Origin of the sequence: Bradyrhizobium sp. Tv2a-2, assembly GCF_000472425.1 — a bacterium.
Taxonomy (GTDB): domain Bacteria; phylum Pseudomonadota; class Alphaproteobacteria; order Rhizobiales; family Xanthobacteraceae; genus Bradyrhizobium.
In genome coordinates, this window is sequence record NZ_AXAI01000031.1 from 1 (window position 1) to 54819 (window position 54819).

59 protein-coding genes, 1 other RNA gene and 4 pseudogenes (1 of these 64 only partly in view) are annotated in these 54819 nt (G+C 63.0%); 21 read left to right on the top strand and 43 right to left on the bottom strand.

The features are described from left to right. A pseudogene (locus tag A3AI_RS49610) lies at window positions 1-173 on the bottom strand (IS110 family transposase); the annotation flags it as partial. Window positions 174-357: 184 nt separating this feature from the next. Here A3AI_RS49610 and A3AI_RS0136770 point away from each other — a divergent pair. Next, window positions 358-738 (top strand): cupin domain-containing protein, encoded by a 381-nt coding sequence (locus tag A3AI_RS0136770; RefSeq protein WP_024520301.1) that lies wholly within the window; start codon window positions 358-360, stop codon window positions 736-738. Window positions 739-946: 208 nt separating this feature from the next. On the opposite strand, the gene A3AI_RS0136775 is transcribed toward A3AI_RS0136770, so the two are convergent. After that, window positions 947-1525 carry a cysteine dioxygenase family protein gene (locus A3AI_RS0136775; protein ID WP_024520302.1) on the bottom strand — a complete coding sequence of 193 codons (579 nt, stop codon included), beginning with the start codon at window positions 1523-1525 and terminating at the stop codon, window positions 947-949. Window positions 1526-1600: 75 nt separating this feature from the next. After that, complete coding sequence (locus A3AI_RS46755; protein ID WP_024520303.1) at window positions 1601-1846, bottom strand: hypothetical protein; 246 nt, start codon at window positions 1844-1846, stop codon at window positions 1601-1603. Between the two features lie 235 nt (window positions 1847-2081). On the opposite strand from A3AI_RS46755, the pseudogene A3AI_RS44240 reads away from it, so the two are divergent. Then, window positions 2082-2442 (top strand): annotated as a pseudogene (locus A3AI_RS44240) (transposase); the annotation flags it as partial. Window positions 2443-2894: 452 nt separating this feature from the next. On the opposite strand, the gene A3AI_RS0136790 reads toward A3AI_RS44240, so the two are convergent. Then, window positions 2895-3125 (bottom strand): LapA family protein, encoded by a 231-nt coding sequence (locus A3AI_RS0136790; RefSeq protein WP_024520304.1) that lies wholly within the window; start codon window positions 3123-3125, stop codon window positions 2895-2897. A 36-nt stretch (window positions 3126-3161) separates the two neighbouring features. Beyond that, window positions 3162-3740, bottom strand: a complete 579-nt coding sequence (locus A3AI_RS0136795; RefSeq protein ID WP_024520305.1) for an HdeD family acid-resistance protein — start codon at window positions 3738-3740, stop codon at window positions 3162-3164. A gap of 158 nt (window positions 3741-3898) precedes the next feature. On the opposite strand from A3AI_RS0136795, the gene A3AI_RS0136800 reads away from it, so the two are divergent. Continuing rightward, window positions 3899-4765 (top strand): GNAT family N-acetyltransferase, encoded by an 867-nt coding sequence (locus tag A3AI_RS0136800; protein WP_024520306.1) that lies wholly within the window; start codon window positions 3899-3901, stop codon window positions 4763-4765. A gap of 96 nt (window positions 4766-4861) precedes the next feature. On the opposite strand, the gene A3AI_RS0136805 is transcribed toward A3AI_RS0136800, so the two are convergent. Both A3AI_RS0136805 and A3AI_RS50055 read right to left on the bottom strand, forming a co-directional pair. Then, on the bottom strand, window positions 4862-5449 hold the full coding sequence (locus A3AI_RS0136805; protein WP_156928117.1) for a CAP domain-containing protein: 588 nt from the start codon (window positions 5447-5449) through the stop codon (window positions 4862-4864). A 71-nt stretch (window positions 5450-5520) separates the two neighbouring features. Then, window positions 5521-5646 carry a hypothetical protein gene (locus tag A3AI_RS50055; protein ID WP_283807312.1) on the bottom strand — a complete coding sequence of 42 codons (126 nt, stop codon included), beginning with the start codon at window positions 5644-5646 and terminating at the stop codon, window positions 5521-5523. A gap of 160 nt (window positions 5647-5806) precedes the next feature. Here A3AI_RS50055 and A3AI_RS0136815 point away from each other — a divergent pair, with 160 nt between their 5' ends. Continuing rightward, a complete protein-coding gene (locus tag A3AI_RS0136815; protein WP_024520308.1) occupies window positions 5807-7090 on the top strand; it encodes a multidrug effflux MFS transporter in 1284 nt (427 codons plus the stop codon). 10 nt (window positions 7091-7100) lie between these two features. Here the strand turns inward: A3AI_RS0136815 and A3AI_RS0136820 are convergent, their stop codons facing one another. From A3AI_RS0136820 to A3AI_RS0136840, 5 genes are all read right to left on the bottom strand, one after another. Further along, window positions 7101-8051, bottom strand: coding sequence for a polyphosphate kinase 2 family protein (locus A3AI_RS0136820; protein ID WP_024520309.1), 951 nt, complete (start codon window positions 8049-8051; stop codon window positions 7101-7103). A gap of 38 nt (window positions 8052-8089) precedes the next feature. Then, window positions 8090-8788 carry a hypothetical protein gene (locus A3AI_RS0136825; protein ID WP_024520310.1) on the bottom strand — a complete coding sequence of 233 codons (699 nt, stop codon included), beginning with the start codon at window positions 8786-8788 and terminating at the stop codon, window positions 8090-8092. A 4-nt stretch (window positions 8789-8792) separates the two neighbouring features. Continuing rightward, window positions 8793-9821 (bottom strand): ABC transporter substrate-binding protein, encoded by a 1029-nt coding sequence (locus A3AI_RS0136830; protein WP_024520311.1) that lies wholly within the window; start codon window positions 9819-9821, stop codon window positions 8793-8795. Between the two features lie 188 nt (window positions 9822-10009). Further along, a complete protein-coding gene (locus A3AI_RS0136835) occupies window positions 10010-10798 on the bottom strand; it encodes an ABC transporter permease (RefSeq protein WP_024520312.1) in 789 nt (262 codons plus the stop codon). Next, a complete protein-coding gene (locus A3AI_RS0136840) occupies window positions 10798-11622 on the bottom strand; it encodes an ABC transporter ATP-binding protein (protein WP_024520313.1) in 825 nt (274 codons plus the stop codon). The genes A3AI_RS0136835 and A3AI_RS0136840 overlap by 1 nt, the downstream gene beginning before the upstream one ends. A gap of 132 nt (window positions 11623-11754) precedes the next feature. Between A3AI_RS0136840 and A3AI_RS0136845 the strand changes: the two genes are divergently transcribed. Then, complete coding sequence (locus A3AI_RS0136845; RefSeq protein ID WP_024520314.1) at window positions 11755-12546, top strand: ATP-binding cassette domain-containing protein; 792 nt, start codon at window positions 11755-11757, stop codon at window positions 12544-12546. Beyond that, on the top strand, window positions 12543-14102 hold the full coding sequence (locus A3AI_RS0136850) for an ABC transporter permease/substrate-binding protein (RefSeq protein ID WP_024520315.1): 1560 nt from the start codon (window positions 12543-12545) through the stop codon (window positions 14100-14102). The genes A3AI_RS0136845 and A3AI_RS0136850 overlap by 4 nt, the downstream gene beginning before the upstream one ends. Before the next feature lie 26 nt (window positions 14103-14128). Here A3AI_RS0136850 and A3AI_RS0136855 read toward each other — a convergent pair whose 3' ends face one another. From A3AI_RS0136855 to A3AI_RS0136870, 4 genes are all read right to left on the bottom strand, one after another. Beyond that, a complete protein-coding gene (locus tag A3AI_RS0136855) occupies window positions 14129-15091 on the bottom strand; it encodes an ABC transporter permease (RefSeq protein ID WP_024520316.1) in 963 nt (320 codons plus the stop codon). Next, a complete protein-coding gene (locus A3AI_RS0136860; protein WP_024520317.1) occupies window positions 15081-16067 on the bottom strand; it encodes an ABC transporter ATP-binding protein in 987 nt (328 codons plus the stop codon). Before A3AI_RS0136860 ends, A3AI_RS0136855 begins: the two co-directional genes overlap by 11 nt. Further along, a complete protein-coding gene (locus tag A3AI_RS0136865; protein WP_024520318.1) occupies window positions 16064-17239 on the bottom strand; it encodes a COG1470 family protein in 1176 nt (391 codons plus the stop codon). Before A3AI_RS0136865 ends, A3AI_RS0136860 begins: the two co-directional genes overlap by 4 nt. 378 nt (window positions 17240-17617) lie before the next feature. After that, on the bottom strand, window positions 17618-18028 hold the full coding sequence (locus A3AI_RS0136870; protein ID WP_024520319.1) for a flagellar basal body rod protein FlgC: 411 nt from the start codon (window positions 18026-18028) through the stop codon (window positions 17618-17620). Between the two features lie 264 nt (window positions 18029-18292). Here A3AI_RS0136870 and A3AI_RS45595 point away from each other — a divergent pair, with 264 nt between their 5' ends. Next, window positions 18293-19459, top strand: coding sequence for a caspase family protein (locus A3AI_RS45595; RefSeq protein ID WP_024520320.1), 1167 nt, complete (start codon window positions 18293-18295; stop codon window positions 19457-19459). Window positions 19460-19502: 43 nt separating this feature from the next. Here the strand turns inward: A3AI_RS45595 and A3AI_RS0136880 are convergent, their stop codons facing one another. Both A3AI_RS0136880 and A3AI_RS0136885 read right to left on the bottom strand, forming a co-directional pair. Beyond that, a complete protein-coding gene (locus A3AI_RS0136880) occupies window positions 19503-20684 on the bottom strand; it encodes a radical SAM protein (RefSeq protein ID WP_024520321.1) in 1182 nt (393 codons plus the stop codon). 134 nt (window positions 20685-20818) lie between these two features. After that, entirely contained in the window at window positions 20819-21148 is a 330-nt protein-coding gene (locus A3AI_RS0136885; RefSeq protein ID WP_024520322.1) for a hypothetical protein, read from the bottom strand. A 183-nt stretch (window positions 21149-21331) separates the two neighbouring features. On the opposite strand from A3AI_RS0136885, the gene A3AI_RS0136890 reads away from it, so the two are divergent. Both A3AI_RS0136890 and A3AI_RS0136895 read left to right on the top strand, forming a co-directional pair. Beyond that, the gene (locus tag A3AI_RS0136890; RefSeq protein WP_245287036.1) at window positions 21332-22045 is read left to right on the top strand and encodes an SDR family NAD(P)-dependent oxidoreductase; all 714 of its coding nucleotides are present in this window, start codon (window positions 21332-21334) and stop codon (window positions 22043-22045) included. 352 nt (window positions 22046-22397) lie between these two features. Beyond that, complete coding sequence (locus tag A3AI_RS0136895) at window positions 22398-23276, top strand: LuxR C-terminal-related transcriptional regulator (RefSeq protein WP_084801165.1); 879 nt, start codon at window positions 22398-22400, stop codon at window positions 23274-23276. 24 nt (window positions 23277-23300) lie between these two features. Here A3AI_RS0136895 and A3AI_RS0136900 read toward each other — a convergent pair whose 3' ends face one another. After that, entirely contained in the window at window positions 23301-23684 is a 384-nt protein-coding gene (locus A3AI_RS0136900; RefSeq protein ID WP_024520325.1) for a rhodanese-like domain-containing protein, read from the bottom strand. A gap of 306 nt (window positions 23685-23990) precedes the next feature. Further along, window positions 23991-24266: pseudogene (locus tag A3AI_RS49620) on the bottom strand (SDR family NAD(P)-dependent oxidoreductase); the annotation flags it as partial. A gap of 97 nt (window positions 24267-24363) precedes the next feature. Here A3AI_RS49620 and A3AI_RS46765 point away from each other — a divergent pair. Then, a complete protein-coding gene (locus A3AI_RS46765) occupies window positions 24364-25458 on the top strand; it encodes an adenylate/guanylate cyclase domain-containing protein (protein ID WP_024520326.1) in 1095 nt (364 codons plus the stop codon). A 421-nt stretch (window positions 25459-25879) separates the two neighbouring features. Here the strand turns inward: A3AI_RS46765 and ilvC are convergent, their stop codons facing one another. The 7 genes from ilvC to miaA form a co-directional block, all read right to left on the bottom strand. Next, on the bottom strand, window positions 25880-26899 hold the full coding sequence (gene ilvC, locus A3AI_RS0136910; RefSeq protein WP_024520327.1) for a ketol-acid reductoisomerase: 1020 nt from the start codon (window positions 26897-26899) through the stop codon (window positions 25880-25882). A gap of 242 nt (window positions 26900-27141) precedes the next feature. Further along, window positions 27142-28017, bottom strand: a complete 876-nt coding sequence (locus A3AI_RS0136915; protein ID WP_024520328.1) for an EamA family transporter — start codon at window positions 28015-28017, stop codon at window positions 27142-27144. A gap of 74 nt (window positions 28018-28091) precedes the next feature. Next, entirely contained in the window at window positions 28092-28787 is a 696-nt protein-coding gene (locus A3AI_RS0136920) for a class I SAM-dependent methyltransferase (RefSeq protein WP_024520329.1), read from the bottom strand. A 4-nt stretch (window positions 28788-28791) separates the two neighbouring features. After that, window positions 28792-29334: an acetolactate synthase small subunit gene (ilvN, locus tag A3AI_RS0136925; protein WP_024520330.1), complete on the bottom strand. Its 543-nt coding sequence runs from the start codon at window positions 29332-29334 to the stop codon at window positions 28792-28794. Window positions 29335-29356: 22 nt separating this feature from the next. Beyond that, window positions 29357-30343 (bottom strand): threonine dehydratase, encoded by a 987-nt coding sequence (locus A3AI_RS0136930; RefSeq protein ID WP_024520331.1) that lies wholly within the window; start codon window positions 30341-30343, stop codon window positions 29357-29359. A gap of 87 nt (window positions 30344-30430) precedes the next feature. After that, window positions 30431-32206, bottom strand: a complete 1776-nt coding sequence (locus tag A3AI_RS0136935; RefSeq protein WP_024520332.1) for an acetolactate synthase 3 large subunit — start codon at window positions 32204-32206, stop codon at window positions 30431-30433. 425 nt (window positions 32207-32631) lie between these two features. Then, complete coding sequence (gene miaA, locus A3AI_RS0136940; protein WP_024520333.1) at window positions 32632-33558, bottom strand: tRNA (adenosine(37)-N6)-dimethylallyltransferase MiaA; 927 nt, start codon at window positions 33556-33558, stop codon at window positions 32632-32634. A gap of 3 nt (window positions 33559-33561) precedes the next feature. Here miaA and serB point away from each other — a divergent pair, with 3 nt between their 5' ends. Further along, entirely contained in the window at window positions 33562-34464 is a 903-nt protein-coding gene (gene serB / locus A3AI_RS0136945) for a phosphoserine phosphatase SerB (RefSeq protein ID WP_024520334.1), read from the top strand. A gap of 231 nt (window positions 34465-34695) precedes the next feature. Continuing rightward, window positions 34696-34989 (top strand): hypothetical protein, encoded by a 294-nt coding sequence (locus A3AI_RS0136950; protein WP_024520335.1) that lies wholly within the window; start codon window positions 34696-34698, stop codon window positions 34987-34989. 235 nt (window positions 34990-35224) lie between these two features. Here the strand turns inward: A3AI_RS0136950 and A3AI_RS0136955 are convergent, their stop codons facing one another. The 11 genes from A3AI_RS0136955 to A3AI_RS0137005 all read right to left on the bottom strand — a co-directional run bounded on the left by A3AI_RS0136955 (window position 35225) and on the right by A3AI_RS0137005 (window position 44782). Continuing rightward, on the bottom strand, window positions 35225-36715 hold the full coding sequence (locus A3AI_RS0136955; protein ID WP_024520336.1) for a Do family serine endopeptidase: 1491 nt from the start codon (window positions 36713-36715) through the stop codon (window positions 35225-35227). Window positions 36716-36990: 275 nt separating this feature from the next. Continuing rightward, entirely contained in the window at window positions 36991-37197 is a 207-nt protein-coding gene (locus A3AI_RS0136960) for a DUF2065 domain-containing protein (protein WP_024520337.1), read from the bottom strand. A gap of 96 nt (window positions 37198-37293) precedes the next feature. Next, on the bottom strand, window positions 37294-38241 hold the full coding sequence (gene hflC / locus A3AI_RS0136965) for a protease modulator HflC (RefSeq protein WP_024520338.1): 948 nt from the start codon (window positions 38239-38241) through the stop codon (window positions 37294-37296). Continuing rightward, a complete protein-coding gene (hflK, locus tag A3AI_RS0136970) occupies window positions 38238-39392 on the bottom strand; it encodes an FtsH protease activity modulator HflK (RefSeq protein ID WP_024520339.1) in 1155 nt (384 codons plus the stop codon). The genes hflC and hflK overlap by 4 nt, the downstream gene beginning before the upstream one ends. A gap of 174 nt (window positions 39393-39566) precedes the next feature. Then, complete coding sequence (locus A3AI_RS0136975) at window positions 39567-40082, bottom strand: dihydrofolate reductase (protein WP_024520340.1); 516 nt, start codon at window positions 40080-40082, stop codon at window positions 39567-39569. A gap of 4 nt (window positions 40083-40086) precedes the next feature. Beyond that, the gene (locus tag A3AI_RS0136980; protein WP_024520341.1) at window positions 40087-40569 is read right to left on the bottom strand and encodes a GNAT family N-acetyltransferase; all 483 of its coding nucleotides are present in this window, start codon (window positions 40567-40569) and stop codon (window positions 40087-40089) included. Window positions 40570-40577: 8 nt separating this feature from the next. Then, a complete protein-coding gene (locus A3AI_RS0136985) occupies window positions 40578-41372 on the bottom strand; it encodes a thymidylate synthase (protein WP_024520342.1) in 795 nt (264 codons plus the stop codon). A 176-nt stretch (window positions 41373-41548) separates the two neighbouring features. Continuing rightward, entirely contained in the window at window positions 41549-43060 is a 1512-nt protein-coding gene (locus A3AI_RS0136990; RefSeq protein WP_024520343.1) for a tripartite tricarboxylate transporter permease, read from the bottom strand. Between the two features lie 7 nt (window positions 43061-43067). Continuing rightward, entirely contained in the window at window positions 43068-43568 is a 501-nt protein-coding gene (locus tag A3AI_RS0136995; RefSeq protein ID WP_024520344.1) for a tripartite tricarboxylate transporter TctB family protein, read from the bottom strand. Window positions 43569-43637: 69 nt separating this feature from the next. Further along, a complete protein-coding gene (locus A3AI_RS0137000; protein ID WP_024520345.1) occupies window positions 43638-44171 on the bottom strand; it encodes a chromate transporter in 534 nt (177 codons plus the stop codon). Then, the gene (locus tag A3AI_RS0137005; protein WP_024520346.1) at window positions 44168-44782 is read right to left on the bottom strand and encodes a chromate transporter; all 615 of its coding nucleotides are present in this window, start codon (window positions 44780-44782) and stop codon (window positions 44168-44170) included. The genes A3AI_RS0137000 and A3AI_RS0137005 overlap by 4 nt, the downstream gene beginning before the upstream one ends. A gap of 129 nt (window positions 44783-44911) precedes the next feature. Here A3AI_RS0137005 and ssrA point away from each other — a divergent pair. The 5 genes from ssrA (at window position 44912) to A3AI_RS0137025 (ending at window position 48271) form a co-directional block, all read left to right on the top strand. Continuing rightward, window positions 44912-45283, top strand: a transfer-messenger RNA (tmRNA) gene (gene ssrA, locus A3AI_RS45845). Window positions 45284-45453: 170 nt separating this feature from the next. After that, a complete protein-coding gene (locus A3AI_RS0137010; protein ID WP_024520347.1) occupies window positions 45454-45972 on the top strand; it encodes an SspB family protein in 519 nt (172 codons plus the stop codon). Between the two features lie 76 nt (window positions 45973-46048). Further along, window positions 46049-47473, top strand: a complete 1425-nt coding sequence (gene fumC / locus A3AI_RS0137015; RefSeq protein WP_024520348.1) for a class II fumarate hydratase — start codon at window positions 46049-46051, stop codon at window positions 47471-47473. A gap of 334 nt (window positions 47474-47807) precedes the next feature. Further along, the gene (locus tag A3AI_RS0137020) at window positions 47808-47996 is read left to right on the top strand and encodes a DUF4169 family protein (RefSeq protein WP_024520349.1); all 189 of its coding nucleotides are present in this window, start codon (window positions 47808-47810) and stop codon (window positions 47994-47996) included. Continuing rightward, window positions 47993-48271, top strand: coding sequence for a ribbon-helix-helix domain-containing protein (locus A3AI_RS0137025; RefSeq protein ID WP_024520350.1), 279 nt, complete (start codon window positions 47993-47995; stop codon window positions 48269-48271). Before A3AI_RS0137020 ends, A3AI_RS0137025 begins: the two co-directional genes overlap by 4 nt. Window positions 48272-48335: 64 nt before the next feature. On the opposite strand, the gene A3AI_RS0137030 is transcribed toward A3AI_RS0137025, so the two are convergent. Beyond that, on the bottom strand, window positions 48336-48929 hold the full coding sequence (locus A3AI_RS0137030; protein WP_024520351.1) for a tetratricopeptide repeat protein: 594 nt from the start codon (window positions 48927-48929) through the stop codon (window positions 48336-48338). Between the two features lie 223 nt (window positions 48930-49152). On the opposite strand from A3AI_RS0137030, the gene A3AI_RS0137035 reads away from it, so the two are divergent. The 3 genes from A3AI_RS0137035 to A3AI_RS44250 all read left to right on the top strand — a co-directional run bounded on the left by A3AI_RS0137035 (window position 49153) and on the right by A3AI_RS44250 (window position 52683). Next, entirely contained in the window at window positions 49153-49452 is a 300-nt protein-coding gene (locus A3AI_RS0137035; protein WP_051382663.1) for a FeoA family protein, read from the top strand. Window positions 49453-49474: 22 nt separating this feature from the next. Then, window positions 49475-51346 (top strand): ferrous iron transporter B, encoded by a 1872-nt coding sequence (gene feoB / locus A3AI_RS0137040; protein WP_024520353.1) that lies wholly within the window; start codon window positions 49475-49477, stop codon window positions 51344-51346. 350 nt (window positions 51347-51696) lie between these two features. Further along, window positions 51697-52683 (top strand): ABC transporter substrate-binding protein, encoded by a 987-nt coding sequence (locus A3AI_RS44250; RefSeq protein WP_051382665.1) that lies wholly within the window; start codon window positions 51697-51699, stop codon window positions 52681-52683. A 125-nt stretch (window positions 52684-52808) separates the two neighbouring features. Here the strand turns inward: A3AI_RS44250 and A3AI_RS46770 are convergent, their stop codons facing one another. Together A3AI_RS46770 and A3AI_RS46775 are read right to left on the bottom strand one after the other, a co-directional pair. Next, window positions 52809-53213: a tetratricopeptide repeat protein gene (locus A3AI_RS46770; RefSeq protein ID WP_024520355.1), complete on the bottom strand. Its 405-nt coding sequence runs from the start codon at window positions 53211-53213 to the stop codon at window positions 52809-52811. Between the two features lie 56 nt (window positions 53214-53269). Next, window positions 53270-53432: pseudogene (locus A3AI_RS46775) on the bottom strand (IS5/IS1182 family transposase); the annotation flags it as partial. 278 nt (window positions 53433-53710) lie between these two features. On the opposite strand from A3AI_RS46775, the gene A3AI_RS44260 reads away from it, so the two are divergent. Beyond that, a complete protein-coding gene (locus A3AI_RS44260; protein WP_036051053.1) occupies window positions 53711-54025 on the top strand; it encodes a hypothetical protein in 315 nt (104 codons plus the stop codon). Window positions 54026-54439: 414 nt separating this feature from the next. Here the strand turns inward: A3AI_RS44260 and A3AI_RS49625 are convergent, their stop codons facing one another. Continuing rightward, window positions 54440-54655: a hypothetical protein gene (locus A3AI_RS49625; RefSeq protein WP_024520357.1), complete on the bottom strand. Its 216-nt coding sequence runs from the start codon at window positions 54653-54655 to the stop codon at window positions 54440-54442. A gap of 28 nt (window positions 54656-54683) precedes the next feature. Continuing rightward, window positions 54684-54819, bottom strand: the 3' end of a protein-coding gene (locus A3AI_RS44265; RefSeq protein WP_036051056.1) for a DUF2336 domain-containing protein. 956 nt of this gene lie beyond the right edge of the window; only the last 136 of its 1092 coding nucleotides appear in the window; its start codon lies off the right edge, out of view; its stop codon occupies window positions 54684-54686.

Genomic DNA, 54819 nt, shown 5'->3' on the forward strand with positions numbered 1-54819 from the left:
GATGACGCGCAAGCCTCAATGCCGACCATGCACGGCGGCAGTTTCTGGAAAAATGCCAAGATGTGTCGGCGCCGCAACTGACGGCGCAAAACGACCTGGCCGGCTGCATCAACGCCGTGTACTTGAAAGACCGACTTTGCGATATCCAGACCGATCGTCGAAATTGACTGCATAGGCTGCTCCTCCGAATCGTGGAGCCTCAATCGGCACCCACTCCTTGGCGCTCTCGCGCCGGTGGAGGAGCCGTCCACAGCATCACAAGCGGTGATTGCCCTGCACAGGAAAAGCGACCAGTATAGTAATCACTTTGTATCCAGTGCCTCGGCGCAATTGCACGCCAACCAGGAGGAAAAACTGATGATCAAGGCGCTCGCCCTCGCGTGTGTAACACTGCAGGTCATTGCGGGATCAGCCCTCGCACAACAGGCTGGCATCAAGCGTACCGTTCTTCACTCAATTGATTTTCCCGAGGGCTACACGACCGTAACTGCGGTAGTAGAACTCCCTGCCGCAACTTGTGCAGGCCGCCACACTCATCCGGGAATAGACAGTGGCTACGTCATCGAGGGTGACTTCGTCCTTAAGGTGGACGGAAAACCTGAACAAAAACTCAAGGCTGGCGACTCATTCGAAACGCAGCCTATGACGATACATGATGCTTGCTCAGTATCCGGTACCAAGCTGGTCGATACTTGGGTAATAGAAAGAGGCAAACCGCTGGCGACCCCGGCGAACTGATTGGCGATGTACGAAGCGGAATTTCGCTTTCGAGCGCATTCGGTCGATTGCAGCACGTAACGTCTATGACTGCTTCGGGTCATCAGCGTCGGTTGCGCCGCGTTGCCGGCTTTTCCGCTCCACCCCCTGAAAGCCGACATTCGGTTGATCGCCGGAGTTCGCCGGTGTGGGCCAGCAGCGGGCAACCGTCGGTTCAGTTTGGATAAACTCAACGTAGGCCGGCGAGGTGCCGTTGACTCGCTTCGTAACGAGCATTGGCTTCCTCAAATAGGCGTCGCCTCTGCTCACGGTCCAAGGGGTGCTCGTGAAGGGTCAGCGAGTCCCATTCGCTGCGCTCAGCGGCAAAAAAATCGCCGCCGTAAATGTGGATTGCGCCGGTCAGCCGATCAATCGGGTTGATGACCGAGTGGATAATGTCGGAGTCGAATGCCACGGCGTCGCCTTCGCAGAGAGCCTTCGCACCAGCGGCCTCGACTTTGTTTGGAGTGCTTGGAATGCGTCGCCAGAAGATATTGTCTTCTCGACCTGAGTAAACGCCGATCACGGCCCACATCCGGTGATCGTGAGGCATCACCATCATGCCGGGCGCCCAGACGACGTTGAGGATTGTAAGCGCGTCCGAATGGAAGAGCTTGCGACTCTCGGGGCGCTCCGGCTCGCCGAGCCCTCTGAGGACTGCCGCCGGTTCGGACAGAGCGCGTGCAAGGACCTCACGAACCGCCTTGTGGGTTGGGTCCGCCGCCGAAGCTGCGCGGCAGTCGGCGATGAATTGCGCGGTTTCAAACATACCAATCTCCTATTAGAGACCAATGCCGTTAACCGGATCGCCCGGCGGCTCAATGTGTGCGCGACCTCTCTTGGCTTAAACTTCCTGCTCTGCGGTTGCTTCTCGTCCGTTCGATTCGTTGTCGCGCGACCATTCATGGCGTCCTTGCGCGATCTCCAGTCCGTGCCGGCGTCCCTCCGCGATGCCCTGGGCGATTGCCCTTGCAACAAACTGTGCATCAGCAGGCGAGAGATGTTCCAAAAGCTTCCATGAACACGCGATCTGTCGACCACGTTCCAGGTCCCCGTAGCAAGCAACAGGAGGCGGCGGCTTGATCGGCATTCGCAACTCCGGGACCGCTGTGACCAAAAATCTACATCACCTGCGATTCGTCAGCCATGCGCTTCAATCTGCATATTTGGCATTTTGCGTTGCGAGATGCATGGCGACCGGTCAATCAAACCAGCGTCCGCTCAGGGTCTTTTGCATCGATTTTGGCATGTCCGCAGCATGTCCGGTAAGGGGGCAATCTCGGAAATGCCGATTGTCCGGTTTTTGCTGATTGAAGGCATCGGTTCTTGCCCTCACGCCGGGTGAGGCGCACGACAATCGGCTGTATTCGGTTCTCCTCGGCACATTCCTTCCAAAAACGATGTTACTCGCGGATCGCGGATACGACGCAGACTGGATCAGGAAATTGGCCCGCCAGCAAGGCGCATCGGCCATCATCCCGCCGAAGTGCAATCGCAAAGACCCTATCTACTTCAGCCCTTACCTGTACCGCGCGCGCAACTTGATCGAGCGGTTCTTCAACAAGATCAAGCAACGTCGGCGTGTCGCAACCCGATATGACAAACAAGCTGGCAGCTAACTGCCTAGCGTTCGTCAAGCTCGAATCCGTCCGCATTTGGCTACGTGCTAATGAGTCCGCGCCCTAGCTCAAAAATATTTGCACTGTTGCGGCCTGTCTGGTTGATCCCAGGCGAGCCGTTGTGCTTCTTGGCGACAATCAACCGCGCGATTCGTCCATTGCCGCAGCGATTTTTCCCAATCAGGCTTGTAATCGCGTCCGGCGTCTTTTGGTGCGCGTTCATGGGGGCCGGTGTAGCGCTGCGGCCAGTTCAAAATGCCGCACCGCCCCCCGCTGCTAGCGAGCTGTTCGCCACGCCGACTATGGTACGGACCCTTGCGATCACGCCCGAGCCGTCATTCGAGCAACGCTGGCAGGTACCGACTCCGCAGTTTACACCGTGGATTGTTGACCAGGATGAACCATCAGCTCCGAACGGCGAGCAGCGTAGCGCACGAGGTGCCGAGAAGCGGCACCAGGGGCCGCCACTTTCACATCGGCAGTCATCTGTCCTGGAGGTGCAGACGCCATCGCAGCGCCTCACGACGCGTTGCCGCTCCCGCGTGCGCCCCGATAGGACCGGCGCAGCAGCGCAAACAGGCTGCCGCCGGTGACCGCGCCGAGCAGGTAGACAACGATCGTCAACAGCGCGAGCGGGGCACGGACCTCGAAGCGAAGCAGCGACATGGTCACGACCTCGAGGTTCTGCATGGCGAAGATGAGCGTTGCCAGCGCAAACAGCACGATCGCCGCAAGATAGATCCAGCGCATCCGCCGCCTCCTGCTGCCGACAACGCGCGGATTGCGTCAGGCAGTCGCCGCCCGGCGCAATCCGAAGCCAAGTCCGATCCAGCTCGCGCCCGCGAAGATCAGGTCGATGCCCAGGAAAATCCCGAGCGTATAGACGCTGCTGACGGGCCAGTGCGCCAGAATGATTCCGCCGAGCAGGAGCGTGATGACGCCTGACAGCGCCACCCAGATCCACGGCGATTCGCGCTTCATGCTGAAGGCGAGAAAGATCCGCACCAGGCCCGAGGCGACCAGCGAGGCGCCGAGCACGAGCGTCAGCACGGCGGCTGCGAGCAGCGGATTTTCGAAGGCGAAAAAACCCGCGATGATGTAGAGGACGCCGAGCAGCGCCCAGACCAGGAACTTGCCCCAGGTCTTGATCTGGAAGGCGTTGAAGACTTCGGCGACGCCGGCGATGATCATCATCACGCCGACAACGAAGACGCTTGCCACCGTCGCCATCACCACGCTGCCGAGCGCAATGAAGCCGGCAATGACATAGACGACGCCGAGCGCGATGATCCAGCCCGAACCGGCACGCAGCGGCGCCATATCATGGGCAGGTGAGCCTGGCATCGTGTTGGAGAGATTTGTCATGGCAGTCCTCCGGTCCGAATCGTGAGGTCTTGCGGGAGACCACGCTAGGATAGCGAAGGCGGGACGCGGCAGACAACAGGTATTGCAGGACCGCTTCATTCTATTTTGGATAAATTGTATCGTTTGCCCGCAACGAACGATCTTCGGGACACCGGCTCATGCCGCCATCCGCTCTGTCGGCCGCCAATGGCCTCTCGATCCGCACCATGCGACCGGAAGAGGTTGCCCTGGCAGTGGATTGGGCCGCGACCGAAGGCTGGAACCCCGGTCTTTCCGATGCCGCCTGCTTTGCAGTTCCCGATCCGGAAGGCTTCTTCCTGGGCGAAGTCGACGGGGTACCCGCCGCAACGGTCTCCTGCATCAATTACAACGACCGCTTTGCATTTCTTGGCTTCTACATCGTGCGTCCGGACCTGCGCGGCCGCGGCTTCGGATTGCAGATATGGAATGCGGCCGTCGCACATGCCGGATCGCGCGTGATCGGCCTCGACGGCGTGGTGGCGCAGCAGGAGAACTACCGGAAATCCGGCTTCAACTTCGCTTATCCGAACGTGCGCTACGGCGGCACGGTCACGTCAACGAGCACGCCGCGGGCCGAGGTGATTGCACTGACGGATGTCCCGTTCGCGACCATCGAGGCCGACGACGCGACGGTGTTTCCGGCACCCCGGGGCGCGTTCCTGCGGGCGTGGATCGACGTGCCCGGGCACGTTGGTTGCGCGCTGATGCGTGACGGCCGGCTTGTCGGCTGGGGCGTGATCCGGCCCTGCCGCAAGGGCCACAAGATCGGCCCTTTGGTCGCCGAGGACCGGGCTACGGCCGAGACAATTTTGGCAGCCTTGCTGGCAAGACTGACCGGCGGCGAGATTTTTCTTGATGTACCCGGCGTCAACCCCGACGCGATCGCCTTGGCGCAGAGCCTGGGGCTGTCGCCAGTGTTCGAGACCGCCCGCATGTATACGGGTGCAATCCCGAAACTGCGCCTGGAGAAGGTGTTCGGCGTCACGACCTTCGAGTTGGGTTAGCTGTGTGCCGCATGAGCGAAAGCAACATGCGGGACTCCCCGGGTATCGCTCCGCTCACCCCATCTACGCGTCCGTACGAAGCAGCTCAACGCCTCGTCAGAAACACAGGCTCAACAGCTTGACGTGGCACTCGGAGGCCGCGGGCGCCGCGCGGGCTTCGCGTTTGACCACGACTTCGCGCTTCACCGCGACCATCGGCTCCTTCTCCTTGCGGCCCTTCGGCGACTTCGGCTTGTTCTCCTCATAATCGCCGGCAATCTCCATGGCCCAATAGGTGCGCTTGCCAGAGGCGTCCTTGGCGCTGGCGATGCCGACGCGGGAGGCGTTGTGGAGCAGGAGGTTCTTGCGGTGCTCGCTGGAATTGATCCACTGATCGAGGGTCTTCGGGAACGTATCGTAGCCGTAAGCGATGTTCTCGGCGGCGCGGCCGGCGCGCGACGGCGCGATCCGCGACGAGAACGAGCCCAGCACGCTGTGATCGAGCGTGTTCCTGCCGGCCATCGCTCTCGCCTGCTCGAGGGCAATGCGGTTGAGCGTCGGATCGATCGTCACGGTGCCTTCGCCGTGGTTATGGCGGAAGCCCGAGATCAATTGCGCAGCCGTCGCCTCCGCGGCGCGGGCCGGATCAACGGACAGCGCCAGCGCGGACACTGCAACCAACAATGCTATGATTCGAATGATCATCGCCCCCGGGCGCCCCGATACGATCATGTGCCTTTTGGCGGCCCAAAACCGGCCTTTTGATGGCCGCAGGCCTATTCAACCGCCGCCAGCGGATAGATATCGATCGCGGCGCGCACGCGCTCGGCGCCGGCTTCCGGCACGAACACAACGATCTTGTAGGTCTGCATCGGCCCCGGACTTTCGATCTGCCCATTCAATGAGCGCTTCCTGCCCTACACCGCGCCGAAGAGGCAACCACCTCTGCCCACACTCGCCATGGCCGCCGACCCTGCCATCCCGAAACAACGCTTGTGCGGCGCAGCATGAAGACTAAATTACGCTGAGATTCAAACTTTAAATTACGGAAGTTCTTTCCCTTTGGCCGATATCAATGCCAATGCCTCGGTTGAGTCCTCTGCGAAAGAGGCCTCGAGGCACCTCCCCATGGGCTTCGCCGAATTCGTCGTCGTGATCGCAACGATCATGGCGCTGAATCCGCTGGCCATGGACATGATGCTGCCTGCGCTGCCGAACATCGGTTCCGCCTTCCACATCGACGTGGCGAACCGCCTGCAGGCGGTGCTGTCGGCGTTCCTGATCGGCTTCGGCGTCGGACAATTCGTCATCGGTCCGCTTTCAGACAGCTTTGGCCGCCGGCCGGTGCTGCTCGGCGGCATGGTGCTCTATGCCATTGCGAGCGTGCTGGCGATCGCGGCGCCCTCGTTCGAAACGCTGCTGCTGGCGCGGGCGCTGGAAGGGCTCGGCACCTCGGCGACACGGGTGATCGCGACATCCGTGGTGCGCGACTGCTACGCCGGCCGCCGCATGGCGAGCGTGGTGTCGCTTGCGATGATGGTGTTCATCGCGGTGCCCGTGGTGGCGCCCTCGTTCGGCCAGGCGGTGATGGCGCTGACGCATTGGCGCGGCATCTTCGTGGTGCTCATGGTCTACGGCATCGTGGCGCTGGTCTGGACCTGGCTGCGGCTGCCGGAGACGCTGCCCAGGCCCGAGCGCAAGGCGTTTTCGATCCCTGACGTGCTCGATGCCTATCGTCAGACCGTGACCAACCGCCAGACCCTGGGCTATGCGATCGCCGCAGGCGGCGTCATGGGCGCGCTGTTTGCTTTCGTGTTCTGCGCGCAGCAGGTGTTCACCGGCATCTACAAGCTCGGTCACTATTTCCCGCTCGCCTTTGCCGGCATTGCCGTCGGCGTCGCCGTGGCCGGCTTCCTCAATGCCAGGCTTGTCGGGCGGCTCGGCATGCGCGTGATCTCGCACAGTGCGCTGATTGGCTATATCGCCGTGGCGGCGACCCTGTTCGTGGCCGAGCAAGCCAATGCGGTGCCCTTTCCGCTGTTCATGGCGCTGTCGGCGCTGATGATGTTCTTCTTCGGGCTGATGACGGCGAATTTCACCGCGCTCGCCATGGAGCCGCAGGGCCGCATCGCGGGCACGGCCTCCTCGCTCTACGGCTCGATCACGACGCTGCTCGGCATCGGTATCGGCACCACCATCGGCCAGGCCTATGATGGCACGTTGATGCCGTTTTCGATCGGCTTCCTGCTCTGCACGCTGGCGACGCTCGTGGTGGTGGCGATCACGGAGAAGGGACGGCTGTTCAAGCCGCACGCCCAAGTAAAGAACGGAGTGAAGAACGGGTAGTCACGTAGCCCTATTTGGCGGCCACCTTCCGCCGCGCCAATCTCTTCGCCCCGCGCTTGCCTTCCGCCTCCAGCGCCTTGCGCACCTTCGCGAATTCCTTCAGCGAGGCCTTGTCGGCGCGCGGGAATCTCAGGTCGAGCGCGTCGAGCGCTTTCACGATGGTCGAGCCGATCACCACCCGCGCGAACCATTTGTGGTCGGCTGGCACCACATGCCAGGGCGCTGTCGGCGTGGAGGTGTGGCGCAGGATGTCCTGGTAGACCGCCTGATAGCGGTCCCACCAGGCGCGCTCGTGAACATCGCTCATGGAGAACTTCCAGAGCTTTGACGGCACCTCCAGCCGATCGAGAAAGCGCTGCCGCTGCTCCTCCTTGGAGATGTTGAGGAAGAATTTCAGGATCACGGTGCCGTTGCGGGACAGATAGCGCTCGAACGCCGCGATGTCCTCGAAGCGCTCGCGCCAGATGTTCTTCGTGGCGAGCTTCGGCGGCAGCTTCTCCGCCGCGAGCACCTCGGGGTGTACCCGCGTGACCAGGCACTCCTCGTAATAGGAGCGATTGAAGATACCGATCATGCCGCGCCTCGGCAGCGCGATCGTGCTGCGCCACATGAAGTCATGATCAAGCTCATGAGAGGTCGGCTGCTTGAAGGAGGTCACCTCGCAGCCCTGCGGGTTGACGTCTTCGAAGATGTGCTTGATGGTCGAGTCCTTTCCTGCGGCGTCCATGCCCTGCAGGATGACCAGGACCGACCAGCGGTCCTGCGCGTAGAGCCTTTCCTGATAGTCAGCAAGGCGCTTGCGGTTCGCCTCCAGGATCTTTTCCGCCTCGTCCTTGTCGAGGCCGCCCTTCCCGTCGGTCTTCTGCGATCTGAGATGAAATCGCGCCGAGCCGTCGATCCGGTAGGGCGAGATGAAACGGTCGAGTTCGGCGGCGGTGGAGCGGGAATGGGCTTTGGGCATGCGCTGGGGTCCGGGCTTTTTACAACACGAATGACGACTCAGCCGAACTGCATCTCCAGAAATGCCGTGACGAACATCGGCATGCTGCTTTTGAAGTCGCCCCTTGATCGAACGAGATGCACGGCAGCAAGTTCCGGATGGTCCTGACTAGCGAGGTTCGCCTCGATCCTCGCGCGCGCCTCCTCGCCCGGCATGTCGAGTTGCAGCGTGCGCATCAGCGCAATCGCGGGACCGCTGACGACGCAATCCCAGTGCGCTGCGGCACGATAGTCCGCGGGCGACAGCCCCGTCTCCTCCTCGATCTCCCGCGCGACGCTGCCGGCAATATCGAGCCGGTCGCCAAAGACATCGTCGCGGTCGGGCGTGCCGGCGGGAAAATAGATGCGGCCGGCGTTGGAGGTGTCCGCGCCCATCTCGCCGAGCACGAAGGCGCCGTCGGAACAGCGCAGCGCGCCCATGCCGAAGCCGTTGAAGACCTCGCGATCGGGAAAGCCCCAGTCGCGCCAGGCCAGCATGTCGGCGAAATCGGTCTCGAAATAGGTTGCGGAAAAATGCGTGCCGTCAAAGGACGGCGCGCGGCCGAGCAGGATGCGGCCGTTCCACAGCTTCGGCCTCTCCCGCTGCTTCTCGGCAAAATGCGCCGCGATCTCGTCCCGGCGCGTTTGCGCAAAGGGCCAAGCGAAGGGCTCGACGATCAGGTCCAGCGTCTCGACGCGGTGAATACGCGCAGGCGTCATACCGCTATTTCGCGTTCAGTCCCGTCGTCTTCTTGGCCTGCTCGACGAACGTATTGGTGTAAGTCTTGCTGACGTCGATATTGGCTTTTGCCACTTCCGGCGAGCCCTCGCTGAACACCGCAAGCACGGCATCCGCGCCCTTCGGGTCCATCTTGCCGGTCTCCGAATACATCGGAATGGTGTTCTTCAGCGCGGCAAGATAAAGCGCCTTGTCCTTGCCGACCATCTCCTCGGGCATCTTGGCCATGATGTCCTCAGGCGTATGCGAATGGATCCAGGCGAGCGTCGACAGAATCGCATTGGTGAGCGCCTGCGTTTCCTTCTCATGCGAGGCGACCCAGCTTGCGGTGGCATAGAGCGCACCACCCGGATATTCGCCGCCGAAGGTCGCCAGCGTATCCTTTTGCGTGCGGGTGTCGGCGAGGATCTTCAGGTCCGGATGCGCGCCCTGCAGCACGGTGACGGAGGGATCGAGCATCACGGCAGCATCGATCTGGCCCTGCTCCATGGCGGCAACCGCGGTGGCGCCAAGGCCGACGCCGATCACGGCCGCGCTGGTGGGATCGAGGCCGTTTTTCTTCAGGAGATATTTCAGGAAGAAATCGGTCGAGGAGCCCGGCGCGCTGACGCCGACCTTCTTGCCGGCGAGATCCTTCACCGAGTTGATCTCCTTGGCATGCGAGGGCGAAACCACCAGCACCAGGCCCGGATAGCGGTCATAGACCACGAACGCCTTGAGCTCCTGCTTCTTGGCGGCGAGGTTGACGCAATGGTCGAAGTATCCAGACACGACATCCGCGCTGCCGCCGAGCACGGCTTTGAGCGCATCCGAGCCGCCCTTGAGGTCGACGAGATCGACACTGAGCCCGGCCTTGTCGAACTCGCCGAGCTGTTTTGCCAGCACCGTCGGCAGGTAGCACAGGCAGGCCCCGCCGCCGACGGCGATGGTGATCCTGGTTTCGGCCGCGGCCAGCGGCGACGCCAGCACGAGCGCAAACAGCGCGGCGGCGATGCGGCCAAGGATGTCAGTCATTGTTTCCTCCATTCGGGCTGGTGCGAAAGATAGAGCAGCGGGGGTGGCTTGCAAAGACCGCCTTCCGTCGTGCTCTCTCGGTCGTTAATTGTCCCACGGTCATTCCGGGGCGATGCGCAGCATCGAACCCGGAATCTCGAGATTCCGGGTTCGCCTCTGCGACGCGCCCCGGAATGACGGAGGAGACGTCATCCTCTCCCATCTGCCGGCGCCGGGTGCCAGACCAGAAGCCTGCGCTCGACCAGCGTCACGCCGATGTCGATCAGGATCACGAACACCGACAGCACGAACATGCCGGCGAAGACGCCGGCGACGTCGAACACGCCTTCGGCCTGCTGGATCAGATAGCCGAGCCCGGCTGCGGAACCGAGATATTCGCCGACGACGGCCCCGACCACGGCAAAGCCGACGGATGTGTGCAGCGAGGAGAACATCCAGGACAGCGCGGAGGGCCAATAGACATGCCGCATCAACTGCCGTTCGCTCATGCCGAGCATGCGGCCGTTATTGAGCACGGTGAGGCTGACTTCCTTGACCCCCTGATAGACGTTAAAGAACACGATGAAAAAGACCAGCGTCACCCCGAGCGCGACCTTCGACCAGATGCCCAAACCGAGCCACAGCGTGAAGATCGGCGCCAGCACCACCCGCGGCAGCGCGTTGGTCATCTTCACATAGGGGTCGAACACCGCGGCGACGGTCGGCTGGCGCGCGAACCAGAAGCCGACCAGAACGCCGCCAGCCGAGCCGATCACGAAGGCCAGGATCGATTCCCACAGCGTGATCGCAAGGTGCTTCCAGATCACACCACTTGCGAACCATTTTACGATCTGCGCGAACACGTCGACGGGATTGGAGAAGAAGAACGGCGGCAGAATGATTTTCCCAAACACCGGCACGGTAGCGAAGAGCTGCCACAGCACCAGCACGACGACGGCGACGAGCAATTGCAGCGCGAGCAGCGACAGCCGCGACATCACACCGCCTCCGCCGCTTGCGCCGACTGCGCGTAGCCCTTCATGACCTCACCCTTGAGCACGCTCCAGATCTCCTTGTGGAGGTCATGGAATTCCGGCTTCATCCGCGTCTCGAAAATGTCGCGCGGGCGGGAAAGCGTCACCTTCCAGTCGCCGATGATGCGGGCGCCCGGGCCCGCCGACATGATGACGACGCGGTCGGCGAGTGCGATCGCCTCTTCCAGATCATGGGTGACGAACAGCACCGCCTTGCGGTCGGCGTTCCAGAGATCCAGCAGCAGATTGCCCATCACCTGGCGGGTCTGCGCGTCGAGCGGGCCGAACGGCTCGTCCATCAGCAGGATTTTCGGATTGCGAATCAGGACCTGCGCAAGTCCGACGCGCTTGCGCTGGCCGCCGGAGAGCATGTGCGGATAGCGGCTGCCGAAATGGGCAAGCCCCACCGACGCCAGCCACTCACGCGCGCGCCTCACGGCCTCGCTGCGCGGCGTGCCCGCGATCTCAAGCCCAATCGCGACATTGTCGAGCGCGGTCTTCCACGGAAACAGCGCATCGGCCTGGAACAGGTAGCCGGCATCACGGTTGAGACCAGGCAGCGCGCGGTCGAAAATCCGCACGTTGCCGCCGGCCGGCTTCAACAACCCCGCGGCGACGTTGAGCAGGGTCGACTTCCCGCACCCGGTCGGGCCAACAATCGCAACGAACTCGCCGGGCGCGACCGCAAGATTGGCCTTTTCGACCGCGGTGTAGACCCGTCCGTCGCCGAGCCTGAAAGCCACTGTCGCGTCATCAAGCGCGACTGCTGTTGGCGCCTTTTCGTTCACCGCATGCCTCCCCAATCGGACGAATGCCTTAGCTGCTTGCGCGGACAAGTTCAATCAAGGGCCGCGGCATGCTACCAAGGGCCGTTCCTGCCCCCTCCCCTCGAGCCCCGGATATCACGAAGTCGAGACCGAATGACCATAGCGTTGATCAGTTATGCCCATGTGAGCAAGCGTTTTGGCGAGGCTGCCTCGGCTGTGACCGCCGTCAATGACGTTTCGCTCGACGTTGCCGCAGGCGAATTCCTGGCCATTGTCGGCGGCTCCGGCTCGGGCAAGAGCACGCTGCTGCGGCTCGCCAATCGGCTGATCGATGCGGACGATGGCACCGTCATGGTGGAAGGCGCCGACATACGCGCGGTCGATCCGGTCACCCTGCGTCGCCGCACCGGCTATGTGTTCCAGAGCGGCGCACTGTTTCCGCACATGAGCGTCGGCGACAATATCGGCATCACGCCCAAGCTGCTCGGCACGCCGGCGCGCGAGATCGCCGCGCGTGTCGACGAGCTGCTGGCGCTGGTGCGGCTCGACGGCGGCGCCTACCGCGACCGCCTGCCGCACGAGCTCTCCGGCGGGCAGCGCCAGCGCGTGGGCGTGGCCCGGGCGTTGGCCGCCAAACCGCGCATCGTGCTGATGGACGAGCCGTTCGGCGCGCTCGATCCGCTGACCCGCGATGCGCTCGGGGAGGATTATCGCGCCCTGCACAGCAAGCTCGCGCTGACCACGGTCATGATCACCCATGACATGACGGAGGCACTTCTGCTGGCCGACCGCATCGCGGTGATGCACGCCGGCAAGATGCTGGCGCTGGGCACGCCGGTGGAGCTGTCGGCAAGCCGCGAGCCTTACGTGATGGAGCTGTTGCGCACGCCGCGGCGGCAGGCCGAGCGGCTGAACGCACTGCTGCCAGGAGCGGGTCCGTCATGAGCCTGCTCTCCGATCCGCGCCTTGCCGAGGCCGCCGGCCATTTGCCCGACTATCTCGGCAACCACCTGCGCGTCAGCCTCGCAGCACTTGCGCTTGGGCTTGCCATCAGCCTGCCGTTGGCGATCCTCGCGCGCAACCGCCCGGTGATGCGGGGCGCGCTGCTGGCGGTCGCAAGCATCGTGCAGACGGTACCGGGACTTGCGCTGCTGGCGCTGTTCTATCCGCTGCTATTGGCGCTGGCGTCGGTGACGCTGTCCTGGTTCGGTTTCGACTTCTCCGCCTTCGGCTTCCTGCCGGCGATGCTGGCGCTCGCGCTCTATTCCATGCTGCCGGTGCTGCGCAACACCATCACCGGGCTCAACGGCATCGATCCCGCGCTGGTCGAGGCCGCCAAAGGCGTCGGCATGACGGAGCGGCAGTCGCTGTTCACCGTCGAGCTGCCGCTGGCGCTGCCGGTGATCATGGCGGGGATCCGCACCGCGGCGGTGTGGGTGATCGGGACCGCAACGCTGTCGACGCCGATCGGGCAGACCTCGCTCGGCAACTACATCTTTGCAGGCCTGCAGACCCAGAACTGGGTGTTCGTGCTGTTCGGCTGCGTCGCGGCGGCGGCATTTGCGTTGATCGTCGATCAGCTGCTCGCGCTGCTTGAAAGCGGGCTCGCCTCCCGCAAGCGACTGCGCACCGCACTCGGCGGCGCCGGCATCGCCGCGCTCGTTGCGGCTGCCCTGGCGCCGGCGATCGCGCGCTCGCCGTCGAGCTATGTGATCGGTGCCAAGACCTTCACCGAGCAATATGTGCTCGCCGCGCTGATCGCCGACCGCCTGCACGCGTCCGGCTTGCAGGCGACCACGCGCGCCGGCCTCGGCACCAACGTCATCTTCGAGGCGCTCGCGGCGGATGATATCGACGTCTATGTCGATTATTCCGGCACGCTGTGGCTGAACCAGTTTCACGAAAGCGGCGTCAAGCCGCGCGCGGAGCTGCTGGCCGATCTGAAGGCGCGGCTGGGAAGGCACGACATCACCCTGTTCGGCACGCTCGGCTTCGAGAACGCCTATGCGCTGGTGATGCCGAAGAAGCGCGCCGACGCGCTCGGCATCCATTCCATCGCCGACCTCGCGGAGCATGCAGCGACGCTGTCGATCGCGGGCGACTACGAGTTCTTCTCGCGACCGGAATGGGCAGCGCTACGCAAGGCCTACGGCCTGACCTTCCGCACGCAGCGGCAGATGCAGCCGGATTTTATGTATGCGGCGGTGGCCTCAGGCGATGTCGACGTGATCGCGGGCTACACCAGCGACGGGCTGATCGCCAAATACGACCTGGCGGTGCTCGACGACCCCAAGCACGCGATCCCGCCTTACGACGCAATGATCCTGCTTGCGCCGAAGCGGGCGCACGATGAGAAACTCGCGGCGGCGCTTTCGCCGCTGCTCGGCAAGATCGATATCGCTGACATGCGCGAGGCCAATCTGCGAGCCAGCGGCAACGATGCGGACTCTTCGCCCACATCAGTTGCGCGCTGGCTCTGGCAGAGAATCGGAGGACGCTAGCAACAGCCTGGGGGATGCAAGCTGCGCTAGGCCCTCACCTCCTGCCGTTGGAAGAGAATGTAGCCGGCGACGAACAGCACGATGGTTGTCGCGATCAGGCCGACGGTCTGCGGCCAGGCAATCATGATGCTTTCACCGAGCGGCAGGGGCGAGCCCATCACCGCACCACGCAGCTGATCCAGGAACACCGCGCCCAGCGTGCGCGTGGTCGGGGACAGGATCGCCAGCATCGCCTCGCCAAAGAGATCGTTCGGCGAGAGGCGCAGCAGGAACTGCGACCACAATCCGGTGTCAGGCGTCTCCAGCCCCAACGCAAGATAGCGCGGATCGGGCGGCGCAATGATCTGCGCGAAGGCCGGCGCCAGCATCGGCCACAGCACGGCGAGGAACAGCCAGATACCGAGCGCGACCAGCGCGGCCGTCGCCGGCGAGCGGAACACGATCGACAGCAGCATGGAGAGCGACAGCCACACGCCGGCATAGACGATCGCGATCACCAGGAACACCAGCGAGCGGCCGATCTCCTCCGTGCCCGGCGGCACGCCGAGGAAGATGAGCCCCAGCCCGATCACCATCAGCCACAGCGCGGTGAGGCTCACCGCGAGCGTCGCGAGGCCCGCGAGAAATTTCCCCATCAACAGCGCGTCGCGGTAGATCGGCTGTGCCAGCAGCCGCGACAGCGTGCGCCGGTTGAACTCGCTGTTGACGGAATCAAAGCCGAGCCCGATCGCCATCAGCGGGATGAGGAAGCCGAGGATGGCGACAAAAGACGGCAACGGCGCGTTCGACAGCGTGAATAGCCGCAGCAGCAGGAACGGATCCTCCGCGGTGTTCTGGCGGAGATTATCGATCGCGCCGTAGAGCGCGGCGAGCGCCGTGAGCACGATCAGCAGTTCCAGCACCAGCATGCGCACGCTGGAAATATTGTCGGTAAGCTCCTTGGCGAACACCGCGCCAAGGCCCTCGAACGGAGAACCCTCACGCCGCATGACGCACGTCTCCCGGAGTTTTGCCCTGGAAATAGCGGGCATAGATCGCCTCGAGGCTCGGCTCGTCGACCGAGAGCCGCTTCAACGCGCCGTTGACGGCAACCACCGCGCGCGCAGCGTCCGGGCGGACGTCGCGCTCCGCGGTCATGCGGAAGCGGTCCTCCGCCAGCGTCTCGACATTGGAGACGCCGGGAATGGTCGCAAGCCGCCGCGCGATGCCGACGCCTTCCGCCTCGACCTCGACCACGAAGCCCGCGCCGAGCACCTGCACCGAGAGCTCGGCGACCGAGCCCATCAGCACGATACGGCCGGACTGGAACAGTGCCACGCGATCGCAGATGCGCTGCACCTGGTCGAGCAGGTGCGAGGACAACAGCACCGTAACGCCTTCCGCTTTCAATTCGCGGATCAAGTCGAGGAATTCCAGCGTCGCCTGTGGATCGAGGCCGGAGGTCGGTTCGTCAAGGATGGCGATCTCGGCTTTCTTGACGATGATCTCGGCCAATCCCAGCCGCTGGCGCATGCCGCGCGAGAAGGTCGCGACACGCTTGTGCGCGACGTCGGAGAGCCGCACGCGCTTGAGCGCATCCGCAATGCGCTGCATCCGCTCATTCAGCGACAGGCCCATCAGCTTGGCAGTGTAGGTCAGATTTTCCACCGCGGTCAGATGGTCGTAGAAGCCGACGGAGTCGGGCAGATAGCCGACGCGCCGCTTCACCTGCAGCGGCTGGCGCGCCGGGTCGTAGCCGAGCACGCTGATGCTGCCTGCTGAAATCTCGGTGAGCCCGAGCATCATCAGGATGGTGGTGGTCTTGCCGGCCCCGTTGGGACCGAGCAGGCCGAACACCTCGCCTTTCCGGATGTTGAAGCTGATCTGGTCGACGGCGCTGGCGCTGCCGTAGCGCTTGCTCAAGGACTCCGCGACGATCACGGTATTGGGCGGAGCAAGCGGAGCTTCATTGAGGAGATCGTTCATCGGCGTCCGAACCTCGTGACAGCACCCAGCATCAGCAGCAGCGCCACGCCGATCACGCCCGCGCCCACCATGCCCCAGACGGTCGAGGTGTTGACGGTGATACGGAACTGGCTCGAGGCGCTTTCGCCACGGGAATTGGCACGCACCGAAACCATGTAGTCGCCGGCCAGCGATTTATCGGACGGCGTCACCAGCGCCTGCACCTCGGCGTCCTTGCCCGGCACGAGGCGATCGATGGTGGCGGGCTCGAACGTCACCTTCCAGCCGCTCGGCGAACTCGCCGACAGCGTGACGTTCTCCGCCGGCGCGCTGCCGCTGTTCGTCACCACGACCGGGATCGAGGTCTGCTGCGATGCGACCGCGCGGGCGCTCAGCAGCCCGTCACGTCCCGCGACTTGCAGCTGCGGCTCGCCCACGACATCGAGCGCGAGGTCCGTTTTGGCAGTGGCATCCTCCGCCTTCACCGTGACGCTGACAGGGAAATGGCCGGCATCGATCGTGCTCGGCGGCCGCACCTTCAGCTTGATGTCCTTGGACTGGCCGGCAGGGACAGGAATCGACGACAGCTCCTGCGTGCCATAGGCCTCTGTGAACGAAGTCTCGAAATTCTCTGGTGCCTGCGCCGCGAAGCTCGCCGTGACGTCGCGTCCCGAATCGTTCTTGATGGAGAGCGTATATTCGAAATTCGATTTCGGGCTGCCCCGCAGCGACGGCAGCTGCGCCTTGACCGAGAGCTTTGCCGGCAGCTCCTTGGCGAGCGCGACCTGGATCGGCAAGCTCGCCTGGTTGCCCTGGCCTTCAGCCTTGATCGTCAGCGTCTGCCCCTCGAGCTTGGAGTCCGCGGGCACGTCGAGCCGCAGCTGCAGCGAGACATCCTTGTCGGGCGCGGGCATTGCAGCCGCGACCGGCTGGCCGCCGCCGAGGATGGTCGCCGTCCAGCCGCTCGGCACACCCGAGACCGAGAGCTGATAGCGATCCGGCGCGAGACCGTAATTCTGCAGACGAAGCGGAATGTTCGACGTCGTACCCGGCCTGATCGTGACCGCGGGATAGTCGGTCATCAGATAGAGGCCCTTGATATTGGGCTCGTGCTCGTCGGCCGCCCGTGCAGGCAGCGCGATCATGAGGGTGGAGATGATGAGAGCAACGGGGGCGAGAGCTGACGCTCGCATGACAACACTCCTGCGATTGAGCACGTCGAAAGTGTGTGTGCCGCGCCGCCGCCGCCGTGGCGGCAAGCGCGAGGGAGACGGCAACAGTCCCGCCAAAAATTTTGGCGCGCCAATTACAAGTGAGTAATGTCCCGCATTTCGCGCTCAGACTTTAGTTTTTGGACTTTAGTTTTTAGACTTTCGTCTTCGCGTCCTACGCGTGGCGAAAATGCGGCACGTACGTCGAGACTCCGCAGGCGAAAACATGCGTACGAGCGCATTGCCTCCGCGATGAACACAACGATTCACTGGAGTTCGAAGCCGAGCCTCGCGATCTTTGCCGCAGGCAATTGGCTGCGAGTTTGTCGCAGAAGGCGATACGCCGACCTGCTCCTGGCCTCACGCCATGATGTTGAGCAGCGTGTTGGTCATGCGCTCGTCGGCCTTCATGACCGTCGCATTGGCGGCAAAACTGTAACTTGCGATCATCTGGCCAACCATCCCCTGGGAGAGGTCGACATTGGGCGCGGCGACGAGGCCGTTCTGGTTGGCGAAGGGAGCCCGCGGATCGTAGACCGCAGTCGTGGACGGCATAGCCGTCGTGACGGTCGTCTGGGTGCCCCCGCCGGCGCTTTCGGTCTGGACGACCTCAAGCGGTGCATAGGCTGTTGGCGCGCCGGCCGGCACCGTGCCATCGGCGTTGGGAAGCGCGCCCGTGCTCATGACATTGGCGACGTTCGAGGCGGAGACCTCAAGACGGCGGGTCGCCGCGTTCATGCCGGACAGTGCGATCGTCGAGATGCTGCTCATCAAGTGCTCGTCGGACGGATAGTCTGGCAATCACTTAATGCATGCGCTCCATAAGCAAGCTTCAATGTCAGCGGCCGAATTCCGGCGGTGGGAGCAACCGATCGTTTACCATTCGGCCGGGGCGACTGTGCAGAGAGAATTTGAACCACCGCGTTCAGCGCCGGATTGACCTCGGCCAGGCGATCGAGACTGGACTGCACCGCTGGCTGCCTCGCTGCGTGTGCTGTACAAGAGGATGCCGTCAAGTCCGATCCAGGGACCGACATGAACCGACGCGGGTTTATTCTGGGACTGGGCGCCAGTGCTGCGTTAGCAGGCCTCGCTGCGGCACGCGCCGCGGCCGACGGCAAGCGCGTGGCGCTGGTGATCGGCAACAGCGCCTACAGGAACGTGCCGGCGCTGCCCAATCCGGCCAATGACGCCGGCGACGTCGCTGCCGCGTTCAAACGGCTCGGCTTTGCCGTGACGCTCATCACCGACGCATCGTTCGACCAGATGCGGCGCGCCCTGATCGCGCTTGGGCGCGATGCGGCGGACGCCGACATGGCGGCGGTGTTCTTCGCCGGCCATGGCATGGAGATCAACGGCGAGAACTGGCTGATCCCGATCGACGCGGAATTGCAGAAGGACACCGACGCTGCCAACGAAGCCGTCAACCTCGGCAGTGTGATGTTGCAGCTGTCGAACACCAGGAGCCTCGGCCTCGTCATTCTCGACGCCTGCCGCAACAATCCTTTCGCGGCGAAGATGCGACGCGCGCTGGCGCTGCGCGCGGCCGATCGCGGCGGCCTTGGCCACATCGAGCCGGTCGGCAATGTGCTGGTCGCCTATGCCGCCCGCGACGGCACCACCGCGCTTGATGGCGACGGGCGAAACAGCCCGTTCACCACGGCACTGCTGCGCAATATCGAGACGCCGGGGGTCGAGGTCACCTTCATGTTCCGCAACGTGCGCGACGACGTCATGGAGGCAACCGCAAACGAGCAGCAGCCGTTCGTCTACGGCTCGCTGTCGCGCAGGGCGATCTATCTTGCAGGCGAACCGTCGGCGGCGGACCAGGCCGGTACGCAACAGGCCAATGCTGCGCCGGCGCCCGCAGCCGCGCCAGCGACGGCGGTGCCCGCACCTCCCCCTCCGGCAATGGATCCCACGCTGGTCGGGACCTGGGAGATCATGGTCCCGAGCGATCGCGGGCAGTCGCGCTGGGTCTGGAACATCATGGGCGACGGCACCTACAATTTCCACGCCGAAGGGGGACGCGCGGTGCGACCTCACGAGGGCAGGATGACCGCAATGAACGGTCATTGGACGCTGCACGCAACGCGGGGCCTTGCGGGCTACACCGACGGCGGCTCCTACGAAGTTCACGACCCCACGGCCGTGATCACAGGCAAGCTCGGCACCGGCTACTGGAAGCGGAGCCTGCAATGACCGAGACTAGCCACGGATCGGCCGACCGCTAACCGCCCGTCGCCTAGGTCCCAGCCAGCGCGTCGCGCATGGCGACCCGTTCGCCGCCGGGCTTGTTGACATAAAGGTGTTGCTCCAGCACGTCCTGCATGTTCTCGAACATCGCGTAGAGATCGTCGCAATAGACAGACGGGTTGTCGTAGCCGTTGTTCCTCGAGAAACGATGCGGGAGATAACCACCGCCGCAGGCATTCATGAACTTGCACGTCTGGCATTTGGCGGCGAGGTTGATCGAGGCGTCACGCGCGGCTTGCCAGCGCGGCTCGTTGCGGACCTCGTCGAGCGCGTGATCGAAGATGTTGAATGTCGTTTGCGTAACGCCCTTGCCCGCGATCCTGAGCACGTCGTGCGCTTCGACCGAGCCGTCGGTCATGACGGTGCACAGCTCGACCGGATTGTAGCCAACGCCCTCGGTCGGCGAGTTGCTGCCGAGCAGCGCGGTCGCCATATCGGTGATGGTGCGGATGTTCACGGCCGGCCGGCTGCGGTTCGCCTCGAGCCAGAGGTCGAACAGGCCGTTGTAGAAGGCGGCGATCGCCGACGGCTTCTCGTCGACCGTCGCGTCCGGGATCATGATGTCGTAGTGGGTGATGCCGCAATCGGCGAAGAAATCGACATAGTCCCGCGGCGGGTAAGCCGGATTGCAGACCGCGAGCGCGCTGACGCGGATGTCTCGCGACACCAACAAGCGCGCGGCGCGCGCGACCGCGTCATGAGTGCCGCCGCCCTGAAACGTGCGGCGGTGCAGGTCGTGGATATGCGCGGGACCGTCGAGGCTGATCGCCACCGAAATGCGGTGCGCCTCGAAACAGTCCAGCCATTGATCGTCGATCAGGACACCGTTGGTGGTGACGGCGATCGGAATGACGCAGCCCGTGCGCGCTGTGATGGCCGCGCAGGCCTCGGCAAAATGCCTGAAATTCGCAACGCCCCACAACAGCGGCTCGCCGCCATGCAGGACGATCGGGAAATCGAACAGGCCATGCGCGGCAACGTGCTCCTCGATGCGCAGCAACAGCTGCTGCAGCACCGCTGCGCTCATCAGCTTGGGCTTGTCGTAGACGGCGGCGTCGCGAAACCAGTAGCAATAGGAGCAGTCGATATTGCAGCGTGTCGCAAGCTTGACCAACAGCTGCGAGATCGGCTGGCTTGCGAAGGCGGCGGAATCTGGCGCATCACCCGACATGCGGGCACCGAAGCGTGCTGAAGGCGTCAAAGACGACTAAAGCGCGATGAGATTTGGTTGAATCGTCATCGCGCTTTAGGTCTATCGAGCATGATCTTTTCGGAAAACCGCTACACACTTTTCCGGATCATGCTTTAGTAGCCGCGACCGAAGCCACGACGGAAGCCGCCGTACGGCCCGACACCGCCCCGGCGGAAGGCGCCGCCGCCATAACCGGGCCCGCGGACGAAACCGCGCCTGAAATAGGCCTCGGTTACCAGCGGCTTGTCCGAGAGAAACTCCTCGGATGCGATCAGGCCCGAGGTGTCTTGATCGGATTGACCGGAGACGATGCCTTTGTCCGAACTCGGCCCGCGCATGTCGGGCAACAATGCGTCGATACCGGGATGATCGCTCTGAATTGTCGCCCCTGGCCCGTGCAACTGCAGCAAGCCTGCAAAAACCTTCAGCGTCAGAATAGGCATAGCTCTACTCCCTCTTCTCTCGGAGGATGCGCTCGATGAAAACCCTATAGCATCGCGCGCCGCTCGGCAATGGGCTTGCCGGATCGCGCGCATCATCGTGGCAGAGCGGGGCTCACGCCTCTTCCGCTCCAAATGGGGAGCACTAACTATCGGCGATATCGTCTTGAAGATCAGGGAGCAGCGATGATGAAGACGGCAGTCGTGATCGGTGTCGGGCCGGAACGTGGACTCGGCGCCCAGTTGTGCAAGCGTTTTGCTGGCAACGGATTGCATGTGATCGTCGCCGGCCGGACGCAATCTGCCATCGACGTCGTTGCCAAAGAGATCGCTTCATCCGGCGGCAAGGCGACGGCCGTGGTCACGGACGCGACCAATGAGCGACACATCGTCGCGCTGTTCGATCGCGCCGGCGCCGAGCTGGAGCTTGCGATCTACAACGCCGGCAACAACACGCCGGGCCGCATTGTCGATATGGACGCCACCTATTTCGAGCAGAGCTGGCGCGTCGTCTGCTTCGGCGGCTTTCTGTTCGGGCGCGAGGCCGTGAAGCGGATGCTGCCCGCGAAAAACGGCACGCTGCTCTTCACCGGCGCCAGCGCCTCGCTGCGCGGCCGCGCAGGCTACGGCGCATTCAATTCGTCCAAGGCGGCGTTGCGGACCCTGGCCCAGGCGATGGCCAAGGAATATGCGGCAGACGGCATCCATGTCGGTCATGTCGTGGTCGATGGCGCCATCGCCGGCGACAAGATTTTTCAGCGTTTCCCTGATGCTGCGAGCCGCGAGGACAGCCTGGTCAGCATCGAAGGGATCGTCGACGCGTTCGAATTTCTCTATCGCCAGCCACAGCGCGCATGGTCGTTCGAGCTCGACGTCCGCACCTCCAAGGAAAGGTGGTAGGCCGCGAGGCGCTTTCGTCCGCACGTCGACTGCAACCGACGCATCGCATCGCCCGCCGATCCCTCGCTGATGCCGCAGCTATTACTGTGAAAAATAGGTCAGCCTCGCTGTCGCGATGGTTCTTTCGGCAGGGACGAAAGAGCCTCGCCGTCATCCAAGGATGCGCTCAATCAGAGGTAGATCACGTTCGCGTTCGACCGAGCCGGTCGAACGCCGCAGTATCGACTTGTCAACTATTGGCGTGGTATCAAATGATCGCCCGGTGACCAGCGCAAAGCCGATTGCAATCGAAATCGTCTTAGGGGGTGAGGAGAAGCAAACGCAGTAGTCTAATTATTTTTGGAGGAGCGGGATGCCGGCTGCAACAGTTTCTGGCGACCCCGTTATTGTGGTCGATAGCATGGAGTTCCGACGTGCGCTGGTCGTTCATTTCCTGAAGGATTGGGCCGCCGCGGAGAAAGTCGAGTTGCTCTCCTTGACCCCGGACCACGCCCATCAGGCGCTACGCGAGGAGATCGCCTGTCGGATGATCATCTACAACGCCGGCGTCGCATCGCGCTCGAGCGCGGACACGCTCGGCGAGATCAAGGTGCTGCGCGCGCTCGCGCCATCGGCCTCCCTGGTGGTCGTGGCGGACGAGGATATCTCCGAGGACGTCGTCGCGGTCATGCAGAGTGGTGCGGAGGGTTACCTGTCGAATGACTCCGCGCCCGACCTTGTGCTGCGTGCACTCTCCTTCGTCCTGCGAGGCGGCACCTATTTCCCGAGGAGCGCCGTCACACATGCACCCTTTCCCGACGATGGGCCGCTGAGGACAACCTCCGAGACCCTCCCGAGCGGCGCCCGCTCGGCATCCGCGAGACGCGATGGTCCTTACGGCCTGCTGCCCGACCTCAGCAAGCGGCAGATGGCGATCCTGCAGCGGCTGTGCCGCGGCGAACCCAACAAGATCATCGGACGCGCGCTCAACCTGCCGGAATCCACGGTGAAGGTCCATGTGCGCGAGATCATGCGCAAGCTCGCCGTCTCGAACAGGACCCAGGTCGCCGTCGTCGTCTCGCGGATGAACGCAGCGCCGCTCCCCGGACATGGTGCGAATCATGCCGCACGCGACGTCGCGCACGATGCCGAGCGAAAGTTGCGCGCCCCCTCGATATGTCCGGCCGACACATCGAACTCGGGAGCGATCAAGCCGTCCAAGAACAAGGGCAATGTTAGCGGACGCGAATAGAGCGCGCCAATCGACGCGCGGGGCTCAACCCGCCTTCTCCACCGGCCCGCCGCTATCGACCCAGTCTTTGAAGCCGCCGCCGTTATAGACATGGTCGTAACCCATGTCCTTGAGTAGCTTGCCGGCGAGCGCTGCCCGGCCGCCGGAGCCGCAATAGAGGACGATGGTCTTGTCCTTGGCGAAATGCTTGTCATGCGTGGGCGCGTCTGGGTCGGCCCGAAACTCCAGCATGCCGCGCGAGACATGGACGGCGCCCTTGATCTTGCCGCTCTGCGCGACTTCGGTGCCATCGCGCACGTCGACGACGAGCGTATTGCCCTTGGCCATCAGGTCTTGCACCTGTTGCGGAGTGATCTTCTGCACGACGGCGTTGGCCGCCTCCAACATCTGTTTGACACTCAGGGCCATCGGGCAACTCCTTCCATGCCGACCCGCTCGCGACAGCGAGACGGGGCTTCTCGCGAGAGATAGTAATGCGGCTTGCGCTATGCAAAGGCGTTGGCGAGGAACGCCGCCGGGAGGCCGCCTTCACGAACGCTGCACACAGGCGTGCGCAACGGAACCGTGGCGCGATCCCTTTGGCAATCGTGATGCGCTGCAGCGCAAATCGGCCGACGGCCGCCGCCGTCCGCTCGATATCAGCCTCGGCAACGCTCCAGCGCGGGAAGTGACCGTCGACGTGCATTCGCGCAAAGCCGTAGACCAGGGCACAGGCGGCGATCCTGGCGGCCGCGAGGTCGAGCGGACGAAGCTGGCCTTTGGCTCGCCGTTGAGTGCGGCGCGCACCTCGCGCGCGCCGGCCAGCACCGCCGCCTCGTCGGTAGTGTCGAACATCAACGGTGTGAAGTTTGCTCCAAACTCGGTCTTCAGCCGCTCCGCATCGGCCTGCTTGCGGACGCTGCCGAACACGCGAAAGCCCTTGTCGAGCAAGAGCCTGGCGCTGGCCCATCCGATCCCGGTGGATGCGCCGGTGACGACGACTGCACGCATGTCTTGCTTCCCCCTCATGCTGTGCAAAGCTGATGTAGTACTGCAAGGGGCGGACACAATGCGTCAGCCCTGGCTTGTGCGCCCGGCGGGAGGCGAGATGCGGCGAGCGAAGGCGTCCATCATCGTGCTGACCCTGGTCGGCTTCGTGGTCGGCCTGCTCTATCGTGTCGTTTTCAACACCGGCGACGAGCCGAGCGTCGCGAACTTCACCCGAAGCGGTTTTCACGGCGCAGGCCTCGCCTTCAGCGCCTGGGCGACGCACCTCTATTTCACCTCCCGCTCCAGCGCCTGGCTGACACGGTGGCCGCTCGCTTTAGAGCTGGCCGTCCGTACGATTGCCATGGCGTTCGTTGTGACAGCGGTCGCTTCCACCCTGCAGGTCGCGCTCTATGACATGCCGATCCCTCACGGCTGGTTCAGGCACGACTTCCCCAGGATCATGGCCGTCTCCTTCGCCATGTCCCTCGTCATCAATGGAGCCTACGAGTTGACCCGGCTGATTGGCACCAGGGTGCTGTTCAACTTCCTGATCGGCCGCTACCGCCGGCCGATCCGCGAACAGCGCGTGCTGCTGTTCCTGGACCTTGCCGGCTCCACCTCGCTTGCGGAAGCGATGGGCGAGGTGCGGGTGCAGGACCTGCTCACCCGCTTCTTCTATGACATCGACGCGGCCATCACCGACCATGGCGGCGAGGTGCATGCCTATGTCGGGGACGAGGTCATCGTGACCTGGCGGGTCAAGGGGGATCAGCAGCAGAGCCGCTATCTCGACTGCTTCTTTGCCATCCAGGACCGCATCGCGGCCAGTGCCGACCAATACCGGGCGGAGTTCGCGCTTGTGCCCGACTTTCGCGCCGGCATGCATGCCGGGCCCGTGGTGATCAGCGAATGCGGCAACTCCCACCGCCAGGTCGCCTATTTCGGCGACACCATGAACGTCGCCGCGCGGCTACAGGGGCTTTGCAAGGAAATGGATCGCGGCTTGCTGGTCTCGGGCGAACTGCTGCGGCTTTCGAAGCCTGCGGCCGATCTTGTCATCGAGACCCTTGGCCCCACGCAACTGCGCGGCCGCGCCGCCCCGATCGACGTGTTCGCAGTGGATCGGAGACGGGCCAAGAGTGCGTCTGAACGCTCATCGCTTGGTGGTTCACCCGCTTCAAGCGACACGCACGAGGCATCAGGAGGAAGATAAGAAAGTCGAGTCTTTACACTTGATGCGAAAAGACTTTTGGCCAGCGAGATTCTGTCTGGATGGGCGCAGACCAAGAATGTGATTTAATTCTCACTTCTTGGTTGGTGCAGGTTCGCAAGAACCAGCCGAAGCGGCCTGCAGCGGCCGACGCCTGCTGCGATGTGGGGCGAACATGCAGCGCAAGACTTAACATTTCGTGTGCGGCAGTGCGGGAGCACCAGGAACGTCATTCCGGGCTGCGCCGAAGCCGCAGACCCGGAATCTGGAATTGTGGCGCGAGATTCCGGGTTCGCGATGCCGCGCGCCCCGGAATGACGAACAGCCGCGCCCTTAGTTCTTGCTCTTGTCCACCAGCGCGCGCTCTTCTTGATCGTCGAGGTCGCGCTTGCGCGATCTCGCAAACAAGAACGTGGATCAAGCCTTAGTTCTTGCTCTTGTCCACCAAAGCGCCCTTCTTGATCCACGGCATCATGTCACGGAGCTTGGCGCCGACTTCCTCGATCGGGTGGGTGGCGAGCTTGGCGCGGGTGGCCTTGAACGAAGTCTGGTTGACCTTGTTCTCCAGCATCCAGTCGCGGGCGAACTTGCCGGACTGGATGTCGTTGAGCACCAGCTTCATCTCCTTCTTGGTCTCCTCCGTCACGATGCGCGGGCCGGTGACATATTCGCCGTACTCGGCGGTGTTGGAGATCGAGTAGTTCATGTTGGCGATGCCGCCTTCATAGATCAGGTCGACGATCAGCTTCACCTCGTGCAGGCACTCGAAATAAGCCATCTCAGGAGCGTAGCCGGCCTCAACCAGGGTCTCGTAGCCGCCCTTGATCAGCTCGACCAGGCCGCCGCACAGCACCACCTGCTCGCCGAACAGGTCGGTCTCGCACTCCTCCTTGAAGGTGGTTTCGATGATGCCGGCGCGGCCACCGCCGATCGCCGAGGCATAGCTAAGGCCGAGGTCGTGGGCGTTGCCGGAGACGTCGCGGGCGATCGCGATCAGGCAGGGCACGCCGCCGCCGCGCTGATATTCGGAGCGCACGGTGTGGCCGGGACCCTTCGGCGCGATCATCAGCACGTCGAGATCGGCGCGCGGATCGAGCAGGTTGAAGTGGACGTTGAGGCCGTGCGCGAACACCAGTGCCGCGCCCTTCTTCATGTTGTCGTGCAGGTGCTCGCGGTAGATGTCGCCCTGCAGCTCGTCAGGCGTCAGCATCATCACGAGATCGGCCCATTTGGCGGCTTCGGCGACTTCCAGCACCTTGAAGCCGGCCGCTTCCGCCTTCTTCGCGGACGCCGAGCCCTTGCGCAGCGCAATCGCCACCTCCTTGACGCCGGAGTCCTTCAGGTTCAGCGCGTGGGCGTGGCCCTGGCTGCCATAGCCGACGATGGCGACCTTCTTGCCCTTGATCAGGTTCAGGTCGGCATCACGATCGTAATAAACACGCATGGGTGGTTCCTCTTCGAGTGGCGCTATCGGCCGGTAAAAGTGAGGGATTTTCGGGGTTTGGCTGCAATTTCGGGGCGTTGTCTAGAGCATTTGGCAGTCCTTAGAAACCTTCTTCTCGCATGGCGGAACGCCCGCTCATGCGTCCGTGAACACGGGGTAGAGTGAAGCGAGCAGCAGAAGCGCCATCACAGATGGCAAACAGGACAAAGGCGAGCAGGAGCGATTGCGACATAGGTTTCCCCTCACGCAAGCTTGGCGACCGGGCGCAGCCGCCTCGAGAGCAGCATCACCGCGATGCCGCCAACGACGGTCAGCATACCGGCCAGCCGCAGCGGCCCGAACTTCTCCGAGAACACGATGCTGGAGGCGGCCGAGCCGACGAACGGCACCAGCAGGGCAAAAGGCACGACCTGGGCGGCCGGATGGTCGCGGAGCAGCCGGCCCCACAGCCAATAGGCGATCGAGGTGGAGATGCCGCCGAGCGCCAGCATGCAGAGCAGCGTCGTCAGCGACATGTGGATGAGAGCGTGGAAGGTCGGCGCGACACCATCGGTGACAAGCGCCAGCGCGAACAGCGGGACCGCGGACGTCAGGCACAGCCACGCGAACAGGTCGAACATCGGCACGCCCTGCGCCCGCCGCAGCAGCAGATTGCCGATCGCAAAGCTGACCGGCGAGATCATCAGCACCGCGAACGCATTGACGCTGAAATCATAACCCACGGTGCCGCAGATCATCAGAAGCCCGATCGTGGCGATCGCAATGCCGACCGCCTGCATCGGCGTCGGCCACTCGCGGAAGGCGATCACGGCAAAGCCGATGGTGAACAGCGCCTGGCTCTGCACGATCACCGACGACAGCCCGACCGGCACGCCATGGGCGATGCCATAGGCCTGCGACAGGAACTGGCCGAGGAACAGGGTGAAGCTGATCGCGGCGAGCAACGGCCATGATACGTTCGGCTTGCGCACGAACAGGCAGGGCACGGCCGCGATCGCAAAGCGCAGCGCCGTCATCAGCGCCGGCTGCAATTCGTCAAGCGCCATCCGGCTTGCTACAAACGCAAGTCCCCAAATGACCGCCACCAGGACGGCAATGCAGACATCGGCCGGCTTCATTGCTTCTTTTTCTTGTTGTCAGCCTTTTTTCTGAGCATGATCCTGTTCGGAAAACCGCTGGGCACTTTTCCGGATCATGCTTGCTCGCCTGGCTTGGGTTTCTTCAAGAGATAAGTGCCGTGCAGCGGCGCGTGATAATCGGCGGAAACCAGCGTGAAGCCGACCTCGGTCAGCATGCGCTCCATCACCCAGCCGAAGGTGGAATATTCGTCGCGCATATGGGTGACCACGCTGTCGCGCTCGAAATCGTGGTTCTTGATGTTGCAATCCGCCCAGCCGATGACGTCGCGCTCCGAGCCGTCGGGCATGCTGACAAAGACGATGTCGCGCAGGTAGAAACTGGCGCCGGGCTTGAGTGCTGCGAAAATGCGTGCCATCGCCACCGCCTTCCAGAAATCCGGCAGATGGTGCAGCGTGAACTCGCTGACGATCAGATCGTAGGAATGGGGCTGGTAGGCGAAGCTGAGCAGGCCAGCGGATTGGGTGCGGATCGGCGCTCTGCGATCGCGCGCGTAGACTTCGGCGAGCGCCAGCATGGCAGGCGAAATGTCTATTGCATCGACCTCGGCCCCCATCAGCGCTGCCTCAGTCGCCATCACGCCGTTGCCGCAGCCGATATCGGCGACCCGCCAGCCGGGCTTGACGCCGAGCATGGTGAGCGCGCCCCGTGCGCGCAAGTCGCTGTCGTCCTTCTGGTCATAGATCGAGGCGACAACGGTATCGAGCCCGATCCGGCTTCGTTGACTATAAAACCAGTCGCGCGCCAGCATGGTGTCACATCCCTTCAGGCCCGCGGCCGATCGCGGCGACGCCGGTGCGGGACACCTCGACCAGGCCAAGCGGACGCATCAGGTCGATAAACTGGTTGATCTTTGACGTGTTGCCTGTGATCTCGAACACAAAGCTCTCGGTGGTGGCATCGATCACGCGGGCGCGGAAGGCATCCGCCAGCCGCAACGCCTCGACCCGGTGTTCGCCGACCCCGTGCACCTTCACCATCGCGAGCTCGCGCTCGATGGCGCGGCCCGACTGCGTCATGTCGACCACGCGATAGACGGGCACCATGCGATCGAGCTGGTGCTTGATCTGCTCGATCACCATCGGCGTGCCCGTGGTGACGATGGTAATGCGGGACAGATGTTTCTGGCTCTCGGTCTCGGAGACGGTGAGGCTTTCGATGTTGTAGCCGCGCCCGGAGAACAGCCCGATCACGCGGGCGAGCACGCCCGGCTCGTTCTGCACAAGCACCGCCAGTGTGTGGGTCTCGCTGGGATCGTGACGTTCTTCGATGAAATAGGCTGATGCCGGCTGGTTCATTGGTGTCCCCTGGTCATCTCTCTCACGCGAGCGCTCTCGCGCCGGTGACGGCGCCATCCGCCATCACCCATTTGCGAAACAGATCGAAATCGATATTGCCGCCGCTCAGGATCAGGCCGACGTGCCGGCCGGCAAGCTTGCGCTTCTCCTGCAGCGCCGCCGCCAGCGCTGCGGCGCCGGCGCCTTCGGCGACATTGTGCGTGTCGGTCCAGTAGGCGCGGATCGCGAAGGCGATCTCGTCATCGGTCACCTGCACGATGCGGGAGGCGCCCTTGCGGATGATCGCCAGCGCCTCTTCATCCGGAATCCGCGTCGCCATGCCGTCGGCCAGCGTGTTCGAGGTTTCCGTGGTCACGACCGTGCCGGCCGCGAACGACAGCGCATAGGACGGCGCGAGCGTTGACTGCACCCCGACGATCTCCGTCTTCAGGCCCAGGAGGTCGCGCGCCAGAATGCAGCCGCAAATGCCGGACCCCTGCCCGATCGGCACATAGAGCACGTCAAGATCGGCCGCTGCGCGGAAAAATTCCAGCGCGTAAGTGGCAACGCCGAGCACGAGATCAGCGTGAAACGACGGCACCATGTGCAGGCCTTCACGCTCGGCCCTGCGACCGGCCTCCTCGCGCGCGGCCTGAAAATCGTCGCCATGCTCGACCAGCGTTGCACCAAAAGCCTGCATGGCGCGGTTCTTCTCGACCGAATTGCCATGCGGCACATAGATCATCACCGGCAGGCCATGACGTCGGCCGGCGAAGGCCAGGCTCTGGCCGTGATTGCCGCGCGTAGCCGAGATCAGGCCCGCAACTTTGGGCTGCTCGTGCTTGAGGCGATCGACGTAGGTGAGCCCGCCGCGCACCTTGAAGGCGCCGGTCGGCGTGTGGTTCTCGTGCTTGACCACAACAGATGCGCCGAGCCGCGCGCCAAGCAGCGCCCACGCATAGGCCGGCGTCGGCGGCACCGCCTGGCGGACCACCTCATGCGCGCGCTCCAGTTCTGCGAGGTCAAACATCGTTGCACCTTGCTCCGGCGGGAATGCTCGCTCTCCCCGCAAGCGGGGCGAGGTGAAGAGGGAGATAGCGAGCCCGGCGCCTCATCATCACACCAGCGCCTTGCCGCCGGCGAAGGCCGCGGCGGTGGCTTCATCGGTCGCCTGCTCCGGCAACAGCATCTCGTTATGCGCCTTGCCGGATGGAATCATCGGGAAGCAGTTCTCCAGCGCCGCGACGCGGCAGTCGAACAGCACCGGGCGCTTCACCGAGATCATCTCCTTGATGGCGCCGTCGAGATCGGCCGGCTTGATCGCCTGCAACCCGACGCAGCCGTAAGCCTCCGCGAGCTTGACGAAATCCGGAAGCGCCTCGGTGTAGGAATGCGAGAGACGGTTGCCGTGCAGAAGCTGCTGCCATTGCCGCACCATGCCCATGTACTGGTTGTTCAGGATGAAGATCTTGATCGGCAGCTCGTATTGCACCGCCGTCGACATCTCCTGGATGGTCATCTGCACCGAGGCGTCGCCGGCGATATCGATCACGAGGCTGTTCGGATGGGCAACCTGCACGCCGACCGCGCATGGCAGCCCATAGCCCATGGTGCCGAGGCCGCCGGATGTCATCCAGCGGTTCGGCTCCTCGAAACCGAAGAACTGCGCCGCCCACATCTGATGCTGGCCGACTTCCGTCGTGATGTAGGTATCCTTGCCGCGCGTCAGCTCGAACAGCCGCTGAACCGCATATTGCGGCATGATGATGTCGTTGTTCTTCCGGTAGTAGAGCGAGTTGCGGCCGCGCCATTTGGCGATCTGCTGCCACCATTCCTTGACGTCCGGCTTCTTCGCCTCCGCCTTGAACACCTGCAGCAGGTCGCCGAGGATGTTGCCGCAGTCACCGATGATCGGGACGTCGACGCGGATGTTCTTGTTGATCGAGGACGGATCGATGTCGATGTGGATCTTCTTCGAGCCCGGAGAGAAGGCATCCGTCCGGCCGGTGATGCGGTCGTCGAAACGCGCGCCGACGCACAGCATGACGTCGCAATCGTGCATGGTCATGTTGGCTTCGTAGGTACCGTGCATGCCGAGCATGCCGAGCCAGTTCTTGCCGGTGGCGGGATAAGCGCCCAGCCCCATCAGGGTCGAGGTGATCGGAAAGCCCGTGATCTCGACCAGCTCGCGCAGCAGTTTCGACGCTTCGCGGCCGGAGTTGATAACGCCGCCGCCGGAATAGATCACCGGACGCTTGGCCGAGGCCAGCAGCGCCACGGCCTTGCGGATCTGGTTCGCATCGCCCTTCACCCGCGGCGCGTAGGAGATGTGCACGTCGGACTTGCGCGGCGGATGATAGGTGCCGACGGCAAACTGCACGTCCTTCGGGACGTCGACCACGACCGGCCCCGGGCGCCCGGTGGTCGCGACATAGAAGGCCTCGTGCAGCACCTTGGCGAGGTCGTTGACGTCGCGAACCAGCCAGTTGTGCTTGGTGCAGGGGCGCGTGATGCCGACGGTGTCGCATTCCTGGAAGGCGTCGTTGCCGATCAGATGCGTCGGCACCTGGCCGGTGATGCAGACCAGCGGGATCGAGTCCATCAGCGCGTCCGTCAGCGGCGTCACCATGTTGGTGGCGCCGGGACCGGAGGTCACCAGCGCCACGCCCGGCTTGCCGGTCGAGCGCGCATAGCCTTCGGCAGCATGGCCCGCGCCCTGCTCGTGCCGGACCAGGATGTGCTCGACTGAGTCCTGCTGGAAAATCTCGTCATAGATCGGAAGCACAGCCCCGCCGGGATAGCCGAAAATATGCTTCACCCCATGATCGATCAGCGCCCGCACGATCATCGCAGCGCCTGTCATCTGGTCGGGCTTGTGGCTTGTCTCGCTCATGGCTGGCTCCGTCTCACCGCGTCCCGCGGCCTCTTTTCGTCGTGTCTGGCTTTTTTAGGAAATAAAAAAGGGCCCAAGAGGCCCCATGCACACCGCCCGAATTTGGATGGCCGTCAGCCATCCCCGGCGGTGCGCCTGGGTACGACCACGATAATAAGGAGTTTTGTAATAAAATTACCCATTATGCCGGTCCGGCTTCCCAAAGGTTGCGCGCAACATACTGAACAAAGCCCCGATGTCAAGGGATAGCAGGGCGGTTTGGAGGCGCACTGGAAGTGTAGCCATGTTCCGGCCGTTCGGCGAGGGCGAATTTGCGGCAGCAGCACTGACGATGGCTCATGAGGGGGCTCTGGGCGCGCGCCTCATTCCGTTTACACGGTCATTCCGGGGCGGTGCAAAGCACCGAACCCGGAATGACGATGCGGCTAGGAGCGGAGCTCTTGCTCCAGCCACCCCCTCGCCTCCTCCGGCTTCACCCATGCGAACTCCGGCAGCTGGTGCCTGAACCAGGTGAATTGTCGCTTGGCGTAGTGACGCGTGTCGGCGCGGCCAATCTCGGCGGCATCGTCCAGCGTGATTTCGCCTTTGAGATGTTTCATCAGCGGCGGCACGCCATGGGCCTTCATCGCAGGCAGCAGCGGATCAAGCTGCCGGGCGGCGAGTTGCGCGATCTCGTCCAGCGCGCCGGCTTTCAGCATCGCCTGAAATCGTGCATCGATCCGCGCATACAGCGCCTCGCGCTCGGGCGCGAGAAACAGCGCGTGAAATTGGCCCGGCGGCAACAGCGGCGGCTGGCCCTCGCTGTGCCAGTCGGTGAGTACGCGGCCCGTCGCCTCGACCACTTCGAGCGCCCGCGCAATGCGCGTGCGGTCGCGCGGCTTGAGACGCGCCGCGGACATGGGATCGCGCTGCGCGAGCTCGGCATGCAACGCCTCGACGCCGTTCCGCTCCAGCCTGCCGCGCACCGCCTCACGCACCTCCGCGGGGATTTGCGGCACCGCTGACAAGCCTCGCGCGATCGCCTTGAAATAGAGTCCGGTGCCCCCGACGAAGATCGGCACGCGGCTCTGCGCGCGCGCCTCGGCAAGCGCGGCGGTTGCCTCGCTCACAAAGCTTCCGGCGGAATAATTCACGGCGGCATCGACATGGCCGTAGAGGCGGTGCGGGACGCGTGCTTCCTCGTCCAGCGAAGGGCGTGCGGTCAGGACCCGCAGGTCGGCATAGACCTGCATGGAATCGGTGTTGATCACAGTCCCGCCGATCTTTTCGGCAAGATGGACCGCCAGCGCCGACTTGCCGCTGGCGGTCGGCCCTGCGATAAGCACGGGCTTGTCATCCCAAAACGAAGTCACCCGATGTCTCTCGTCGCCACCCTGATCTGCAACCCTGCCAACCCCGCGCTCGATTCCACCGTGGTCGACGGCGCGCTTGCCGTGCTGCCTTCGCCGGGCAAGCCGCAATGGCTGTTCGACGAGGTCGCGATCGACATTCCCTTCGAGAAGCCGCTCGAAGACCACAACCAGGTGCACGCCATCGAGGCGCGCCTGCGGGAGGCGCGCGGGGATCTCCCGATCGACATTGTCGTGCAGCCTATCATCGCCCGGCGCAAGAGGCTTTTCCTGGCGGACATGGATTCCACCATGATCGGCCAGGAATGCATCGACGAGCTGGCCGATTTTGCCGGACTGAAGGCGCACGTCGCTGCCATCACTGAGCGCGCCATGCGCGGCGAGGTCGAGTTCGCGTCGGCGCTGCGCGAGCGCGTCGCGCTCCTGAAAGGTCTCCCCGTGAGCGTCGTCGACGAGGTCCTGGCAAAGCGCATCACCTTGACGCCGGGCGGGCGCGAGGTCGTCATGACCATGCGCGCGCATGGCGCCTATACCTGCCTGATCTCCGGCGGCTTCACGTTGTTCACCAATGCGATCGCTGCGAAGATCGGCTTCCAGGAGAACCGGGCCAACGAGCTCGTCGTGCACGACGGCAAGTTCACCGGCGAAGTCAGAGAGCCGATCCTGGGCCGCGAAACCAAGCTTGCGACGCTCATCGAGCTGACCGAGTCCTTCGAGCTCGACGAGATCGATACGCTCGTCGTCGGTGACGGCGCCAACGATCTCGGCATGATCCAGCAGGCGGGGCTCGGCGTCGCCTATCACGCCAAGCCTGCGGTCTCGGCGGCTGCCGCCGCGCGGATCGATTACGGCGACCTCACAGCACTGCTCTACGCGCAGGGGTATCGGCGCGAGGAATTTGTTTCGTAGCGCGCAACAAATGTTTCACGCTCGTTTCGAGGAAGCATTGTTCGTGTATCGACCGACAAACGAAATAATCTGCTTCTTGTGCAAGCAGACCAATCGCGCCACATGGTCGACAATGACTCGTCAAACAGTCATGCTATGGCATCGAACCTAGTCAGGTGAGGAAGAGTCCAAGGGGCCGAAAAGCGGCCGCGAGTGATGCGGTCGCAGCATCGCCACCCAAAGGATCTCTCCATGTCACGTCCCTCCGTTAAGCATCTTCTCATCACCACCGTTGCCGCCTTCGCCCTTCTGGAAGGCGCAGCTGCTGGAGCAGCAGAGCTTCCCGCATTCGAAGTGTCGTCCTTCCCGGCCACACCGGTCCAGGTTTCCGTATTGGGCTCGGCGGGTGTCCGGGAGCAGGCGGCAACGCCGACACTCACGCGCGACGACATGCCTGCTTCGCCGCATCAGCTTGCCGTACTGACCCCGCGCCATGGCACCGTCAGGGCCTCGAACGAGACCACGATCGGCGCGGCGCATAAATAACGATCTGCAGGCGATTCCTCACTAAAGCATGATCCGGAAAAATGTGTAGCGGTTTTCCGAAAAGATCATGCGCGATCAAAAACCTAAAGCGCGATGACGATCCAACCAAATCTCATCGCGCTTTAGGGAGCGCACCAAATGAAACGGCCCGGGCTTGACCCGGGCCGCATCATTACAGGGCGCCTTGGTGAGGATGGATCGCCGGGTCGAGCCCGGCGATGATGATCTCACTTCGTCACTGCATGTTCAGCGCAACGAACCGCAACTCGCCGTCGCCGTTCGCGACCAGCAGCAGCACCGACTTCTTGCCGTCCTTCTTCAGCTGATCGATGCGCTTCTTGATGTCGGCGGCGCTCGAGACCGCTTCCTGCGCCACCTCGACGATGACATCGCCGGCGGACAGGCGCTTGTCGGCCGCATCGGACGCTCCGTCGACGCCGGTAATCAGCACGCCCTTGACGCCGTCCTTGATCTTGTACTTGCCGCGCAGGTCCTTGGAGAGCGTGGCAAGATCGAGCCCGAGCGCCTTCTGCGTCACCGGCTTGTCGGGCGTCGCATCATCCTTCGGCCTCAGCGCCGCCTGCACCTTGTCGGTGTCCTCGAGCTTGCCGAGCGTGACGTGATGGGTTTCCTCCGCGCCCTTGCGGATGATGACGACGTCGACCTCCTTGCCGACCGCGGTGTCCGCAACCACGCGCGACAGGTCCTTCGGCTCCTTGATGTCGTGCCCGTCGAACTTGATCACGACGTCGCCGGGCTCGATGCCGGCAGGCTTCGCCGGCCCCTTGTCATCGACGCCAGCGATGAGCGCGCCCCGCGCCGGCTTGATGTTGAGGCTTTCGGCGATCTCGTCGGTGACGCCCTGAATCCGGACGCCGAGCCAGCCGCGGCGCAGTTCGCCGAACTGGCGCAGCTGATCCACCACACCCGCAACCGTCTTGGACGGCACGGCAAAGCCGATACCGATCGACCCGCCGGAGGGCGAGATGATCAGCGTGTTGACGCCGATGACTTCGCCGTCGAGGTTGAACAGCGGGCCGCCCGAATTGCCGCGGTTGATGGCGGCGTCGGTCTGGATGTAGCTGTCATAGGGACCCGAGGAGATGTCGCGGTTCTTGGCCGAGACGATGCCCGCGGTCACGGTTCCGCCGAGGCTGAACGGGTTGCCGATCGCGATCACCCAATCACCCAACCTCAGCTTGTCGGAATCGCCGAACTTAACGGTGGTCAGCGGCCGGGGCGGCTTGAACTTCAAGACCGCGAGGTCGGTCTTCTTGTCGATGCCGACAATGTCCGCCTTGATCTTGGTGCCATCGTTCATGATCACATTGATCTCGTCGGCATCGGCAATGACGTGGTTGTTGGTGACGACGATGCCGGATTCATCGACGATGAAGCCGGAGCCGAGCGAGCTGGTCTTGTGCGGCTGCAGGTCGCCGCCGCCCTTGCCGCCCTTGCGGTTCTTGAAGAAGTCGTCGAAGAACTCCTCGAACGGCGAGCCGGGCGGCAGTTGCGGCACGGCGCCGCGGCCGTCGTTCTTGGCTTCGATGGTCTGCGAGGTCGAGATGTTGACCACCGCATCGATCACCTTCTCGGCGACGTCGGCGATACCCTCGGGTCCCCGCGCGAAGGCCGGCTGTGAGGTCAGCACGGCCGCAGCGCCCAGGCAGACTGCAGCCACGAGCGGGCGCAGGCGATGGCTCAAGGCGGATATCGCAGCGGTCATATAGATTTTCTCCAGGATCAAAACGACCAAATTCATTTGGTCCACACTGCGCCCGAACCGGGTCGCGGCGCAAGCAGTTCAGTGTCTTGCGGATTTAGCCGCTGAATAAGGGCTAGGTAATACGGCAAAATGCCGACGCCAGCCCCTCACGATCGCGTTCTTTTTCCGATCCGCTCCAAGCCCGTCGGTCCGGGATGGCGCGCAAGCCCCAGACCCGAAAACTTAAGATTCCGGGTCCGGCACCCCAGCGCATCGCGCCGGAAGTGACTTGCAAGCTAGATCGGCCGCCGCACGGCCCAGATCACGATCAAGCCGATCACCGCCGATCCGATGCCGACCGCGCGCAGCAGGTTATCGGGGGTTGCGATGGCGCTTTTCATGGCCTTGCGCATCCAGGTCGGGCTGGCTGCGAACATCAGCCCTTCAATCACGAACAGGACGCCTACACCGATGAGGAAGTCGGCGAACGCAATGGACCTCATCGGACTGGAACCTCCCGTTTCATCTTACTTTCTTAAAGTAGCGGCGGCCCAAGCCAAGGCTTTGTGCCGCCGCTATCAACAACTGGTCGCCGCCATTTACGGCCTTGGCGATGCGGGCGCCGCCTGGGGTGCCGACGCCTCCCCGGTGGTACCCTGTGGCGTCGTGCTTGCCGCTTTGCCCGACGGGCCGCCGAAGAAGCGGAAGAAGTCGGAATCCGGTGTCAGCAGGAAGCGGGTGTCGGTGCCCTTCAGCCCGATCTCATAGGCCGTCATGGAGCGGTAGAAGGCGAAGAAGTCAGGATCCTTGCCGTAGGCTTCCGCAAACAGCCGGTTGCGCTCGGCATCGCCCTCGCCGCGGGTCTTCTCGGCCTGGGACCTCGCCTCCGCCCGGATGATCTGCGCCTCGCGGTCGGCATTGGCGCGGATCTCCTGCGCTTTCTGCGCGCCTTGTGCACGGAACTCGGCCGCCTCGCGGGCGCGCTCGGTCTTCATGCGCTCATAGACAGCCTGGCTGTTCTGCTCCGGCAGGTCGGCGCGGCGGATGCGCACGTCCACGACCTGGATGCCGTAGCCGTCGGCCTCGCGGTCGAGCTGGTCACGGATCCGGCCCATCAGGGCCTCGCGCTCGTCGCGCACCACCTGGATGAAGGTGACCTCGCCGAGCACGCGCCGCAGGGCGGCGTTCAGAAGCGTGGTGAGCTGGATGTTGGCGGCCTGGATCGAGCCGACACTCTGATAGAATTTCAGCGCGTCCTTGATGCGGTAGCGGGCGAAGGCGTCGACCACCAGCCTCTTCTGGTCGGAGGCGATGACCTCCTGCGAGGGATTCTCAAGATCGAGGATGCGCCTGTCGATCGGGATCACGGTGTCGGTGAACGGCACCTTGAAATGCAGCCCCGGCTCGGTGGCGATATCGACCGGGCGGCCGAACCGTACCACCAGCGCCTGCTCGGTCTGCTGCACGGTGAAGAGCGACGAATAGCCGACGATGATGGCGATCAGAACCAGCAGCAGCACGATGATGCCTGTGACCGGGGACTTCATCGAGTTGCTCCACTCTGTTGCGGCAGCGAGCCGGTGGTCGCCGGCGGTTGCGGGCGGCGCGGCGCGAGCTCGCCGAGCGGCAGATAGGGCACGACGCCCTGCGTGCCGGCACCCTTGCCGTCAAGGACGAACTTCTCCGAGTTGCCGAAAATGCGTTCCATGGTCTCGAGATAGATGCGCTCGCGCGTCACCTCCTTGGCCTTGACGTATTCGTCGTAGACTTTCAGGAAGCGCGCACTCTGACCCTTGGCCTCCGCGATCGCCTGCTGCTTGTCGCCTTCGGCGGCCTGGGTGATCTGCGCGGCGCTGCCCCTGGCGTCGGGCACGACGCGGTTGGCATAGGTCTGCGCTTCGTTCTGCAATCGCTCGAGGTCGGCACGTGCGGCCTGAACGTCGCGGAAGGAGTCGATCACCTGCGCCGGCGGATCGACCTTCTGCATCTGCACCTGCGTGATCTGGATACCCGAGCCGTAACTGTCGAGCGTTCGTTGCATCAATTGCTGCACCGCCTGCTCGATCGTGTTGCGCGCGCCGGTGAGGATCGGCTGGATGTTGGAACGGCCGATCACCTCGCGCATCGCGCTTTCGGCGACCGCCTTCACGGTGCCGTCGGAATTCTGGATGTTGAAGAGATAGTCCGCGGCGCCCTTCGGCTTGATGCGCCAGAGCACCGTAAAATCGACATCGACGATGTTCTCGTCGCCGGTCAGCATCAGGCTTTCCTCGGGCACGTCACGTATGGCGCGGCCGCGCCGGGAGGGATCTTCGATCAGCGTCATGCCGATGGAGGTCGTGTTGACGCGCAGCGCCTTCGGCAGCAGCACGGTCTCGATCGGATAAGGCAGATGATAATTCAAGCCCGGCTGCGCATCGCGGACGTATTTGCCGAAGCGCAGGACAATGCCGAGCTCTTCTGACTGCACGCGGAAGATGCCGGAAAGCAGCCAGACGGCGACGATGCCGAGGATAATCAGGCCGATGCCGATGCCGCTGAAGAAACCGCCCGGCAGAAGCTGCTGCAGTCGGTCCTGGCCGCGGCGCAACAGGTCTTCCAGATCGGGCGGGCGGGGTCCGACGGGTTGCGGGCCCGAGCCCCACGGTCCCTTGGGACCCGAGCCCCAGGGGCCACCGCTCTGATTCTTCCACGGCATTGGTTGCTCTCCTCCGCGGGACCGGAAACACGGTCCGATCTCGCCATACCGGCAGGCTTATAAGGGACGCCCCTCTCCCTTACAACGTAGGCCGCTTTGGGGCCCCCGTGGCTGCCTGTCGCAAGCAGCTATGCCTAAGGGGCTATTTGTCAATGCAAACATTGGCGAATGCGGTTAACACGCCGTCCTGCGCCGATAGGTCACAAAAGAGAACGCGGCGCTGTCGTCCGGCCCTGCCGGGTGGCGTTCGCGGCCGACCTCCTGCCACAGGGCCGCGTCGATCGGCGGAAAGCTTGTATCGCCCGCGGGGCTGACGTGCACCTCCGTGATCTCGAGGCGGTCGGCACCGGCCAGGAACTGGGCATAGATTTCCGCACCGCCGATGATCGCGATCTCGCGCGCGCCTCGCCGCAACGCATCGCCCTGCGCGACCAGGCGCGCGTCCTCGAACGAGGTCGTCACCACCGCACCGCTGGCACGATAGGTCGCATCACGCGTCAGCACGATGTTGGTGCGCCGAGGCAGCGGCCGCCGCGGAAACGACTCGAACGTCTTGCGCCCCATCACAATCGGCCGGCCGATCGTCATCGCCTTCAATCGCTGCAAGTCGCTTTTCAAGCGCCACGGGATCGTGTTGTCGGCGCCGATCACGCCGTTGTCTGCGACCGCAGCGATGAGCACGATCTCCATGATCTCAGGCTTTCGCTGCAAGCGCATCAAGCGCGGGTCCGGTGACGCGGCACAGCGTCCATTCCTCCATCAGGACGGCGCCGAGCGATTTGTAGAAGGCAATCGAAGGCTCGTTCCAGTCGAGCACCGCCCATTGCAGGCGGGCCCAGCCGTTCCCGACACATGTCCTCGCGAGATGCGCGAGCAGCGCCTTGCCAATGCCGTTGCCGCGAAACTGCGGGCGCACGAACAGATCCTCGAGATAGATGCCGAAACGGCCGGCGAAGGTAGAGCAATTGAGAAACCACACAGCGAAGCCCGCCACCTCGCCGTTCCACTCCGCGATCTCGCAGAACAGCCGTGGATTTTCCGAGAACAGCGCGTCGGCGATCATCGCCTCCGTCGCCTCGACCTCGTGCGAGAGCTTCTCATATTCGGCGAGCTCGCGGATCAGCGAGAACACCAGCGACACCTGGTCGGGACGCGCACGATAGATCGTGAGAGACATCCGCCCGCTCACACCGCGACTTCGGCCTTGATATGCGGATGCGGATCGTAGCCTTCGAGCTTGAAGTCCTCGTAGCGGAAGCCGAAGACGTCCTTCACATCGGGATTGATCGTCATGGTCGGCAAGGTTCGCGTCGGCCGGGTCAATTGCAGGCGCGCCTGCTCCAGGTGATTGGAATAGAGATGCGCATCGCCCAGCGAGTGGACGAAGTCGCCGGGCTTGAGCCCCGTGACCTGCGCAACCATCATGGTGAGCAGCGCGTAGGACGCGATATTGAAGGGCACGCCCAGAAACACGTCGCCGGAGCGCTGATAGAGCTGGCAGGAGAGCTTGCCATTGGCGACATAGAACTGGAACAGGCAGTGGCATGGCGGCAGCGCCATTTTGTCGACTTCGGCCGGATTCCAGGCCGAGACAATCAGCCGCCGCGAGTCCGGGTTTTTCTTGATCATCTCGACGACATTGGCGATCTGGTCGATCTGGCGGCCGTCCGGCGCCGGCCAGGAGCGCCACTGCGAGCCATAGACCGGGCCGAGATCCCCGTTCTCGTCGGCCCATTCGTCCCAGATGGTGACGCCGTGCTCCTGCAGATATTTGATGTTGGTGTCGCCTTTGAGGAACCAGAGCAGCTCATGCACGATCGCCTTCAGCGGCAGGCGTTTCGTCGTGGACATCGGAAAGCCGGCCGACAGGTTGAAGCGCATCTGATGGCCGAAGATCGACAGCGTGCCGGTCCCGGTGCGGTCGTGCTTCTCCACGCCGTCAGACAGGATGCGCTCGAGCAGGTCGTGATACTGGTTCATGGCGTCGGCGTGCCTTTACGAAAGACGGCGAATTTATCGGCGGTAAGCCGCCTCTGCGAGCCGTGATTCGGCCGTTTCGGGCAATTATACCCGGAAAAATGATGCTCCGGCGGCAAACAGCAAGGGCGGAACTCGCGTTCCGCCCTTCAAATCAGCCCGTATCTTGACTGGCCGCCCTACCCCTCGACGAACACCTCGTCGCGCTTGCGGCGGAGCGTCGGCAGCACGGCGAGCACGAGCAGCCCGGCGGCCGCGGCCATCAGCACGGCCGACAGCGGACGGGTGACGAACACGCTCCAGTCGCCGCGCGAAATCAGGAGCGCCCGGCGCAGGTTCTCTTCCATCAGGGGCCCCAGCACCATGCCGAGCAGGAGCGGCGCCGGCTCGAACTCGTGCTTGATCAGCCAATAGCCGACCAGGCCGAAGGCGCCGGCGAGGACGACGTCGACAGGTGCGTTGTTGATGGAATAGATGCCGATGGCGCAGAAAACCACGATCGAGGGGAACATCAGCCGGTACGGCACGCGCAAGAGTCGCACCCAGATGCCGACCAGCGGCAGGTTGATGATGATCAGCATGAGATTGCCGATCCACATCGAGGCGATCATGCCCCAGACGAGATCGGGCTGCTTCTGCATCACCTGCGGTCCCGGCACGATGCCGTGAATGGTCATGGCGCCGACCATCAGCGCCATCACCGCATTCGGCGGGATGCCGAGGGTGAGCAGCGGAATGAACGAGGTCTGGGCCGCCGCATTGTTGGCGCTCTCCGGCGCCGCCACGCCTGCGATGGCGCCGCGGCCGAATTTCTGCGGCTCGCGCGAGATCTTCTTCTCGAACGTATAGGCGGCAAAGGAGGCGATGACTGCGCCGCCACCCGGCAGGATGCCAAGGATCGAGCCGAGCACGGTGCCGCGGAAGATCGCGGGCAACGACTCCATCATGTCCTTCTTGGTCGGCATCAGGCCGGTGATCTTCTGCTGCACCAGCTCGCGATCCATCTCCGCGCCGGTGTCGAGATTGCGGATGATCTCGGCAAAGCCGAACACGCCCATCGCGACCGTGGCAAAGCCGAGCCCGTCGGCGAGCTCGGGGATGTTGAAGGCCATGCGCGAGGCGCCGGTCTCGATGTCGGAGCCGACCATCGACAAGAGCAGGCCTAACACGATCATCGCGATCGCCTTCAGCACGCTGCCCTTGGCGAGTACCACCGCGAAGATCAGGCCGAGCACCATCAGGGAGAAATATTCCGCGGGGCCAAAGGCGAGCGCGAGCTTCGTCAGCGGCGCACCGAGCACGGCGATCAGCACGGTCGCGGCACAGCCGGCGATGAAGGAGCCGATCGCGGCGATTGCAAGCGCCGGACCTGCGCGTCCCTGCTTTGCCATCTGGAAGCCATCGAGCGTGGTGACGACCGAGGTCGCCTCGCCCGGGATGTTGACCAGGATCGAGGTGGTCGAGCCGCCATATTGGGCGCCGTAATAGATGCCCGCGAGCATGATCAGCGCGCCGACCGGCGGCAGGCCGAAGGTGATCGGCAGCAGCATGGCCACCGTTGCGATGGTGCCGATGCCCGGCAACACACCGACCAGCGTTCCGACCAGCGCACCGATCAGGCAGAGCATCAGGTTGACGGGGCTGACGGCGACGCCGAAGCCCAGAAACAGATTGTGAAACAGATCGGCCATTGCGCCCTCACTGCACCAGGAAGCGGGGGAACAGCGGCATTGGCAGTCCCAGCACGTAAGGGAACAGCAGCGCGCAGCCGATGGTCAGGCAGATGCCGACGATGAGGGTCTCGACCCAGCGCGTCTCGGGCGTGCCGAGCGCGGAGATCAGAAAGCTCGCAAGCCCTGACACCACAAGGCCCAGCGGGCGGATGGCGACGGCAAAGAAGACGATGGCGAGCATCACAAAGAGTGGGCCGCGCCAGGAATAACGCGCAAGCTTCGGTCCTTCGCTGACGACGCCGGTGATCGCAACCCCCGCGCCCAGTATCAGCAGCAGCACCGCGAACATGCGTGGCGCGGTGCCGGGACCGAACGTAAACCCATGCATGCCCTGCAGATCATCGGAAGCCCACAGCGCAAACAGCGCAACCGCGACCAGCACAATGCCGCCGATGAAATCCTGCGGGCCACGGACCCATTTCGGCTTGATGGATTGCCGTGGCCGCTCGCTCGGCGTGTCAGTCATCGATATCTCCCCCCGAATTCAGGCTTTTTGCCTGTTCTGTTTCGGATGCAGTCTGCCTAACGGCTTTCGTCAGACGACGCCAGCTAAACCTAAGCAGCCTCCGGCAAGCAATATCCACAGGGGGTTGACTTTGGTCGCAAATGCAAGCGCCGCAGCAGCCAGCGTGAGCACGATGGCGGGCCATGTCCTGTCGGCAGCCTGGCTGACAACGAGCGCACTGGCGCCCATCAGGCCGATCGAGAGCGGCACCAGCGCGGTGCGGAGCAGCGACGGCCAGCGCGCGCCCGAAGATCCCTTCAGCAACCCGCTCACGATATAGGCGAGGACGGCAGTCGGCAGGCACATGGCGATCGTGGCCGCAAATGCGCCGGCAAAGCCTGCGACCTCGTAGCCGATCAGGGTCACGATCAGCACATTCGGCCCCGGCGAAAGCTGGGAGATCGCGAACACGTCGGCGAACTGCTTGTCGGTCAGCCAGTGATGCACATCGACCGCAATGCGATGCATCTCGGGAATCGCGGCATTGGCGCCGCCTACGGCAAACAGCGACATCAGGCCGAAGGTGGAAACCAGTCCGAAAATCGGATTTCCGTCGGAGTTCACGACAAGGCCCGCTTTTGCATGAGGATGGTGACGCCAAGGCTGATCGGAACGGCCACCAGAAGCACGAATTGCAGCGGCCAGCGGGCGAGGCCGATTCCCGCGAAAACTGCAACCATCAGCAGCAATGGCGGCAATTCACGTCTTTTGAGCAGCGGCATCATCATGCGGAAGACGGTGGCAACCAGCAACCCGACTGCGGCGCAGGAGATGCCGGCGAGGATCCGGCGCAGTACCGGAATATCCCCGAAATGGGCGTAGAGGGCGGCAAGCCCCATCACCAGCACCATCGGCGGGCCGACCAGCCCCAGGAAAGCCGCAAGCCCGCCCGCAAGCCCGCGAAAGCGCGAGCCGAACACGAAGGAGAGGTTCACGATATTCGGGCCGGGGAGGAAATGGCACAGCGCAAAGGTCTCGTTGAATTCGTCCGCCGTCATCCAGCGATGCTGTTCGACAATGGCCCGGCGGGCGAACGGCAAAACCCCGCCAAAACCTGCCAGCGACATCTTCGCGAATGCAAAAAACAGCGCAATCAGGCCGGGCGGCGGAGTTTGGTCGACGATTTGGCGGATATCCACCCCAGATGAGGCGGCCGGCGGTGAATCCAGGGACATATAGAAAAAGTAAACGCGGCCTAGCTTGAGGCCAAGGCAGTTTTCCTGAGGCCAAGCCAACTTTTCCTGAGGCTGGATCACCTTTGCCCTGCTCCGGCCTCCTCTTTCCCCGCCAAGGCGTGGCATTACGGCACTGTTTTTCGCCAGCGTAGCGCTTATATTGGGGGTGCCGGTTCGCCGGCTATGGAAATAAACGGTCGTCGCAATAAACCTATCGGACCCGGGGGCAGTACCCGGCGCCTCCACCCAAGTCCACCTTTCAGCCCACTATTTGGGCAGCTGGGCTTCGGCGGGGGCGAAATAGGATCGACGAGGGCGTAAAGGGCGTGCTTTTTCCCGGTATTGTTCCGCCGTTATCGGGCTATTGCAATAGTTGCCAACGACAACTTTGCTCCGGTTGCTCGGGCTGCGTAACGCAGTTCGAAAGACCACTTTAAAGTCCTAGCGGGTTAAGCTCCGCTAGGCGGGGTTCGGAGGCACCTGGCAACAGAAGCCTCCACTTCTCTTTTTTGAAGGCGTCAACCTGCTGTCGTACCGGTCGGTAACGCCTGCTGACCTCGCGGCCCCGCCGAGGTACGATGGAGAACAGCGGGGCGAGTCGTTTGCAGTGGCGAGCCGGTCTTGCCGGCCCGCGACCGAGCGACAGGGACAGATCATATCAGGAACCGATAATGGCGACGGATCATATTAGATACGATGTGCTGGCGCGCGATGCGCTCCGCGGCGTATTGCGGAAAGTGCTGAGCGACGCTGCCGCGCATGGGCTCCCCGGCGAGCATCATTTCTTCATCACCTTCATCTCCACCGCCGAGGGCGTAAAACTCTCTCCGCGGCTGCTCGCGCAATATCCCGACGAGATGACCGTTATCCTTCAGCACCAGTTCTGGGACCTCGTGGTGCATGAGGATCGCTTCGAGGTCGGGCTGTCGTTCGGCGGCATCCCGGAGCGTCTGGTGGTTCCCTTCAGCGCGATCAAGAGCTTCTTCGATCCGTCGGTTCAGTTCGGCCTGCAATTCGAGCCGTCGGACTCTGCCGAGTCGCCGTCGGCCAAGAACCTGCCAGCAGCGCCTGCACCATCCGCCGTCGCGACGCCCACGGAGGCCGCACCGGAGGAACAGACCGAAGAGCCAGCGAAGCCGCCGAGTGATGGTGCCGAAGTCGTAAGGCTGGACCGCTTCCGCAAGAAATAGCAGCACGCGCGAGCTCAAGATGCTGTAGGCTGCTTCCGGCGGCCACGCGAGTTCACGCAACGAACAGGCATGCGCGATGGACCAATCGATCAGATCCAGCGAAGGATCAAGCGGCACCACTCGCGTCGAGACTGACAGCTTCGGCCCAATCGAGGTTCCCGCCGACCGCTATTGGGGCGCGCAGACCGAACGGTCCAGGCAGAACTTCCGCATCGGCAAGGACCGCATGCCGATTGAAATCGTGCATGCGCTCGGCATGGTCAAGCTGGCCGCGGCCGAGACCAACCGCGAGCTCGGCCTCATCGACCAGCGTCGCGCGAGGGCAATTGCTCGGGCCGCGCGCGAAGTGATCGAAGGCAAGCTCGACGAGCATTTTCCGCTGGTGGTGTGGCAGACCGGCTCCGGCACACAGACCAACATGAACCTCAACGAGGTGATCGCAAACCGCGCCAACGAGCTGCTCGGCGGCGAGCTCGGCGCCAAGAAGCCGGTGCATCCGAACGATCACGTCAACATGAGCCAGTCGTCGAACGATTCCTTCCCGACCGCGATGCACATCGCGGCCGCAAGAGGCATCGTCGACGATCTGGTGCCGGCGCTCGAGCAATTGCTCGGCGCGCTGCGCGAGAAGGAGAAGGCCTTCGCCGGGATCGTCAAGATCGGCCGCACCCACACCCAGGATGCGACGCCCCTCACCCTGGGCCAGGAGTTCTCCGGCTATGCCGCGCAGGTCCAGAGCGGCATCACACGGCTGCACCTTGCGTTAAAGGAGCTTTATCCGCTCGCACAGGGCGGCACCGCGGTCGGCACCGGGCTGAATTCGAAGCCCCGCTTCGCAAAACTCTTTGCAAAGCAGGTTGCACAAATCGCAAAGCTGCCGTTTACTAGCGCTATTAACAAATTCGAGGCGTTGGCCTCCAACGACGCTTATGTCTTCGCGCATGGCGCGATCAACTCAGTGGCGACCGGGCTTTTCAAGATCGCCAACGACATCCGCCTGCTCGGGTCTGGACCGCGCTCCGGCTTGGGCGAGCTGCTTCTGCCTGAGAACGAGCCCGGCTCCTCGATCATGCCGGGCAAGGTCAATCCGACCCAGTGCGAGGCCATGACAATGGTGTGCTGCCAGGTCTTCGGAAATCAGACCGCCATCACGATGGCCGGCAGTCAAGGTCATTTCGAGCTTAATGTATACAAGCCGGTGCTTGCCTATTGCATGATGCACTCCATACAATTGCTGGCGGACGCGGCGCGCTCCTTCACCGAGCATTGCGTGGCCGGCATCCGCGCCGATGAGAAGCGGATCCGGGAGCTGATGGAACGTTCACTGATGCTGGTGACGGCGCTGGCGCCCAAGATCGGCTACGACAATGCGGCCAAGGTCGCAAAGACGGCGCATGCGCGGGGCACCACGCTCAAGGAGGAGGCCCTGCGATTGGGCTTCGTGTCCGAGACCGAATTCGATCGTCTGGTCCAACCTGATAGGATGACTCGGCCAGGCTGACGGTTAAGAATAATTTCTGCCCCCCGGAAAACTACGGAGGCCGTTTCGATTTACCGCTGGGCGATATGATTATAGACCATAACGGCTGACGACGGAGCCGATCGATGAGATCATGAGCTTTCGTTTTTCGTTCAGTCGCGCTGAAGGCCGCGAAACCCTTTGCAGCGCAGAACCTATTTTTTGTTGGTGCTAGGTAGCGATTTACGGGACGATTTGAAAATGAACGAGTTGGCCATCGCCGTGCCATCGATCCAAAGAACGGCTTTGCGAACAACCCGCACCTTCCCGAGATTGTCGCCTCTCTCCGATTTTTTCTTATGACGGGGAAGCGAGTATGGGGGAAATAGTTAATCTCAAGCGGTTCAGGAAGCGTGTCGAACGCGAAGAGGCCAGCCGAGCGGCCGAGGCCAATCGCGTGCAGTACGGCCGAACCAGGTCCGAGCGCGAGCTCAGCAAGAAGCGCAGTGCCCGCGCCGCCGAGGTACTGGATCAACATCGGCTTGATGAGGGAGACGCATCATGAAGTCACCCGTCGTCAAACGCTCGATCGTTGTCGCAGGCCACAAGACCAGCGTCAGCCTCGAAGAGGCGTTCTGGAACGGCATGAAGGAGATCTCCGGAGAGCGCAACATGACGCTTTCCGAGCTGGTCGGCGAGATCGACGGCAAGCGCCAGCAGGGCAACCTGTCCTCGGCGATCCGCCTGTTCGTGCTCGATCACTTCAAGAGCCGCGCCGCGGCCGCCTCCGGCGGCGATGCCAAGTCGCACGCGACCATATCCGCGTCGCCCAGCACTTGAAGCACGCTCACGTCCGGCTCGCCCCACTCTTGGTGGGACGAGGCAGAGCGGTCGCGAGTTCGCTCTAGTACACCAACCCTGTCCCGGGCGGCTGCTCGAGCGCGGCTGCGAGCGAGCGATATTCGGCACAATCGGTGCCGCAGATCGCAGCTATCCGGCTCAAGTGATATTCGGCCTGGTCGCGGTTGCCCTGCTCGATCTGCCAAAGGCCGTAATAGTTCCAAGTCAGGACATGGTTCGGATCGGATTTCAGCGCACGCTCATACCAGACCTGGGAGAGCTTGTAGTCGCCGAGCTTGCGGTAGGAATAGCCGATCAGGTTGGCAATGTTGGCATAGTCGTCATGGCCAAGCGCGTGGAGCTGGTCGATCGCGGCTGCATAATCGTGCCGGTCGTAGATCGTCTGATAGGCCACGTGGTATCCCTGCTTGAAGCCGGGATCGTCGAGGAAAGACTGCTTGTTGCTCTTCTTGGTCCGATGGCTCGATCTTACGGCCGGTGGCTGCCGGTAGCCCGGCGGCGCGCTCGACGCCCCCGGTCTCATCTGGTCAGAACTTCCCGGATCGCCACCACCGCCGGCAGCGAAGACCGGCAGCGTCGGCGCGGTCGCGACCAGCGCGAGGCCGAATGCCGTCAGGGTCAACAATTTGACCGCCATAAATCCCTCCTATTTGTTGGCTGCCAGCCGCAGGTGTTAACCCCACTTTGGCCGCGGCATTCCGGGTAAAACGGCGATCACGAGAACGCGATGCAGGAGCATACCTTCCCCCGCAGAAATCGACCGTCTTGCACAAGGATGGCGCTTTTAAAATCGCTCTAATGATGCAAAGCATTCGCATGCTTCTGCTTGACCTTGCCGCTGCCGATTGAAAATACAGCTCATGACCGAACTCCATGACATCGCCCAGCAATTGCCCTCGGGACTGCCCTCAGAACTGCCCTTGGGACTGGCCCCTCGCGGCTATGTCGGCACGATCCATCGCCTGGCAGCGGGCGAGGCCGCCTCGGCGCTTCCCCATGACGAGCTGGAGAGCCGGCTGATCGAACTTGGCTTTGTCGAAGGTGCCCGGGTCGAAATCCTGCATGAGGGCATCCTTGGGCGCGATCCCATCGCCGTACGGGTCGACAATGTAACCATCGCAATCCGCCGGCGCGAGGCGATGGCCATCATCGTCGGCTGACGCGGTCGAACCGAAAAACGCCATGGAAGCGCCCCTGATGCATATGGCCCTGGTGGGCACGCCGAACAGCGGCAAGACCTCGCTGTTCAACGCGCTCACCGGCAGCAAGCAGAAGGTCGCGAACTATCCGGGCGTCACGGTCGAGCGCAAGGAAGGCTTCTTCGTCACGCCGAACGGACGCCAGGTCTCGGTGGTGGACCTGCCCGGCACCTACTCGCTGCGCGGCCGCAGCCCCGACGAGGAAATCACCCGCGACTTCGTGCTCGGCAGGGCCAAGGGCGAGGTTACGCCCGATTTCGTGCTGTGCGTTGCCGATTCCACCAATCTGCGGCTGACCATCCGCCTCCTGCTCGAGCTGAAAGCGACCGGGCGCCCGCTGGGGCTGGTGCTCAACATGTTCGACATTGCCAAGCGGCGCGGCGTGACCGTCGATGTTCCCAAACTGTCGGCCTCGCTCGGTGTACCGGTCGTGACCTCGATTGCCGTGCGCAAGGGCGGCACCGCGGAGCTGTTGCGCCTGACCGACGAGATCGCGGCCCAGGCACAGCCCCAGACAAAGCAAAACCAGTGGCGGCCGCTGTCGGCCTCCGAGCTGCGCGCCACCCAGCGCGAGGCCGATCGCATCATTGCCGCATGCGTCAGCCTCCCTGCCCGTCCGGATACATGGAGCGCGAAGATCGATGCGGTCGTGCTGCACCCGGTGGCTGGGCTCGTGGTGCTGCTCGCCATCCTGTTCGTGATGTTCCAGGCAGTGTTCGCCTGGGCGCAGCCCTTGATGGAAGCGCTGTCCTCGGCCTTCGATTCGCTCGGCCAGTTCGTTCACGACACCTTGCCGGCCGGCCTGTTGCAGAGCTTCCTGCAGAACGGCGTGATCTCGGGCGTCGGCAGCGTGATCGTGTTCCTGCCGCAGATCATCATCATCTTCCTGGTCATCCTGCTGCTGGAAGATTTCGGCTACATGGCGCGCGCGGCGTTTCTGATGGACCGCATCATGGGCGGCGCCGGCCTGCACGGGCGCGCCTTCATTCCACTGCTCTCGAGCTTTGCCTGTGCCATCCCCGGCATCATGGCGACACGGGTGATCGACAACCGCCGCGACCGTCTGACCACCATCCTGATCGCGCCCTTGATGACCTGCTCGGCGCGCATTCCGGTCTACACGCTGATCATCTCGGCCTTCATTCCGGAAAAGGAGGTCGGCGGCCTCTTCAACCTGCGGGGCCTCGTGATGTTCGGCCTCTATGCCGCCGGCATCCTCAGCGCGCTTGGCGTGTCCTTCGTGATCAAATTCTTCATGCTGCGTGACTATCAGCCGGCACCGTTCATGCTGGAGCTGCCGGATTACAAGCTGCCGCGCCTGAACAGCATCGCGATCGGCATTTACACGCGCGCCAAAATGTTCCTGCAGCGCGCCGGCACCACGATCTTCGCCATGATGGTGCTGATCTGGTTCCTGGCCTCGTTCCCGCAGCCGCCCGCAGGCGCGGCGGATCCCGCCATCAATTACAGCCTCGCCGCCATCATCGGCAAGGCGGTAGCGCCGCTGCTCGCGCCAGTCGGCTTCAACTGGCAGATCGCGGTGGCGCTGATCCCGGGCATGGCTGCGCGGGAAGTCGCGGTCGCAGCCCTCGGCACGGTCTATGCGATCGAAGGCGGCAAGGAAGCCGCCGAGCAGATCGGCCAGGTGCTCGCGACCAAATGGAGCTTGGCGACCGCGTTGTCACTGCTCGCCTGGTACATCTTCGCGCCGCAATGCGCCTCGACGCTTGCCGTGATCAAGCGCGAGACCGGAAGCTGGAAATGGATGGCGCTGACGTTCGCCTACATGCTGGCGCTCGCCTATGCCGCGAGCCTTGCCACTTACAACGTGGCCATGGCGCTCGGGGCCGGTTGAATTAGATTAGGATCGGATCGCGGCGATTGCTCTTGGGCGGGATGTTGGCCCATGCGCCCTTCTTCAAAGCAAGCTATTGGGCAGCATCGGCTCGATGGCAATCCATTCCTCGTCGGAAAGTTCATAGCGCATGATTCGGCCCCTTTGTTCAGGAGCTTGAACACGGCGTGGCCACCGGCTTCAACGAACTTTGGGCCAACGGCGGTTTGGTCGCGATGCGCCCGAAAGCGGACGCATTATGCTCAGCTTGAGTTTGGTCGAGCTTGACCCGAAGCGGAAGTCGAAGGCCGTAACACAGACGACCTCCGACATGTTATGCTGTTGGTGCAGTGTTGGCGGGAGAGAGCCTAGTGAAGCGGCGCGAGTTCATGTTTGGGCTCGGCGGGCTGATGGCCTGCCCGACAATAGCGAAAGCGCAACAGAAAGAGCGCATGCGTCGGATTGGGATACTCATGCCTTTTCCGAAGAGCGACCACTATTCAGGCAACGTCCAGGTATTCCGGCAGGAACTGCTAAAGCTGGGTTGGTCCGAGAGCGGCAATGTCCAATTCGATGAGCGTTGGTCTACGGACAACATGGATATGGTGAGGGCCGATGCCGCAAGCCTCGTCGAGCAGAAACCGGACGTCATTTTCATCGTCGGGGATCGTGTCACCAAGGTGTTTATGAAATTGACGAATTCGATCCCAATCGTTGTCGGGGGGGTTAGTGATCCGATCGCGGTGGGGGCGGCGGAAAGTTTGGCGCGACCAGGGCACAACGTCACCGGATTTTCGCTCACGGAAGCCTCGATGTTCGGAAAGATGCTGGAGATTCTGAAGCAGATTGCGCCGGGCATCTCCCGTGTTGGCATGATGTATAATCCGGATAATTCCGTTGCGGCGACGGCGTATCGGCGTTGGTTTGAGTTGAGCGCTGGGCAGCTCGGGATTCAGCCGGTTAATCTGACCGTGCATGATGCTGCTGAAATCGAACATGCGATCGCAAGCATAGTGGAACAACGGGATGGCGGCGTCCTGTTGCCGCCCGACCTGACGACAAGCAGATACCGTACTGAAATTGTAACATCGACGGCTCGGTACGGAGTGCCGGCAATTTACTGGAATCGTGAGTTCTCGGAATCCGGAGGGTTGGTCATCTACGGACCCGATTCACTCCAAATGTATCGACAATCTGCCGGTTACGTGAACCGCATTCTGCGCGGCGAGAAACCGGCCGATTTGCCATTTCAACAGCCCACGACCTATCGGCTTACGATCAACCTCAAGACTGCCAAAGGACTTGGCCTTACGGTGCCGTCTGTGTTGCTCACCAGCGCCGACGAGGTGATCGAATAAGGGACATATCGCGTGCTGGCCCCAAGCGGCCGACCCGGTACGTCTGCTACATGTCCGCTCTGCGGGAGTGAAGTGGACTTGATATGCTCAACCTGAGTTCTTCCGGGTGTGACCCATCGCGGACATCATCCCTCCGGCACCCCGGCCATCCGCAGGCCCTCACACAGCCGCGCGCGCCCCGCAAGAACCTTCGGATGGTTGCCCCTTCGAGTGGAGCGCACGCGGCGGATGGTGAAATCTGGATCTAGGGCAAGTCCGGCCTTTGCGGCGGTTCTCGCTTCATCGAGTGCTCCGAGCAGACCCAACGCACTTGCGAGCCAAAAATGAGCCAGAGAGAAGTTGCGGTTGGCCTCAATGCTTCGTCGCAGCCAACCGGCGGCCTCGGCATCCGCACCGAGCAGCATCTTGGCGGCACCTACATAGTGCATCCACACGTGGGCAACGATATCGCGAGGGGAGAGACGCAAAGCCTCGAGTATATGACCTTCGGTCTCCGCGGCGCGGCCCATCAAATATTCATGCGCGGCCATAGCCTGATCGATGCGAGTTCGACGAATGCCAGGTAGCTGGCGGCAGGACTGTCCTAGCGCGTCGCGACCCGACGACATTGTTTGATCCTATTGAGTTTGATCCTATTGAAGAACCGCTCGACCGGTTGCGGGCGCGTAGAGATATGGGCTAAAACAGATCGGATCGCGGCGATTGCTCCTGGGCGGGATGTTGGCCCATGCGCCCTTCTTCAAAGCAAGCTATTGGGCAGCATCGGCTCGATGGCAATCCATTCCTCCTCGGAAAGTTCATAGCGCATGGTTCGGCCCCTTTGTTCAGGAGCTTGAACACGGCGTGGCCACCGGCTTCAACCAACTTTGGGCCAACGGCGGTTTGGTCGCGATGCGCCCGAAAGCGGACGCATTATGCTCAGCTTGAGTTTTGTCGAGCTTGACCCTGAGCGGTTCTCCTGCCGCTTCGTTCAAAATTGAGCATTTGGAGCTGTAAAAAGTAGATATGTTCAGCTTATGCAACCACCATGACACCTATATCGCTACAACCATTTATAGCCAAATTCGTCGGTCCAGAAGGCAACTACGCGGTTGAGTTTACGCCGACCAATGGGCTTGGCTCGATAAAGACGACAATTGGGGACGCCGCTATGACTTGGCACGTCGATTTTGTCGGCCTGAATGAAGGCGGCGACGTTATTCTCGGTGGCATAACGACAGGATCACAGGCGGTTTGGGGCGATTGTTACTGGTTCGAGGTCGAAGCCGACGCAGGCGCCCGCAGCATCGAATACTGGGGTGATCAAGTTTTATGGAGAAAAGATGGGGCGACCTGCGGTTAGCTGGCTGAGGTCGGAGGTGTGTGCTCAGAGTGACAAAAGGGGCTTGTGATGAAGGGTTTTGAGCAGAATTTAGCCAGACTGAAAAATGTCGCGGTCACCGTTGCGGCCGACAACGTCCCTGACGAGGAGGGATCGGCAGCCATTGTTATGAAATTTTCAGATGGGACAGTATTGAAGTCCTTCTATTGGCGGCTAGTCCAAGACGGACGCGCACGATTGAGTAGCTTCGACCATCAAAAGTTATATGGCCTGCCCGCACCAATCGACGCGAAGGAAAAGATATCCGCTATGTTAGAGGGACAAATCTGTCTCAACGTGCACCTCGATAGCGAGACGGCCGATGGTTCGCGTGAAGAACGCGTCAAAACAAGAATCTGCAGTTTCGGTTCTGATTCAATCAGAACCGAAAATGCGCTACCGGAAATAGTTCTGCACGAACAGCAGATCAGCGTGATCGGCGGTCCTGCCGTTGAGGCCGGCGTCGATGACGCGACGGCAGGCCGCAACAGCCGGCTCGTCGCCGAGGTCGCTTGCCGCTTCGAGCACGAGCCAGGCCGCGTCCGCGGACGCCGGCTCCGGCCTTCCGCCGTCTCGCTCGGCGAGGCGGCTGCACAGATCGCTCACGTCCATGGCCAGCTCCTGATTGTCATGGATGGGCTCAGGCCGAAATCGGCAGGCCTGAAATGCGCGATTCGTAGAATTTGAGGATGCTTCGCGAGGTCTCGGCGTTGAGCCCCTCATATTCCCCCTTGAGGTCGCTCAGGTCGCGCGCGGAGATGCGATGGTCCTTGGCG

Excerpts from the sequence above, each read along its gene's own strand:
- A3AI_RS0136800 (WP_024520306.1), top strand. The coding sequence starts at position 3,899 with ATGCCGCCATCCGCTCTGTCGGCCGCCAATGGCCTCTCGATCCGCACC.
- A3AI_RS0136980 (WP_024520341.1), bottom strand. The coding sequence starts at position 40,569 with ATGTCTCTCACGATCTATCGTGCGCGTCCCGACCAGGTGTCGCTGGTG.
- A3AI_RS0136770 (WP_024520301.1), top strand. The coding sequence starts at position 358 with ATGATCAAGGCGCTCGCCCTCGCGTGTGTAACACTGCAGGTCATTGCG.
- A3AI_RS0136890 (WP_245287036.1), top strand. The coding sequence starts at position 21,332 with ATGATGAAGACGGCAGTCGTGATCGGTGTCGGGCCGGAACGTGGACTC.
- A3AI_RS0136835 (WP_024520312.1), bottom strand. The coding sequence starts at position 10,798 with ATGTCGCGGCTGTCGCTGCTCGCGCTGCAATTGCTCGTCGCCGTCGTC.
- A3AI_RS0136900 (WP_024520325.1), bottom strand. The coding sequence starts at position 23,684 with ATGGCCCTGAGTGTCAAACAGATGTTGGAGGCGGCCAACGCCGTCGTG.
- feoB (WP_024520353.1), top strand. The coding sequence starts at position 49,475 with ATGGAAGCGCCCCTGATGCATATGGCCCTGGTGGGCACGCCGAACAGC.
- A3AI_RS0136950 (WP_024520335.1), top strand. The coding sequence starts at position 34,696 with ATGTCACGTCCCTCCGTTAAGCATCTTCTCATCACCACCGTTGCCGCC.
- A3AI_RS0137010 (WP_024520347.1), top strand. The coding sequence starts at position 45,454 with ATGGCGACGGATCATATTAGATACGATGTGCTGGCGCGCGATGCGCTC.
- A3AI_RS0136995 (WP_024520344.1), bottom strand. The coding sequence starts at position 43,568 with ATGACTGACACGCCGAGCGAGCGGCCACGGCAATCCATCAAGCCGAAA.
- A3AI_RS0136820 (WP_024520309.1), bottom strand. The coding sequence starts at position 8,051 with ATGCCCAAAGCCCATTCCCGCTCCACCGCCGCCGAACTCGACCGTTTC.
- A3AI_RS0136830 (WP_024520311.1), bottom strand. The coding sequence starts at position 9,821 with ATGACTGACATCCTTGGCCGCATCGCCGCCGCGCTGTTTGCGCTCGTG.
- A3AI_RS0136855 (WP_024520316.1), bottom strand. The coding sequence starts at position 15,091 with ATGCGGCGTGAGGGTTCTCCGTTCGAGGGCCTTGGCGCGGTGTTCGCC.
- A3AI_RS0137005 (WP_024520346.1), bottom strand. The coding sequence starts at position 44,782 with ATGTCCCTGGATTCACCGCCGGCCGCCTCATCTGGGGTGGATATCCGC.
- A3AI_RS45595 (WP_024520320.1), top strand. The coding sequence starts at position 18,293 with ATGAACCGACGCGGGTTTATTCTGGGACTGGGCGCCAGTGCTGCGTTA.
- A3AI_RS0137020 (WP_024520349.1), top strand. The coding sequence starts at position 47,808 with ATGGGGGAAATAGTTAATCTCAAGCGGTTCAGGAAGCGTGTCGAACGC.
- ilvC (WP_024520327.1), bottom strand. The coding sequence starts at position 26,899 with ATGCGTGTTTATTACGATCGTGATGCCGACCTGAACCTGATCAAGGGC.
- A3AI_RS0136960 (WP_024520337.1), bottom strand. The coding sequence starts at position 37,197 with ATGAGGTCCATTGCGTTCGCCGACTTCCTCATCGGTGTAGGCGTCCTG.
- A3AI_RS0137035 (WP_051382663.1), top strand. The coding sequence starts at position 49,153 with ATGACCGAACTCCATGACATCGCCCAGCAATTGCCCTCGGGACTGCCC.
- A3AI_RS0136860 (WP_024520317.1), bottom strand. The coding sequence starts at position 16,067 with ATGAACGATCTCCTCAATGAAGCTCCGCTTGCTCCGCCCAATACCGTG.
- A3AI_RS0136935 (WP_024520332.1), bottom strand. The coding sequence starts at position 32,206 with ATGAGCGAGACAAGCCACAAGCCCGACCAGATGACAGGCGCTGCGATG.
- fumC (WP_024520348.1), top strand. The coding sequence starts at position 46,049 with ATGGACCAATCGATCAGATCCAGCGAAGGATCAAGCGGCACCACTCGC.
- A3AI_RS0136870 (WP_024520319.1), bottom strand. The coding sequence starts at position 18,028 with ATGAGCAGCATCTCGACGATCGCACTGTCCGGCATGAACGCGGCGACC.
- A3AI_RS49625 (WP_024520357.1), bottom strand. The coding sequence starts at position 54,655 with ATGGACGTGAGCGATCTGTGCAGCCGCCTCGCCGAGCGAGACGGCGGA.
- A3AI_RS0136885 (WP_024520322.1), bottom strand. The coding sequence starts at position 21,148 with ATGCCTATTCTGACGCTGAAGGTTTTTGCAGGCTTGCTGCAGTTGCAC.
- A3AI_RS0136790 (WP_024520304.1), bottom strand. The coding sequence starts at position 3,125 with ATGCGCTGGATCTATCTTGCGGCGATCGTGCTGTTTGCGCTGGCAACG.
- A3AI_RS0136955 (WP_024520336.1), bottom strand. The coding sequence starts at position 36,715 with ATGACCGCTGCGATATCCGCCTTGAGCCATCGCCTGCGCCCGCTCGTG.
- A3AI_RS0136880 (WP_024520321.1), bottom strand. The coding sequence starts at position 20,684 with ATGTCGGGTGATGCGCCAGATTCCGCCGCCTTCGCAAGCCAGCCGATC.
- ilvN (WP_024520330.1), bottom strand. The coding sequence starts at position 29,334 with ATGAACCAGCCGGCATCAGCCTATTTCATCGAAGAACGTCACGATCCC.
- A3AI_RS0136795 (WP_024520305.1), bottom strand. The coding sequence starts at position 3,740 with ATGACAAATCTCTCCAACACGATGCCAGGCTCACCTGCCCATGATATG.
- A3AI_RS46770 (WP_024520355.1), bottom strand. The coding sequence starts at position 53,213 with ATGGCCGCGCATGAATATTTGATGGGCCGCGCCGCGGAGACCGAAGGT.
- A3AI_RS46765 (WP_024520326.1), top strand. The coding sequence starts at position 24,364 with ATGCGGCGAGCGAAGGCGTCCATCATCGTGCTGACCCTGGTCGGCTTC.
- hflK (WP_024520339.1), bottom strand. The coding sequence starts at position 39,392 with ATGCCGTGGAAGAATCAGAGCGGTGGCCCCTGGGGCTCGGGTCCCAAG.
- A3AI_RS0136895 (WP_084801165.1), top strand. The coding sequence starts at position 22,398 with ATGCCGGCTGCAACAGTTTCTGGCGACCCCGTTATTGTGGTCGATAGC.
- A3AI_RS0136920 (WP_024520329.1), bottom strand. The coding sequence starts at position 28,787 with ATGCTGGCGCGCGACTGGTTTTATAGTCAACGAAGCCGGATCGGGCTC.
- A3AI_RS0136825 (WP_024520310.1), bottom strand. The coding sequence starts at position 8,788 with ATGACGCCTGCGCGTATTCACCGCGTCGAGACGCTGGACCTGATCGTC.
- A3AI_RS0136775 (WP_024520302.1), bottom strand. The coding sequence starts at position 1,525 with ATGTTTGAAACCGCGCAATTCATCGCCGACTGCCGCGCAGCTTCGGCG.
- A3AI_RS0136805 (WP_156928117.1), bottom strand. The coding sequence starts at position 5,449 with ATGATCATTCGAATCATAGCATTGTTGGTTGCAGTGTCCGCGCTGGCG.
- A3AI_RS46755 (WP_024520303.1), bottom strand. The coding sequence starts at position 1,846 with ATGCCGATCAAGCCGCCGCCTCCTGTTGCTTGCTACGGGGACCTGGAA.
- A3AI_RS0136990 (WP_024520343.1), bottom strand. The coding sequence starts at position 43,060 with ATGGCCGATCTGTTTCACAATCTGTTTCTGGGCTTCGGCGTCGCCGTC.
- A3AI_RS0136850 (WP_024520315.1), top strand. The coding sequence starts at position 12,543 with ATGAGCCTGCTCTCCGATCCGCGCCTTGCCGAGGCCGCCGGCCATTTG.
- A3AI_RS0136985 (WP_024520342.1), bottom strand. The coding sequence starts at position 41,372 with ATGAACCAGTATCACGACCTGCTCGAGCGCATCCTGTCTGACGGCGTG.
- A3AI_RS0137030 (WP_024520351.1), bottom strand. The coding sequence starts at position 48,929 with ATGGCGGTCAAATTGTTGACCCTGACGGCATTCGGCCTCGCGCTGGTC.
- hflC (WP_024520338.1), bottom strand. The coding sequence starts at position 38,241 with ATGAAGTCCCCGGTCACAGGCATCATCGTGCTGCTGCTGGTTCTGATC.
- serB (WP_024520334.1), top strand. The coding sequence starts at position 33,562 with ATGTCTCTCGTCGCCACCCTGATCTGCAACCCTGCCAACCCCGCGCTC.
- A3AI_RS0136975 (WP_024520340.1), bottom strand. The coding sequence starts at position 40,082 with ATGGAGATCGTGCTCATCGCTGCGGTCGCAGACAACGGCGTGATCGGC.
- A3AI_RS0136845 (WP_024520314.1), top strand. The coding sequence starts at position 11,755 with ATGACCATAGCGTTGATCAGTTATGCCCATGTGAGCAAGCGTTTTGGC.
- A3AI_RS0136865 (WP_024520318.1), bottom strand. The coding sequence starts at position 17,239 with ATGCGAGCGTCAGCTCTCGCCCCCGTTGCTCTCATCATCTCCACCCTC.
- A3AI_RS0137025 (WP_024520350.1), top strand. The coding sequence starts at position 47,993 with ATGAAGTCACCCGTCGTCAAACGCTCGATCGTTGTCGCAGGCCACAAG.
- A3AI_RS0136930 (WP_024520331.1), bottom strand. The coding sequence starts at position 30,343 with ATGTTTGACCTCGCAGAACTGGAGCGCGCGCATGAGGTGGTCCGCCAG.
- A3AI_RS0136915 (WP_024520328.1), bottom strand. The coding sequence starts at position 28,017 with ATGAAGCCGGCCGATGTCTGCATTGCCGTCCTGGTGGCGGTCATTTGG.
- A3AI_RS44260 (WP_036051053.1), top strand. The coding sequence starts at position 53,711 with ATGACACCTATATCGCTACAACCATTTATAGCCAAATTCGTCGGTCCA.